Source organism: Pseudodesulfovibrio sp. S3, assembly GCF_004025585.1.
Taxonomy (GTDB): domain Bacteria; phylum Desulfobacterota; class Desulfovibrionia; order Desulfovibrionales; family Desulfovibrionaceae; genus Pseudodesulfovibrio.
Genome location: NZ_QTZO01000018.1, coordinates 1 through 51,179 on the forward strand (window position 1 = coordinate 1; position 51,179 = coordinate 51,179).

51 protein-coding genes are annotated in these 51,179 nt (G+C 57.3%); 17 read left to right on the forward strand and 34 right to left on the reverse strand.

Annotated features, from left to right (window positions below; genetic code table 11):
• Positions 1-215: 215 nt before the first annotated feature.
• Positions 216-920, reverse strand: a complete 705-nt coding sequence (gene purN, locus DWB63_RS14590; RefSeq protein ID WP_128329593.1) for a phosphoribosylglycinamide formyltransferase — start codon at positions 918-920, stop codon at positions 216-218.
• Positions 921-1,124: 204 nt separating this feature from the next.
• On the opposite strand from purN, the gene DWB63_RS14595 reads away from it, so the two are divergent.
• Positions 1,125-1,856 carry a transporter substrate-binding domain-containing protein gene (locus DWB63_RS14595; RefSeq protein WP_128329594.1) on the forward strand — a complete coding sequence of 244 codons (732 nt, stop codon included), beginning with the start codon at positions 1,125-1,127 and terminating at the stop codon, positions 1,854-1,856.
• Positions 1,857-1,924: 68 nt separating this feature from the next.
• On the opposite strand, the gene cobA is transcribed toward DWB63_RS14595, so the two are convergent.
• Positions 1,925-3,433 carry a uroporphyrinogen-III C-methyltransferase gene (gene cobA / locus DWB63_RS14600; protein WP_128329595.1) on the reverse strand — a complete coding sequence of 503 codons (1,509 nt, stop codon included), beginning with the start codon at positions 3,431-3,433 and terminating at the stop codon, positions 1,925-1,927.
• A 282-nt stretch (positions 3,434-3,715) separates the two neighbouring features.
• Positions 3,716-6,382 carry a valine--tRNA ligase gene (locus tag DWB63_RS14605; RefSeq protein ID WP_128329596.1) on the reverse strand — a complete coding sequence of 889 codons (2,667 nt, stop codon included), beginning with the start codon at positions 6,380-6,382 and terminating at the stop codon, positions 3,716-3,718.
• Positions 6,383-6,513: 131 nt separating this feature from the next.
• On the opposite strand from DWB63_RS14605, the gene DWB63_RS14610 reads away from it, so the two are divergent.
• Complete coding sequence (locus tag DWB63_RS14610; RefSeq protein WP_128329597.1) at positions 6,514-7,776, forward strand: BPL-N domain-containing protein; 1,263 nt, start codon at positions 6,514-6,516, stop codon at positions 7,774-7,776.
• Between the two features lie 127 nt (positions 7,777-7,903).
• Positions 7,904-9,805 carry a FapA family protein gene (locus tag DWB63_RS14615; RefSeq protein WP_128329598.1) on the forward strand — a complete coding sequence of 634 codons (1,902 nt, stop codon included), beginning with the start codon at positions 7,904-7,906 and terminating at the stop codon, positions 9,803-9,805.
• Between the two features lie 3 nt (positions 9,806-9,808).
• On the opposite strand, the gene truA is transcribed toward DWB63_RS14615, so the two are convergent.
• From truA to argJ, 18 genes are all read right to left on the reverse strand, one after another.
• Complete coding sequence (truA, locus tag DWB63_RS14620) at positions 9,809-10,555, reverse strand: tRNA pseudouridine(38-40) synthase TruA (RefSeq protein WP_128329599.1); 747 nt, start codon at positions 10,553-10,555, stop codon at positions 9,809-9,811.
• A gap of 106 nt (positions 10,556-10,661) precedes the next feature.
• Positions 10,662-11,336 carry a magnesium transporter MgtE gene (locus DWB63_RS14625; RefSeq protein ID WP_241648873.1) on the reverse strand — a complete coding sequence of 225 codons (675 nt, stop codon included), beginning with the start codon at positions 11,334-11,336 and terminating at the stop codon, positions 10,662-10,664.
• Positions 11,296-11,736, reverse strand: coding sequence for a flagellar export protein FliJ (gene fliJ, locus DWB63_RS14630; protein WP_128329601.1), 441 nt, complete (start codon positions 11,734-11,736; stop codon positions 11,296-11,298). Before fliJ ends, DWB63_RS14625 begins: the two co-directional genes overlap by 41 nt.
• Before the next feature lie 42 nt (positions 11,737-11,778).
• A complete protein-coding gene (locus DWB63_RS17360; RefSeq protein ID WP_164879905.1) occupies positions 11,779-11,952 on the reverse strand; it encodes a hypothetical protein in 174 nt (57 codons plus the stop codon).
• Between the two features lie 80 nt (positions 11,953-12,032).
• Positions 12,033-13,268 carry a hypothetical protein gene (locus DWB63_RS14635; protein ID WP_206613178.1) on the reverse strand — a complete coding sequence of 412 codons (1,236 nt, stop codon included), beginning with the start codon at positions 13,266-13,268 and terminating at the stop codon, positions 12,033-12,035.
• 174 nt (positions 13,269-13,442) lie between these two features.
• The gene (locus DWB63_RS14640) at positions 13,443-14,630 is read right to left on the reverse strand and encodes a DNA polymerase IV (RefSeq protein ID WP_128329602.1); all 1,188 of its coding nucleotides are present in this window, start codon (positions 14,628-14,630) and stop codon (positions 13,443-13,445) included.
• 81 nt (positions 14,631-14,711) lie between these two features.
• Positions 14,712-16,094, reverse strand: a complete 1,383-nt coding sequence (locus DWB63_RS14645) for a cobyrinate a,c-diamide synthase (RefSeq protein WP_128329603.1) — start codon at positions 16,092-16,094, stop codon at positions 14,712-14,714.
• A gap of 30 nt (positions 16,095-16,124) precedes the next feature.
• Positions 16,125-16,862, reverse strand: coding sequence for a tetratricopeptide repeat protein (locus DWB63_RS14650; protein ID WP_128329604.1), 738 nt, complete (start codon positions 16,860-16,862; stop codon positions 16,125-16,127).
• A 201-nt stretch (positions 16,863-17,063) separates the two neighbouring features.
• A complete protein-coding gene (locus DWB63_RS14655; protein WP_128329605.1) occupies positions 17,064-19,649 on the reverse strand; it encodes an EAL domain-containing protein in 2,586 nt (861 codons plus the stop codon).
• Positions 19,646-20,896, reverse strand: a complete 1,251-nt coding sequence (locus tag DWB63_RS14660; protein WP_241648874.1) for an ABC transporter substrate-binding protein — start codon at positions 20,894-20,896, stop codon at positions 19,646-19,648. Before DWB63_RS14660 ends, DWB63_RS14655 begins: the two co-directional genes overlap by 4 nt.
• Positions 20,897-21,231: 335 nt before the next feature.
• Positions 21,232-21,711, reverse strand: a complete 480-nt coding sequence (locus DWB63_RS14665; RefSeq protein ID WP_128329606.1) for a metallophosphoesterase family protein — start codon at positions 21,709-21,711, stop codon at positions 21,232-21,234.
• A gap of 20 nt (positions 21,712-21,731) precedes the next feature.
• Positions 21,732-22,550 (reverse strand): VacJ family lipoprotein, encoded by an 819-nt coding sequence (locus tag DWB63_RS14670; RefSeq protein ID WP_241648875.1) that lies wholly within the window; start codon positions 22,548-22,550, stop codon positions 21,732-21,734.
• The gene (locus DWB63_RS14675; RefSeq protein ID WP_241648876.1) at positions 22,547-23,140 is read right to left on the reverse strand and encodes an ABC transporter substrate-binding protein; all 594 of its coding nucleotides are present in this window, start codon (positions 23,138-23,140) and stop codon (positions 22,547-22,549) included. Before DWB63_RS14675 ends, DWB63_RS14670 begins: the two co-directional genes overlap by 4 nt.
• Positions 23,141-23,206: 66 nt before the next feature.
• Positions 23,207-23,653 (reverse strand): outer membrane lipid asymmetry maintenance protein MlaD, encoded by a 447-nt coding sequence (gene mlaD / locus DWB63_RS14680; RefSeq protein ID WP_128329608.1) that lies wholly within the window; start codon positions 23,651-23,653, stop codon positions 23,207-23,209.
• Positions 23,647-24,501, reverse strand: a complete 855-nt coding sequence (locus DWB63_RS14685; RefSeq protein WP_128329609.1) for an ATP-binding cassette domain-containing protein — start codon at positions 24,499-24,501, stop codon at positions 23,647-23,649. The genes mlaD and DWB63_RS14685 overlap by 7 nt, the downstream gene beginning before the upstream one ends.
• Before the next feature lie 9 nt (positions 24,502-24,510).
• Positions 24,511-25,296, reverse strand: coding sequence for an ABC transporter permease (locus DWB63_RS14690; protein ID WP_128329638.1), 786 nt, complete (start codon positions 25,294-25,296; stop codon positions 24,511-24,513).
• A 200-nt stretch (positions 25,297-25,496) separates the two neighbouring features.
• Positions 25,497-26,105, reverse strand: a complete 609-nt coding sequence (locus DWB63_RS14695; protein WP_128329610.1) for an HD domain-containing protein — start codon at positions 26,103-26,105, stop codon at positions 25,497-25,499.
• A gap of 97 nt (positions 26,106-26,202) precedes the next feature.
• Positions 26,203-27,384: a bifunctional glutamate N-acetyltransferase/amino-acid acetyltransferase ArgJ gene (gene argJ, locus DWB63_RS14700; protein ID WP_128329611.1), complete on the reverse strand. Its 1,182-nt coding sequence runs from the start codon at positions 27,382-27,384 to the stop codon at positions 26,203-26,205.
• A gap of 114 nt (positions 27,385-27,498) precedes the next feature.
• On the opposite strand from argJ, the gene DWB63_RS14705 reads away from it, so the two are divergent.
• Together DWB63_RS14705 and DWB63_RS14710 are read left to right on the forward strand one after the other, a co-directional pair.
• On the forward strand, positions 27,499-28,233 hold the full coding sequence (locus DWB63_RS14705) for a sulfite exporter TauE/SafE family protein (protein WP_128329612.1): 735 nt from the start codon (positions 27,499-27,501) through the stop codon (positions 28,231-28,233).
• 66 nt (positions 28,234-28,299) lie between these two features.
• Entirely contained in the window at positions 28,300-28,776 is a 477-nt protein-coding gene (locus tag DWB63_RS14710) for a DUF3124 domain-containing protein (protein WP_128329613.1), read from the forward strand.
• Between the two features lie 90 nt (positions 28,777-28,866).
• Here the strand turns inward: DWB63_RS14710 and DWB63_RS14715 are convergent, their stop codons facing one another.
• Together DWB63_RS14715 and DWB63_RS14720 are read right to left on the reverse strand one after the other, a co-directional pair.
• On the reverse strand, positions 28,867-29,220 hold the full coding sequence (locus tag DWB63_RS14715) for a DVU0772 family protein (RefSeq protein WP_128329614.1): 354 nt from the start codon (positions 29,218-29,220) through the stop codon (positions 28,867-28,869).
• Positions 29,221-29,296: 76 nt separating this feature from the next.
• Entirely contained in the window at positions 29,297-29,719 is a 423-nt protein-coding gene (locus DWB63_RS14720) for a hypothetical protein (RefSeq protein WP_128329615.1), read from the reverse strand.
• An 86-nt stretch (positions 29,720-29,805) separates the two neighbouring features.
• Here DWB63_RS14720 and DWB63_RS14725 point away from each other — a divergent pair, with 86 nt between their 5' ends.
• A complete protein-coding gene (locus DWB63_RS14725) occupies positions 29,806-30,291 on the forward strand; it encodes a CinA family protein (protein WP_128329616.1) in 486 nt (161 codons plus the stop codon).
• A 467-nt stretch (positions 30,292-30,758) separates the two neighbouring features.
• On the opposite strand, the gene rnhA is transcribed toward DWB63_RS14725, so the two are convergent.
• The 6 genes from rnhA to DWB63_RS14755 all read right to left on the reverse strand — a co-directional run bounded on the left by rnhA (position 30,759) and on the right by DWB63_RS14755 (position 35,602).
• A complete protein-coding gene (gene rnhA, locus DWB63_RS14730) occupies positions 30,759-31,244 on the reverse strand; it encodes a ribonuclease HI (RefSeq protein ID WP_241648877.1) in 486 nt (161 codons plus the stop codon).
• Positions 31,237-31,752, reverse strand: a complete 516-nt coding sequence (locus DWB63_RS14735; RefSeq protein WP_128329617.1) for a hypothetical protein — start codon at positions 31,750-31,752, stop codon at positions 31,237-31,239. The genes rnhA and DWB63_RS14735 overlap by 8 nt, the downstream gene beginning before the upstream one ends.
• A gap of 45 nt (positions 31,753-31,797) precedes the next feature.
• Positions 31,798-33,027: an ABC transporter permease gene (locus DWB63_RS14740; RefSeq protein ID WP_128329618.1), complete on the reverse strand. Its 1,230-nt coding sequence runs from the start codon at positions 33,025-33,027 to the stop codon at positions 31,798-31,800.
• Between the two features lie 294 nt (positions 33,028-33,321).
• Positions 33,322-34,029 (reverse strand): ABC transporter ATP-binding protein, encoded by a 708-nt coding sequence (locus DWB63_RS14745; protein ID WP_128329619.1) that lies wholly within the window; start codon positions 34,027-34,029, stop codon positions 33,322-33,324.
• Positions 34,029-35,117, reverse strand: coding sequence for an efflux RND transporter periplasmic adaptor subunit (locus DWB63_RS14750; protein ID WP_128329620.1), 1,089 nt, complete (start codon positions 35,115-35,117; stop codon positions 34,029-34,031). Before DWB63_RS14750 ends, DWB63_RS14745 begins: the two co-directional genes overlap by 1 nt.
• Positions 35,114-35,602, reverse strand: a complete 489-nt coding sequence (locus DWB63_RS14755; protein ID WP_128329621.1) for a YkgJ family cysteine cluster protein — start codon at positions 35,600-35,602, stop codon at positions 35,114-35,116. The genes DWB63_RS14750 and DWB63_RS14755 overlap by 4 nt, the downstream gene beginning before the upstream one ends.
• Positions 35,603-35,697: 95 nt before the next feature.
• Between DWB63_RS14755 and hflK the strand changes: the two genes are divergently transcribed.
• From hflK to DWB63_RS14790, 7 genes are all read left to right on the forward strand, one after another.
• Complete coding sequence (gene hflK, locus DWB63_RS14760; RefSeq protein WP_128329622.1) at positions 35,698-36,768, forward strand: FtsH protease activity modulator HflK; 1,071 nt, start codon at positions 35,698-35,700, stop codon at positions 36,766-36,768.
• Positions 36,769-36,782: 14 nt separating this feature from the next.
• Positions 36,783-37,634 carry a protease modulator HflC gene (gene hflC / locus DWB63_RS14765; protein WP_128329623.1) on the forward strand — a complete coding sequence of 284 codons (852 nt, stop codon included), beginning with the start codon at positions 36,783-36,785 and terminating at the stop codon, positions 37,632-37,634.
• A gap of 271 nt (positions 37,635-37,905) precedes the next feature.
• Positions 37,906-38,628: a S24 family peptidase gene (locus DWB63_RS14770; protein WP_128329624.1), complete on the forward strand. Its 723-nt coding sequence runs from the start codon at positions 37,906-37,908 to the stop codon at positions 38,626-38,628.
• Between the two features lie 215 nt (positions 38,629-38,843).
• Positions 38,844-39,731 (forward strand): 3-methyl-2-oxobutanoate hydroxymethyltransferase, encoded by an 888-nt coding sequence (gene panB / locus DWB63_RS14775; protein ID WP_128329625.1) that lies wholly within the window; start codon positions 38,844-38,846, stop codon positions 39,729-39,731.
• The gene (locus tag DWB63_RS14780; RefSeq protein ID WP_128329626.1) at positions 39,732-40,793 is read left to right on the forward strand and encodes a hypothetical protein; all 1,062 of its coding nucleotides are present in this window, start codon (positions 39,732-39,734) and stop codon (positions 40,791-40,793) included.
• Positions 40,794-40,983: 190 nt separating this feature from the next.
• Positions 40,984-41,175 carry a hypothetical protein gene (locus tag DWB63_RS14785; protein ID WP_128329627.1) on the forward strand — a complete coding sequence of 64 codons (192 nt, stop codon included), beginning with the start codon at positions 40,984-40,986 and terminating at the stop codon, positions 41,173-41,175.
• Positions 41,176-41,400: 225 nt separating this feature from the next.
• Positions 41,401-42,822, forward strand: coding sequence for a HAMP domain-containing sensor histidine kinase (locus tag DWB63_RS14790; protein ID WP_241648878.1), 1,422 nt, complete (start codon positions 41,401-41,403; stop codon positions 42,820-42,822).
• A 127-nt stretch (positions 42,823-42,949) separates the two neighbouring features.
• On the opposite strand, the gene DWB63_RS14795 is transcribed toward DWB63_RS14790, so the two are convergent.
• The 4 genes from DWB63_RS14795 to DWB63_RS14805 all read right to left on the reverse strand — a co-directional run bounded on the left by DWB63_RS14795 (position 42,950) and on the right by DWB63_RS14805 (position 46,362).
• Positions 42,950-44,056, reverse strand: a complete 1,107-nt coding sequence (locus DWB63_RS14795; protein ID WP_128329628.1) for an AI-2E family transporter — start codon at positions 44,054-44,056, stop codon at positions 42,950-42,952.
• A gap of 288 nt (positions 44,057-44,344) precedes the next feature.
• Entirely contained in the window at positions 44,345-45,553 is a 1,209-nt protein-coding gene (gene serB / locus DWB63_RS14800; protein ID WP_128329629.1) for a phosphoserine phosphatase SerB, read from the reverse strand.
• Between the two features lie 176 nt (positions 45,554-45,729).
• Entirely contained in the window at positions 45,730-45,879 is a 150-nt protein-coding gene (locus DWB63_RS17365) for a hypothetical protein (RefSeq protein ID WP_164879906.1), read from the reverse strand.
• Between the two features lie 12 nt (positions 45,880-45,891).
• Positions 45,892-46,362, reverse strand: coding sequence for a polymer-forming cytoskeletal protein (locus DWB63_RS14805; protein ID WP_128329630.1), 471 nt, complete (start codon positions 46,360-46,362; stop codon positions 45,892-45,894).
• 295 nt (positions 46,363-46,657) lie between these two features.
• On the opposite strand from DWB63_RS14805, the gene DWB63_RS14810 reads away from it, so the two are divergent.
• Genes DWB63_RS14810 through DWB63_RS14820 form a run of 3 tightly spaced genes read left to right on the forward strand, consistent with a single transcriptional unit; the run spans position 46,658 to position 49,317 of the window.
• Entirely contained in the window at positions 46,658-47,827 is a 1,170-nt protein-coding gene (locus DWB63_RS14810) for a cyclic nucleotide-binding domain-containing protein (protein ID WP_128329631.1), read from the forward strand.
• A complete protein-coding gene (locus tag DWB63_RS14815; RefSeq protein WP_128329632.1) occupies positions 47,827-48,603 on the forward strand; it encodes a MotA/TolQ/ExbB proton channel family protein in 777 nt (258 codons plus the stop codon). Before DWB63_RS14810 ends, DWB63_RS14815 begins: the two co-directional genes overlap by 1 nt.
• 6 nt (positions 48,604-48,609) lie before the next feature.
• On the forward strand, positions 48,610-49,317 hold the full coding sequence (locus tag DWB63_RS14820) for a flagellar motor protein MotB (RefSeq protein ID WP_128329633.1): 708 nt from the start codon (positions 48,610-48,612) through the stop codon (positions 49,315-49,317).
• Here the strand turns inward: DWB63_RS14820 and DWB63_RS14825 are convergent.
• Positions 49,314-49,742, reverse strand: a complete 429-nt coding sequence (locus DWB63_RS14825; protein ID WP_128329634.1) for a GNAT family acetyltransferase — start codon at positions 49,740-49,742, stop codon at positions 49,314-49,316. The two genes, DWB63_RS14820 and DWB63_RS14825, sit on opposite strands and share 4 nt — an antisense overlap.
• Positions 49,743-49,822: 80 nt before the next feature.
• Here DWB63_RS14825 and DWB63_RS14830 point away from each other — a divergent pair, with 80 nt between their 5' ends.
• Positions 49,823-50,494 carry a D-lyxose/D-mannose family sugar isomerase gene (locus DWB63_RS14830; protein ID WP_128329635.1) on the forward strand — a complete coding sequence of 224 codons (672 nt, stop codon included), beginning with the start codon at positions 49,823-49,825 and terminating at the stop codon, positions 50,492-50,494.
• The last annotated feature ends 685 nt before the right edge of the window (positions 50,495-51,179 follow it).

The following is a 51,179-nucleotide window of genomic DNA, read 5'->3' on the forward strand; positions in this document are numbered from 1 at the left end:
TTTTTTTGATGTGATCGGGCGCGCCCAGGAACATACACAGTGTATATCGTCGGCAGCGTCAGATGGGTATAAAAGAAAGATTCAGGTTCATTACTGCTTAATCCCAAAAAAAACACCAAAACCTCACCCCCGCCGTAGGCGCGACAAAAAGTTTTGAAGGGGAGTCCAGAGGGGAAACTTTTTCAAAAGTTTCCCCTCTGGCCGCCGGAGGCCTCTTAAAAGCCTTCTTCCAAGGGCGGCCAGACAAGGGCCTGGGTCTCGGGGTCAATGTCGGCCACGGGTTGCAGGGCCGATCTTCTGGCGGCGGGCTTGAGCCGCACGAACCGGCCGTCGACCTCCAGCCGTTCCTCGGCCAGCCATTGCAGGGCCTGAGGAAAAATGCGATGTTCCAGTTGCAGGATGCGCGCCCCGAGCTTGTCGCCTCCCTCGCCCGGTTCGCAGGGCACGGCGGCCTGGATGATGACCGGCCCGTTATCCATCTTTTCGTTCACGAAATGCACGGTGCAGCCGGAAATTTTCACGCCGTAGTCGGCGGCGTCGCCCTGGCCGTGCACACCGGGAAAACTGGGCAGCAGGGCCGGATGGACATTGATGACCCTGCCCTCGAAGGGTTTCAGGAACACCGGGGTGACGATGCGCATGAACCCGGCCATGACCACTGCGCCGCGTTCACCCACGCCGCTCGTGGTGATAGTCTGGACCAGGGCCTCGTCAAAGGCTTCGCGAGAATCGAATTCAGTATGCAGCAGCACCTGGGTCGGGATGTTGTGATTCCTGGCCCGGACCAGGCCATAGGCGTCTTCCCTGTTGGAAACGACGACCTTGATTTCGACATCAAGTACACCCGCTTCAATACGGTCGATGATGGATTGCAGATTGGACCCGCTCCCTGACACGAGAACGGCTATGGGCAATGGCATGGATGCTCCCTTTCGATGAATGAAAACTGCGGGGGACTGACCCCGCTTCCGAACTTGGCCCAATCCGCGTCCTTTTTCAAGAGCGGATTTCCCTGGGGCAGAATTGTCACCCTGAATCCATCCCGTCAATGGATTGCTTCTTTTGCGTGCATGGGTCATAGACGTGAATAGACAGGGCAAGGGACCAACAAGTAGTCATATGCTATGCGCATTTTATTAATCATATTCATGCTGCTGAGCCAGCTCCCGGCTTCGGCAGCCGGCCTTCGCGTGATCAGCGAATCCAATCCTCCCTTCAATTATGAAAACCTGGGGCAGCCCACAGGTATCTCCACCGACATATTTCTGCTCATGGCAGACCGGGCGGGATTGAACCTCTCCCGCCAGGACATCAGCATCTGGCCGTGGGCTCGTGGGTACCAGGAAATACAGAAAAAATCCGACGTCATCCTGTTTTCCATGGCCAAGACCGAAGCTCGAAAGGATCTGTTCCAATGGATCGGACCGATAATGCCCCTCTACGGAAGCCTGATCGCGCTCAAGAAAAGGAACATAAGAATCTCCGACCCCATCAAGGAGGCGAGCTTGTACCGGTTCGGAACCATCCGGGCCAGCGCTTCGGAACAGTATCTGATCAGAAACGGCATGGATATCAAATATATCTATCCCGTGCACGACCTGAAGCTGAACGCCAAGAAACTCCATGAAAACCGGATTGACGTCATGGTGGCAAACGAATCCGCCGCCTTTTTCACCATGAAGCAGATGGGCTATGACCCCGCCGACGTTGAGGTCGTACTCAGACTGTTTTCCTCGTTACTGTACTTCGCGGCCAGCCTGGACATGGACCCGGCCATCGTGCAACGGCTGCAGACAGCCCTGGACCAGCTCAAGGCAGACGGCACCGTGGATCGCATTATCAGCGATTACCGCTAGACACAAATTCGGCCACGGAAAAGGGCTTCACCAAATAGGTGAAGCCCTTTTCCGTCATATCGATCGATTTATTCGGCATCCTTGACCAGCGCGGCCACCAGTCCGGGGATGGTGTAGTCCTCCGGCTCGATATCCGGGGTGAAGCCGAACCGCTTCACGGTCTCGGTGGTCACCGGGCCGATGGAGGCTATCTTCATGTCCGGGTACTTCCTGAAGACCTCGGGGTCCACCAGCTCGAAAAAGTTCTCCACCGTGCTGGAGGAGGTGAAGGTCACGTACTGGATGTCGCCGTTGTCCAGGCCGGCCACGATCTCGTCGCCGCTTGCCTGGACCAGCTTGGTCTCGTAGACAGGCAGAACCGTGACGTTGCAGCCCGCTTCCTTGAGTTCCTTGGGCAGCACCTCGCGGGCTACCTTGGCGCGGGGGATGAGCACGTCCGAACCGGCAATGCCGAGCTTGAGCAATCCCTCGACCACGTGTTCGGCCACATATTTCTCGGGAATGAAGTCCGGCTCGATGCCGCGGGCGCGGAGTTCGTCCGCCGTGGCCGGGCCGATGGCCGCGATCTGCATGCCGCCGAAGATGCGCGCATCCAGCCCGATCAGCCGAAGCTGTTCCCAGAAGAATTTGACGCCGTTGACCGAGGTGAACACCACCCACTGATATCGGGCCAGTTGCAGGATGGCGGTCTCGACCTCGCTGTAATCGCTCAGAGGCTCCACGGCGATGGTCGGGAATTCGTGAATGCATGCACCATGGCCGCGCAGAATATCCACCAGCCCCGAAGCCTGTTCCCGAGCGCGGGTCACGACCACGCCCTGGCCGAGCATGGGCTTCTTTTCGAACCAGGCAAGCTTGTCGTGCAGAGAACAGACGCCGCCCACGATGATGATGGAAGGGGCCTTCCAATCACGCTGCTTTGCCTCTTCGGCTACCTTGTCGAGGGTGGAAACGAACGAGGTCTGGTTGCAGCGCGTACCCCAGCGAACCAATGCCACAGGGGTGTCGGCAGCCCGACCGTTGTCCATGAGATTCTTGGCTATCATGGGCAGGTTGCCCACGCCCATGTAAAAGACCAGGGTAGAGTTGGACTGGCCGTAGACCGCCCAATTATTCCCGGATTCGCCCTTGGTCGGATCTTCGTGGCCGGTGATGAAACAGACCGAAGTGGTGTGATCGCGATGCGTCACCGGGATGCCCGCATAGGCAGCCGCTGCCACGCCCGCCGTGATGCCCGGCACGACCTCGAATTCGATGCCCGCCTCGACCAGTTCTTCGCCCTCTTCGCCGCCGCGGCCGAAGACGTACGGGTCACCGCCCTTGAGACGGCAGACCATCAGGCCGGATCTGGCTTTCTCCACGATCAGGTCATTGATCTTGTCCTGGGGCAGGGTGTGGTCCCCGCCCTTCTTGCCCACGTACAGAATCTCGCATTCCGGCTTGCACCACTTCAGGAAGTCCGCATTGGCCAGATAGTCGTAGATCATGATGTCGCAGGTCTCGATGACCTCTTTCGCACGCAGGGTCAACATTCCCGGATCGCCCGGTCCAGCACCAACCAAAAATACATTTGCCATATCGTTTGCCTCCGGCGGCCAGGAAACCTTTTGAAAGAGGTTCCCTGGACCCTCCAAAACTTTGTATCACGGCGCTGGGAGACTGTACGAACTCGGACATTCCCGGATGCGCCATTTGGGGCCTTTCATCTGTGGCGCGCCCTTCGCGGACCACGTTTCTACGCCGCCGTCATCTACTTTTGCTTCCCTTTGCACTCCCTGACGGCGTAGCTCCAAAAAATTGCAAAAGGGGGTCCGGGGGAAAACCTTTGAAAAAAATTTCCTCCGGATTACTTACAAAACCTATCCCATGACCGACTCAAGGCGGGCCTTGAGCTGGGTCAGTTTGTTTTTTTCTTCTTCCATCTCGGCGAGTTTTTTCTTCTCGCCTTCAACCACCTCGGCGGGGGCGTTGCTCACAAAGCCGGGGTTCTTGAGCTTACCGGCCACGCCCTTCATGGTCTTGTCGAGCTTGACCATGTTCTTGTCCAGACGGACGAGTTCGGATTCAAAGTCCACCACGCCTTCGAGCGGCACGGACAATTCGTTGCCCTGGACCACGGCCACGCCGGAAGCCTTGGGCCCCTTCACGTCCGGGCCGATGGTCACGGTATGGATTCGGGCCAGGGACCGGATCAAACCGATGTTGCCTTCAAGGACTGCCTTGTCCTCGTCGCTGACGGTCTTGATGAGCAGGTCGAGCTTCTTGGCCGGTTCGATAAGCAGTTCGGTGCGGATGTTTCGGGTACCGGAGACCACGCCCATGAACAATTCCATCTCCTTGACCACGTTCGGATTCAGACAGTCCTTGCGCATGGCCGGAAACGGCAGGGTGGCGATATCCTCGGAACGGTCGTCGTTCGCAGGTCTGGGCAGTACGCTCCAGATTTCCTGGGTGATGAACGGGGTCACCGGATGAAGCAGAACCATGGTCTCGGACAGGACGGTCCAGAGAACCTTCTGGGTGGCTGCCTTGACGGTCTCGTCCTCGCCGTAGAGGGCGGGCTTGATCATCTCCAGGTACCAGTCGCAGAATTCCGACCATATGAACTTGTAGAGTATCTGGGCGATCTCGTTGAACCGATAGGTCCCGGTGGCCTCGACAATGGCCGCCTTTACCTCTTCAAGGCGATGCAGAATCCAGCGGTTGGCCAGGCCATCCGCCTGATCGAGTTCCACTGCCGGGATTTCATCCGGCAGGTTCATCATGGCGAACCGGGTGGCGTTCCATATCTTGTTCATGAAATGCTTGTAGCCCTCGATGCGCTGCTCCGAAAGCTTGATGTCACGACCCATGGCCGCAAAGCTGGTCAGGGTGAAACGCAGGGCATCGGCCCCGTATTTGCCGATCATGTCCAGCGGGTCAATGACGTTGCCCGTGGACTTGGACATCTTCTTGCCCATCTCGTCACGGACCAGGGCGTGGATGTAGACGTGCTTGAACGGCACTTCATTCTTGAACTGAAGACCCATCATCATCATACGGGCCACCCAGAAGAACAGGATGTCGAACCCGGTCACCAGACAGGATGTGGGGTAGTACCGGGCCAGCTCCTTGGTGTCGTCGGGCCAGCCGAGCGTGGAGAACGGCCACAGGGCGGAAGAAAACCAGGTGTCGAGCACGTCCTCGTCCTGGACCAGATTGCCGCTGCCGCATTTGGGACAGGCGGTCGGGTCTTCCATGGGCACGATCAGTTCGCCGCACTCCTCGCAGGTCCAAGCCGGGATGCGATGCCCCCACCAGATCTGCCGGGAGATGCACCAGTCGCGGATTTCGTCCAGCCAGGCGTAATAGGTCTTGGTCCAATGCTCCGGGAAAATCTGGGTCTCAGCGGGCACAGCGGCACGGGCCTTTTCAGCCAGCGGCTTCATGGACACGAACCACTGGGTGGAGACATGCGGCTCGATCACGGACTTGCAACGATAGCACACGCCCACGGAATGTTCATGGTCGGCGACTTCCACAACGCGGCCCTCGGCTTCGAGGTCGGTCATGACGGCCTTGCGCGCATCGGAAACGGACAGACCCTGATATTTCTCCGGGGCATTCTCGTTGACGAAGCCCTTCTCGTCGAGCACGGAGATGACTTCGAGATCGTGCTTGCGGCCCAACTCCCAGTCGTTCATGTCGTGAGCGGGAGTGACCTTGAGGCAGCCGGTGCCGAACTCGATGTCCACGTAGGTGTCGCCGATGATGGGCAGTTCCTTGCCGACCAGCGGCAGGATGGCTGTCTTGCCGATCAGGTGATTGAAACGGTCGTCGTCCGGGTTCACGGCAATGGCCGTATCGCCCAGCATGGTCTCGGGGCGGGTGGTGGCTATGATGAGATCACCGGAACCGTCGGTCAGGGAATACCTGATGTGATGCAGGTGGCCGGGCTTGTTCTCGTGTTCGACCTCGTCGTCGGCCAGGGCGGTATGGCAACGGTTGCACCAGTTGATGATGTAGTCGCCCTTGTAGATCAGCCCTTCCTCGAAAAGCTTGACAAAGACCTCGCGCACGGCCTTGGCGCGCTGCTCGTCAAAGGTGAAACACTCGCGGGTCCAGTCCACGGATGCGCCGATACGGCGGATCTGGCCCAGGATATGGTCGCCCTTCTCCTTTTTCCACTCCCAGACGCGTTCGATGAACTTGTCGCGGCCCAGATCGTCGCGGGTCAACCCCTCTTCCTTGAGCTGACGCTCCACCACGTTCTGGGTGGCGATGCCCGCATGGTCGGTGCCGGGCACCCACAGCACGTTCTTGCCCTGCTGACGATTGAAGCGGCACAGGATATCCTGAAGCGTCAGATTCAAGGCATGGCCCATATGCAGGACACCGGTGACGTTGGGCGGCGGGATGACGATGGAATAGGACTCACCCGGACCATCGGGGTCAGGGGTGAAAGTCTTGTCCGCTTCCCAACGGGTTTCCCATTTTTCTTCCACATCCCACGGTTCGTAGGCTTTGGCTAATTCTTTACGGGCCATTAAAATTCCTTCCTTTATACTGGCACACGCCGGGATATGTTCACCGACGGCCTGAAATATCGTATAGTTACGCTTGCGCAAGTGGTTGCGCCTTTGATAGCGTCGGGCTACCCTTGTCAAGAGAGCCGCATATGTCAAGCATACATATATACTGGGACGAATCGCATTTCTGGGGACTGCTGGTCACCCGCGCACTCACGGCGTGGGCCATTCCCCACCGTCTGGTGCGCGGATCAGAAATAGCCGATGGCGTGCTCGCTGGCAAGTTCGGCGAAGCACCCAGGATGCTCATCGTTCCGGGAGGCCGGGCCAAGGGCAAGGCCGACAGGCTGGGCGTGCGCGGCATGGACGCCATCTGTGAATTCGTGCATGGCGGCGGCACCTACCTCGGATTCTGCGGCGGCACCGGACTGGCCCTGTCCGGCCCTTACGGACTGGGGCTCTCCCCCTGGACCCGCAAAGGGTACAAAAACCGGCTGCACCACTTCCTGTCGGGACACGTGGAGACCCGATTGAATACCGACGACGAACTGGTTCCGAGCGACATGTCCGAGGCCCTGCTCCCGGTATGGTGGCCGGGCCGGTTCGACCCGGTGGACGAGTCTGTCACGGTGCTTGCCCGGTACGGCAAACCCGGCCCGGACTTCTGGGTGGCGGACCTGAACCTGTCCACCCTGCCCAAGGGTACCATGACCGACTGGGAAAATCTTTACGGCATCAACCTGAACCCAGATTTCATGGAAGGCTTGCCTGCGGTGACGGTCAATGATTTCGGCGCGGGCCAGGCCATATTGAGCTACGCCCACCTGGAGACGCCCGCATCCCCTCAGGCCAATCGCTGGCTGCTCCACCTCCTGGCCCGGAGCCTCGGAGACTCCGGGGAATCCATCAATGCCAAAGGACCGGTTCCGGCCTGGGACGTGGCCGCCCGCCCGACGATCTGGGAAGACCCCACGCTCATGCAGGCGCGTCAGGCCATGGAACAGATCATCATCACCGGCACCAACCACTTTCTCCTGTTCTGGCGCAATCCATGGCTGTTGGGCTGGCGGCGGGGCATTCCCGGCGCAGGCATCAACACCCTGTATTCACTCATCTGCGAGTCCCTGGCCTGCAAACCCGACAACGAAACCCTGGCTTTCTGGAACGACAAACGCGACCGTTTCAAGCTGCTCATGGACCTGCTGGTAAGCGGGCTGACCGGCTATCTGCTGGCCGAAAGACTGTCCATGACCGTGTTCCATTCCGATCCCGAAGCCGTGGCAGTAAAAGGCCTGCGCGAACAACGCCGCGCCCTGTTCGGATTGCCGCCCGAACCAGGCGGCATCTTTGTCGACCTCTCCAGTATGCTGGAAGAACTGTACTGGCGTCTTTCCTCAAGCACCACCACATAACCTTTGATGAAAATTGTCTTTTCCCAATCTCATTGCCATTTCGCAAAGTCCTGTGTTAATTTCAAGCAAGTGTTTTGCTGAGCACTCCGGGCCACGGCAAGTTTCTTTTTTTTTTGCACGGTGACCAATGGCAGACGAACAAGACCTCAATAACAGCGTTGACGCACAATTCCGCTTCGCCATGTCCGAAGACGGCATGAAGCTGGGCGTCAACCGTTATTTCCCTCCCAACGGAGGGAAGGGGCCGAGTGTGGAACTCCTCCGAAGCCAGGTGGCTGCTGCCGGGGTGCAACTCCCCATCGACGAAAACGCTGCCCAGCGCATTGTTGACGCCATTGGGCAGAATCAGGAATTCAGGGGCATAACCCTGGTCCGCGGCATTCCGGCCAAAGAGCCCAGGGACGCCACCCTTGTGGCCCTCGGGGATCTGAATTTCCCCGTCTTCCCCAACGACAGGTTCGTTCGATACCGTCCAGCCCAGGCAGCCGAAACCGGCGAAACCATCGATCGGCGCCCCCTCGCCCCGGTAGGCAACTTCACCCCGAAGGACATCACCGTGGAAGTCGGCGAAAACGTGGACTGGGACCCGGTCTCAGAAGCTTACATTTCCCGAATATGGGGCATGGCCCGGCTCAAGGACGGTGTCATCACAGTGGACCCCATTCCACATATTTCCGACGACGCGGTCCAGGTCACCGGGAGCATGCATCATCAGGATTTCAAGGGCAAACCCATCACTCCCGCCCGCATAGACAAGGAGTTGCGAGACCTGGGCGTCACCATCGACATTGACCTTGATCTTCTCGACGCCAAACTCAAACAGGCCGCCGCTCTCGGAGTCACACTCTTTGACCAGACCCTGGTCAAGGGCATTCATCCGGTCCCCGGACGCGACGGGTGGTTGGAATATCTGGTATCCACCCGCGAGGACGCCGGCATCGAAGACGCTGCCGGACGGCTGGATTTCCGAAACCGGGGAACCTTCCCCATGGCCAAACCGGGACAGGTCATCGGCCGATTGCACCATCCCACAGCGGGAGAGGGCGGTATCGACATCTACGGCAAAACCATTCCGGCCCATGCGGGCAACGTGCTGCATGTCCATGCGGGTGAAAACGTCGCTGTCCAGGAGGACGGCGTCACCTTCATGTCCAAGGCTCAAGGCGTGGTGGTCATGGAAAAAGGCACCCTTTCGGTAACGGAATGCCTTGTCATCCCCGGCAACGTGGATTTCACCTCAGGCAACGTGACGGTCGAGCACGGTTCCGTAAAAATCAAGGGGTCCATCCAGGCGGGGTTCTCGGTCTCCGCTCCCGAACATGTTATCGTGGAAGGTTCCATTGAAAGCGCCACAGTCTATGCGGGAGGGCTGTTGGAAGTATCAGGCGGCATCCTCATGCCCGACGGCGGCATGATCGTCTGTGACGGCCAGGTCGTTGCCAACTACGCAACCAATGCCAAGATCAGGGCTGGAGGCGACGTACATATCGCCAATGAGATCCAGAACTCGTCCATCCAGGCCGGGGGCAAGCTCTTTGCCACGTCAGGAAAAGGCATCATCCAGGGTGGCACGATCTGCACACGCAAGGGCATGGAAATCAACGAGATCGGCTCCGAGCTGGGCGTGAACACCACCGTATGCATCCATATCGAAAATGACGAAGACGAAGAGCTGCGCCAGGAACGGGCCAAGGTTTCCCAGGCCATCAAGAAGATCGACAGCGCCCTGGGCACCGAGCCGCCCGAGATCATCCTCTCCCGGGTACCTGCCGAAAAACGGCCTGCCGTGAAAGAAGTCCTCAAGCACCGAAGGACCCTGGTCAACCGGCGCAAGACCTTGAGCGAGGAAATCAACCAACTGATGCTGAAGCGTCAGGAAGAAATGAACAACGTGGATATCAAGATCCTGAAGCTCGTGCATCCCGGCACTGTCATCAAATTCGGAAACAAGGGGAAAGAGATCGGCAAACGGCTGGAAGCATCGACCTTTTACTGGGACGTACACCATCGTGACGTTGCAGTGAAATAGGCATCAGGCAGGATAGTCCACGCGAACCAGGGTCAGCCCCTGCGGCGGCACCGTGGCCGGTGCGCACGTCCGGTCGCCCGACACGAGAATGGCCCGGACCTCCTCCGTGGTGAGTTTGCCTCGGCCGCAGGCCACCATACACCCCATCAGATTGCGCACCATCTGTTTCAGGAAACCGGTTGCCGTGAACCGCCAGACCGACTCATGGCCGGTGACGCCTTCCTGCCGCGAGATGCCGGAGACGGTCCGGACAGTGGACCCGACGTCGGTGCCCACGTTCTGGAAGGCCGCGAAATCATGCTCGCCCGCAAGGATGCGGGCGGCCGCCTCCATGCGCTCGAAATCCACCGGCCCGCAATTCCAGACATAGCGGCTGCGCTGCGGCAGACAGAACATGCGCTCATGCCACAAAGCATATTCATAGGTCTTGGCCCTGGCCCAGTACCGGGCGTGAAAATCGTCAGGCACAGGCACGGCGTCCAGCACCCGCACATCCGGGGGAAGCAACCCGTTCAGACTTCGCTGCCACGTCAGGCCGCGCCGCTTTTCGGCGCAATCGAAATGGACAACCTGCCCCAGGGCGTGCACCCCGGAATCCGTGCGGCCCGAGCCGTGAACCCGCACCTTCGTTCCAAGAATGACTTCGAGGGCCTTCTCCAACTCACCCTGCACGGTCCGATCTCTAGGCTGCAACTGCCATCCGCAGAAATCCGTGCCGTCATAGGCCAATGTCAGTTTGATACGGGTCATGTGCAAGGTATACGCCAAGGCTTTACGCAGTTCAATAACGGACAAAACAACAAAAACGGGCAACCCGTAAGGGCTGCCCGCGCATCAGGTTCGTCTGCGCAAATCACTATTGACTTTCGAATGGGATTTGCAATTTGGTCAGTGCCTCCGACAACTTGGCGGCCTTCTTGGCCTCCACGAACGACAGGATTTCGCCTGCCTGTCTTCCGCGCATACCCGAGAGCACCTTCACGGCCAGGTCATCGTCCATGCTCTGCAAAATTTCCGCAGCCTTCTTGGCCTTGGTGTTGGAGATCATGTCCACAAGCTGCTTGACGCGCATGTCCTTGATTTCCTTGGCCTCGTCCAGCATGGACTTGATCTCGGAATGAAGTTTCCGGACCTTTTCGGCCTCAGCCTTGATGGACGCTTCCATCTCCTTGAGGGTGCGCTCCTTGATGGCCAATTCCTCTTCCTTGCGCTTGAGGGCCTTCCATTCCTGAGGCAGATCGTCCTCTGTACGAGGCTTGACGGCCGTATCCAACGCCTGCTCTTCCTTGGCCGCACGGTTGGCTTCGGAATCTGCCTTGTCGGCTATGGGGGTGGGGACGGCCTCGGCCTTGTCTTCAGCGGCCACGGCTACCCCCGGAATTCCGTCAGGAAGCGCGTTTTTCACCATTTTCAGCGTCATAGAATCGACACTAAGCATGCCGAACACGGCCAGTTTCAACAGGGCCAGAAAAACGAGACTGACAAGAACCTTAGATATCCTTAGGTTCGTACCGGAGCGTTGCCATTTCATCGTTTTCTTTCTCTTCTCGAGCGTTTTCTTCTTCATGATGCTTCTTGGATTGCGTTTCCTTGAGCTTCTCCAGGAGCTTCTTGTCCCTGGAGCGTTCCACGGCCTCCGTCAGACATCTTTGCAATTTGAGTTCCAAACTGTTCAGATCCACCCGCACAATGGAGATGTCCTGCTCCAGGGCCTGTTTGTACTGCCGCCACAACCACATGTCATTGGTGGACTTACGTGACTCGAGCTCTGCCTCCAGGTGGGCCTGCATCCGTGTTTCGAGGTCGGCCAAAACCTCGGCCTGAGCATCGCGGAGCGCCTTGGCCCGGCTCAGGGCCGCCTTGGCCTGCTCCTCCAACTGTTCCCGAAAATCAAGAACCTTGTCGAGCTTGAACTTAAACGGTTTGACCATGCCTGTTTCTTGCCATGAATCCCGGTTCAGGGGAAGGGTACTCTACTTCGACGGTGTGACCGGATTTCCGGCCAACCCGCAATAACCCTTTTCCCGGTCCTTATCCGCCCACCGCCACATCATGCACAGGGTCACCTGACACATCTTCATCTTGTCGTCGCTGGTCTTGAGCAGGGGACAGAACATGAATTTGGCATCATCTTCAGTGACAATCATCAGAACCTCCTTTGAAATGAGAAAACGGCGCGCCGTTTCTCACGACGCGCCGTCAATATACCGTGCATTGCCCAATTCGGCTAGCTTTCAGGCTGTATCCCGACCTTGGCCAGGTTCTCGTCGGTCACGACAGACTCCGCCACTGCAGGAGCAGGCTTGGTTCCCACGGTGACCAGGGTCTCCATGCCGAGCAGTGACTTGAGCGTTTCCAGGGCCAAAACGGAACGGCGCGCCTCGGCGTCCAGAACTTCTGCATATCCGCCGTTCTCGATGACGTCGGCATAATCCCCCTTCTTCAACTTGGGATCATCCTTGAACCGGGCCTCGAAATTGCGGGCATACTGCCGGATCATGACATCCATTTCAATGTCGGACATGGAAAGGACGTTCTGAAGACCTTCAACAAGATATTCCGGCGTCAAATCGGTGGACTCGACCACCTTGGAAAAACTGCGCACATAGCGAAGTGTTCCGTCATAGATATGGCTCCGCTTGACCACGTTCATGCCTGCCCACCCCGCCTGAAGCCACTTGAAAAGGAACACCGTACTTCTGGGGGCCTGGGGGTCCTGCTCGACGAACACCTGGACCGAGCCTGAGTCATAGGTGAAGGTGTCCATCCAGCCGATCATGCCGCGGTTCAATCCCTCGAGACCGGAGTAGAAATAGTCCCACTGCTTGTCGTCGAGGATGGCACCCTTGCGACCGACATCGGATTTGCCTTCCTGCTGGGAGACGGAAATGAGCACGTTCTTGCCGTTGTGCTTGAGCAGGATCATCAGCCTGTTCAGGTTGTACCCGTAATAGGCCTCTGCAAAGGAATCGGGCGTGGTCACCTCAAACTCGCGTCCACGCGTGATCACAGGTTCGCTCAAGGTGGGCAATTCTTCCCACAGCCCCCTGCTCCGGCTGAGAAAATCACTGCCCTCATGCCAGCCGGACATCCTCAGGACTGCGGGGCAGAGCAGATAGTTGGGGATGGCTGGATTATAGAAATACTTGAGGATACTGGTAAGATCAGTGGCCACATTCTGACGGAGACAAATGGCCCGGCCGCCAAAGCGTTTGGCCGGTTCGATATCCTTGGGATCGGCTTCAACATCGATGACGAAATCCAACATGGAGGAGATTTCCGCCACCGAAAGGGGAACAGAGGGGTCCTGAAGCACCGAGAACAGATGCCCCAGCCCCTTTTCGACGTCTGCCGCCAACGGGTCGGGCTTCACGGACAATTTCACATCCATGATACCCTCGGGATCTTCCGCCATGGCGGAAACGACAATGACGAAACACAGAACCAGGAGGCCTGTCATCATATAAAAAGAGCCTCTAAGCAGAGGCAACACATTGATTTTGTTTTTTTTCATGTAGTATACTTGGCTGAATTTCGGCCTGCACGCAGCAGACGCTGTTTCTCTGTCTTGATGCATTCTATGTAGTAATCTTCCTCGACTTTGGCAAGCCGGAAACAACCATTCTAATTCACCGGATCAATCTGCTGAATTCGTTGGTTTTTTATTGAACTCCAACAATTCTACCCTTGTGACGGCCTTGCCACCGAATTTTCGCCGCACCGCATCCACGGCCTTGTCCAACTCGCTGGTGGCCTCCACCTTGTGCGGCTCCTCTTCGAACAAATTCACCTGCCGGGTCCGTGTACCGAAGTTAGAGACCCCCACTCCGATCAGCCTGACAGCCCGGACCAGCTCAACCTGTTTCAGCAATGCGCAGGCGGTCTCGAAGATGACGGCGGTGTTGTCCGTACGTACTTCCAGGCTTTTGGAACGGGTAATCTGCTTGAAATCCGAAAATTTGATCTTCAGGGTCACGGTGCGCCCCCTGTAGCCATGGCGGCGCAGGTCTTCACCAACGCGCTCGGACTGGGCCAACAACCATTTTCTGAGCACCAGGCGGTCTGTGGTGTCTTGGTGAAAGGTATTCTCCGCGCTGCAACTCTTGGCGGCCTCGGTGACCCTCACGGGATTGGGGTCGATACCGCACGCCCGATCATGCAGGGCGCCGCCGTATTTGCCCAGCCGCTCCTCCCAATGCTCCCTCGGTTTGAGCAGGACATCCCCGCAGGTGTTCACCCCCAATCGTTTCAGGATTTCCACCAGCTTCGCGCCCACGCCCGGAATTTTCCGAACCGGCAGGGTGCGCAGAAAATCATGCATTTCTTCATGGCCAATGATGTACATGCCGTCCGGCTTGTCCATGTCCGAAGCGATCTTGGCCAGGAACCGGACAGGGGCCGCACCCACCGAACAGGTCAGTCCCGTGACCTCTCTCATCCGTGCCTTGATGCGCCGCCCCACCTCTTCAATGGGACCGAACAGCCGTTCCAAACCAGTGCCGTCCAGGTATGCCTCGTCCACACTGGCCTGCTCCACGGTGGGCGAGAACTCCTTCAGCACCCCCATCACCTGGCCGGATATTTCCTTGTAGCGCTTCATACGGCCGGGTACGAGAATGATCCCCGGGCAGAGCTGACGTGCCTTGACCACGCTCATGGCAGACCGCACACCGTATTGCCGTACCTCGTAACTGGCTGCCGACACCACGCTGCGATCCGAGGTGCCGCCCACGGCCACGGGCTTTCCACGCAATTCAGGGTTATCGAGCTGCTCAACAGACGCAAAAAAAGCGTCCATGTCTATGTGGAGTATCCATCTCAGCATATGCCCGATATCCTTCCTGTCCGAGACCCGGTTGTTAAGGATGGGGAAAGGCGTCACCGCGTAACGGCCACCGAAGGCACCCTAGGCGTCCATACCGGCCATGCAGGCCCGGACAAAGGATTGGGCCATCTCCGGACGGCTGCCGAAATGGAGATGAACATAGGAACCGAGGACATTGCCCATCTGGAACCCTTCCTGCGCGTCGATGCGCCCCTTGCGCCCGGTCATGGCATACACTGACTGAAGCCCTTCATTATCCTTGATGGACGAGTAGTGAAATTCGTGCCCACGCGCCATGATTCCGGCAGGACCGAGAACCGTGTCCGCCTGGGTGGTGATTTCACGGTACCCCAACGCTCTGAATTTATCGGACATCTCAGCCCGGATCGGAAAGGCCCCGGCCATGGCGTACCGACCGCGCCCGGTAATGATGTCGTTCATGAGAAACATGAACCCGCCGCATTCGGCATAAACAGGGCGGCCGGATTCGCAGAATTCCTTGATTTCCCGCCGCAAACGGGTGTTCTGCCCCAATTCGAAGGCATAGAGTTCCGGGTAGCCGCCTCCCAGGTACAGACCATCCAGATGCTCCGGCAGATGGGTGTCCGCGAGGGGCGAAAATTCAACCAATTTGGCCCCGGCCCCCCGAAGAAGACGGAGATTTTCCTCATAGTAAAAACAAAAGGCATTGTCCCTGGCCAGCCCGATGGTCACCCTGGACAGTTTCGGCACCGGTTCGAAAAGGGGTACCGCCTCGATCTCAGGCAGTGTTTCAAGCAAATGATCCGGGTCCAATCCGGTCTCCACCCAATCAGCCAGCCTTTGGTATCGAGCCATATCCGGTCCTTCCCGGTCGGGGGTGACCAGGCCGAGATGACGGGAAGGCGTGACTATTTCCTCATCGCGACCGAGGCAGCCGAGCACGGGAACATCCGGGACCAGGGTCATGGCCTCCCGGAGAAGCTCCGCATGAGACGGGCTGCCCACTCGATTGAATATGACCCCGGCGATGTTCACCTGGGGATCGAAATCAGCATATCCGGCCACCAATGCGGCTGCCGATCGGGCCATGGACCGTGCGTCCACCACAAGGATGACAGGCAATCCCAGGATCTTGGCCATCTGTCCCGTGGAACCGTGGTCCTCGGTACCGGAGATGCCGTCGAACAACCCCATGACCCCTTCGATCACGGCCACGTCGCACCCGGCGGCATACCGGTTGAAGATGTCCAGGTTGGTGACTTCGTCGAGCATCCAGCCGTCCAGATTGTGACTCGGCACAGGCTTGCCGTCTACGGCGCAGGCCAGGGAATGATGGCCGGGGTCGATGAAATCAGGACCGCACTTGAAGGGTTGCACCTTCATGCCCCTGCGTGCAAGGGAAGCCATCAATCCAAGAGAGATGGAGGTCTTGCCGCACCCACTGTGCGTTCCTGCCATGACGATAGCTTTGACCTTGCTCATGCGGATCTCCGTGATGCGATCCCGTTATTCCTATACCAGGCCCTTTTTCGTCAGATACTCCATCATCTTCTTGCCTTCGGGATGGGACGGAGCCAGTTGCAGGCATCGGGTCACCGCCTCGGCGCATTTGGCCCAATCCTGACGTTCATACTGGGCGCGGGCCAAGTTGTACCAGAGATTCTCGTCATTCGCGGACAACTCCAGAGCGCGTCGGTAGTAGTCCACGGCCTGACCGATCAGGTTGTTCTTGCGCAGGGCGATACCGTACTCGTTGAACAGGTGCTTGTGATCGTCCTCAAATACGGAATCTATCCTGATAATCCTGTCAAATACACTCTTGGCCTTTTCCTCTTCGCCCCGCGCAAGAAGGCACAGGCCAATGCCGAAGTTGGCCCGCACATTCTGCTCGTCGAGGTTCAGCGCATTGGCGTACTCATACTCGGCAGTAAAATTTTCACCCCGTTTGCGGAACTTGTCACCGCGAGCAACAGACTTCTGCACCTTGCGCAGGTTGCCTATCACTTCACTGTACAACTGCGGCATGGGCAAATAGTCCGACAGCAATTCGTCCTTGGTGATGGTTTCCACCGGGCCGAACGGAACATGCTTATTATTCAGCCCCTGGAGCTCGATCACCCCGTTCTCCACCTCCCTGACATAGTACAGGGCGGTTTGTTTGGCACGCCGCGCCGTGGTGCCGGTGCCGATCTTGGCCATGCGTTCGATGGAAAATACGCTTTCAATCAGTCCGTTCTCATTCGTCGTCATAGTGAATTCTCTTTCGTTGAAATGTCCGGCACCGCCATCAACGGCATCTCCTGTTCAATGATACACGGGATTGATCCGGATAGGAAGTCCGTTGAATATCTGACGATGCCGAATCCGGCGTCCGGCGCAGAACAAAATGTTCCCGAAGCATGTCGGTACCAGATAGCCGCAAAAAATTGAGACTGCCCCTTGAGAGCGCCCCTAATCCTCTGGGAAAAGCCTCCTTTGAGCCTTCAGGAGGTTGTCCACATCTTCAACGGACATAGGCTTGTAGAAGAAGTATCCCTGCACAAACAAACACCCTTCCCGCTCCAGGAAACCGAGTTGTCCGGCGGTCTCCACGCCCTCGGCAACAATCTTCAACCCCATGGATTCGCCCAGGGAAAAGACCGTGCGAACGATGGCCTGACTGTCCTTGTTCTCTTCCACGTCTATGATAAAGCTTCGGTCCACCTTGACCACGTCGATGGGGAACCTTTGCAGGTAGGACAGGGAGGAATACCCCGTACCGAAATCGTCGATGCAGATATGCACACCAATATCCTTAAGCTGCTGCAAGACTTCTTCGGCCAGGGCCGGATTGTTCATGAGAGCGGATTCAGTGATTTCGATATTGAGGGATTCTGACCCCAAACCGGAATCTTCAAGGGCGCGCTTTACCTGACCGGCCAGCATGGACTGCCCGAAATGCTTGCCGGAAATATTGACGTTGATGGTCAACTCGCTGCCGCACTTGACCCCGGCCAAGGCTTGCCAGCGTTTGACCTGAGCGCACGCCTCCTCCAGCACCATGTTGTCGATGGCGTAGACCAGGCCCGTGTCTTCGGCCAGGGGGATGAAATCCCCGGGACCGATGATGCCGTGCTCAGGATGCCGCCAACGGACCAGGGCCTCAAATCCGCAGACCTGCCGGGTGTCCAGAGCGACAATGGGCTGATAAATCACCTCGAACTCACGCAGATCCACGGCCCGACGCAGGTCGGTCTCCAGTTCCATCAACTGGAGTGCCTGGTCGTGCATCTTGCGGTTGAACACCTTGAAACGGGACTTGCCCAATTCCTTGGCCCGGTACATGGCCGTATCAGCATCCCGCAGCAGGGCCTCGGGCCGATCGTAGCCGTCGGTCTTGAGTACGATACCCAGGCTTGCGGAGGTAAAGACCTCGTTACCGCCGATGGAAAAAGGCTGCCGAACGCCCTCCAGGATACGCCGGGCAATGGCAATTGCGTCCTTGGGCGCGGATATCTCTTCCTGCAAGATGGCGAATTCGTCGCCGCCGAACCGGGCAATGGTGTCAACGGAGCGGCCGCACTTCTCAAGCACGCGGGCCACGCCCCGAAGCAGTTCATCGCCAGCGTCATGCCCTAATGAATCATTGACCACCTTGAAACGATCCAAATCCATATAGAGAACCGCAAACATGTGCTTGCGACGCCGGGAACGCTCCATGGCCATGCGCAGATGGTCCAGAAACAGGGCACGGTTCGGCAGGCCGGTGAGCGGATCATGAAAGGCCTGTCTCTTCAGCTGATCTTCGGCCTTTTTGCGCATGGTGATGTCTTCAATGGACCCCTCGAAACAAACCAGGTTGCCATTCTTGTCAAGAATCTTGCGGGCGTTTTCGGAAATCCAGATAATTCGACCGTCGCGCTTGCGCACCTTGGACACGAAATTCTTTATCTCGCTACGGTTCTCGATAAGCTCAAGAAACTCTCTGCGGCGATCGGGGTCCACGTACATCTGCGTGCCTATATCGTAGATGGAACTCATCAGGTCTTCAGGCGACTTGTATCCGAGAATACGGGCCAGGGCCGGATTGGTATCCTGAAAACGACCGCTTGGGGAAGACTGATAGATGCCTTCCACGGCGTTCTCGAAGATAGTCCGATATTTGTTCTCCGCCTTGCGCAGGGCGTCACCAATGACCTTTCTCTCGGCAATCTCTATCTTGAGCTGGGTGTTGGTCCGCATCAGCTCGCTGGTCCGTTCCTCCACCTTCTGCTTGAGGGCGTCACGTGCCTCCTTGAGTTCATGGGTCTTCTTGCGGACCCGATCCTCAAGGTTGCTCACCAACTCGGATATCTGGCCGGTCATCGCCTCCATGGCCTTGGCCAACTGCCCCACTTCGTCGTTGGAGTCGATCTCCGGCACCTTGCCGAAATCCTTGACTGCCACACGACCGGCATACTCCGTCAACTGCCTGAGCGGTTTCGAAATATTCACTATGAACAGAAACGTGAGCAGCAGGCAGACACCGAACAAAATCAGCATGACCAATTGCTGCTCGACCATGGCCTCCCTGATATTGTGATCTATTACTGCGGAATCCATGCCGATGTGGACATCCCCGGCCAGCCCGGACAGGATGGGGCTGGTCACGTGCAGAAATCGTTGCCCGTCCAGATGCAGGTCCCGCATGAGGTGCTCAGTCCGGGTTTTGTTCCGGGACATCTCGCCGACCATGTCCAATATTTCCTGGGGCACGACCGGGACAAAGGTGTGGGCCAGAAGCTTGCCGTTTTCATCGGCCACCAACACATAGGAAACCGCCGCAATGCCCAGGTACTGATCGATACGCGCCTGCAACGCCCCAGTATCCTGGCTGAGGATGGTGGAAATGTCCGACTCGGCAACGCTACGGGCCAAAGCCAGGGCCTTGGATTCATACTCGCGGGTCATCTCCCGGCGCAGCCGGTTGCCAAAGGTCAGGGATGTGACCACGGCGATCAGACCAAACACGACAATCATGAAAAGCATCGGTTTGAGGAAAAGCTTGGGGGCTTTCATTTCCTCCACCTCTCCCAGTTGGGGATGGACCGGAAACTGCCATCCCTGACAGTGGTCAGGTACACACTGTCAAGCCCCTGGTGCCGTTCGGGACTGAAATGGACTTTGACCCCGATGCCCAGATCCAGATCCCGAAGGGATTCCAGGACAATCGGAATACGCTCACGGGTCGGATTATCGGACATGCGCTTGACCATCTCACCCAGCAGGATGCCGTTGAGAAACCCTTCAAAGCTGACAAAACTGAACCGGCGTGGAGCACGGCCTTCGATAGAAGGTACGGCTTCCCCCTCATACGCATCCATGACTTTCCGGTAGAGGCGCACCCCGGGGAGACTGGTATCCTCATAACTCGGAACCACTTGGGAATGAATCAGGTCTTTGGTATAATCCTTCCCGACCCGTTTGCTTTCAATTTTGAGCAGTTCCAACATCTTGTCACTGTCCGAAAAGGACAACCCGGCTATGGGCACATCGCAGCCCGCGTTGCGGGCATCCCGTATGAAGGCGGCCTGGGAGGCATAGGTTCCGACCACGACAATAGCGTCGGGATCGGTTTCTTTCAGACATGCGACCTCGACGCTGAGATCCTGTTCGAATTTCATGCCCCGGTGATAGGCGGCCTCACCAGTAAAACTCAGACCGTGACTGCTCAGCGCCCTGCGGACTCCGTCCCAACCGGTCCGGCCATAGGCATCGGACTGATAAAAGATCGCAATCCGGCTGCGTCCGATGGACACCAGATAATCCACCAACTCTTTGGTCTCGTCAAAGTAGGACGCTCGCAAGTTGAACACGTATCGACCGAACGGTTCCGTTCGCAAGGGCTGCGCCCCGGTGAAAGGGAAGAGCATGTATACGTGCTGGTCTTCAAATTTCTGGAGCAGGGGAAGCACGCTCGTGGTCGTCGGAGTTCCCACATAGGAAGCCAGAGCAAACACCTTGTCTTTTATGATAAAATTAACGGTATTCTGAAAACAGGGAGCCGGATTATACCCGTCATTGGCCGGTTTCACGTTGATGGTCCACCCGTCCGCCCCTCCGGCTGCATTGAAATGATCGATGTAGGCCATGAGGCCTCGATAGAACTCGATGCCCAACTCACTGTTGGCCCCGGTAAAGGCTGCCGACATGCCGAAAACAAGCACACGCTCGCTCTCGGCCCGCGCCGGGCCGCTCTCGAAAACCAAGACGGCGGACAACACGAGGAAGGCCGCAGTTCGCACTATTGTTCTGAGTATTCCCACGGCTGATTCATGACATTCCTGAACAAAAAGTGCAACTGCCTCAACGAATACCACAGGAGGAAAACCCTAAGAAAAAAAAGGGGGACCGGTCCGAAAAACAGCCTGCACCTGACGCGCTTCCTGCCCTTTTCAACGGCACGAGATGCCCCCCTCGCATGGGACGAAGCCGCACTGACTTTTCACCACGCCCCGAACATATCGAATCCGGGGAGGAATGCGAGATATCCACGGCACACGCCGACGAGGAACCTCGTCATGATGGGAGGAGGGAAGGGACAGCGACCGGATAGGGTGCCGCAGGAGAATTAACACAACAGAAAATACGGGACGGATGCCTAGACCGCGTCTACGAACTCGCAACGAAGGGAACCGTCGCCGTCCACCTGGACCAAGGCCAGCGAACCGGATTCACCCAAGGAGCCGGGGTTCAGAAGCTGCACGCCTTCGACCATCGACCAGTCCCTTGCATGAGTATGGCCGTAGCAGACCAAATCGTAATCCGGGCCAAATGCCTGGGCGACCTTGACCGCCACTTGGGAGCGCGGCCCCCAGCCATGGGCAACCCCGAGACGCACGGGGCCGAGCTGAACTGAAATCATGGGGTCGAGCTGGTCCGCTAGATTCGGATCCCAATCGCAATTGCCGCGCACGCAAAGGAAGTTGTCGTGCTGCATGAAATAGGACCAGGTTGCAAAAGAGGTGATATCGCCACAATGAACAAGGACATCGGCCGGACCGAGCCACTGACCATAGACCGTTTCAAGCCATGAGGACGGCGTCCCCATATGCGTATCCGATATGACGGCAATCTGCATCGAAAGGAAGAATGAAGACGCTACTCTGCGACTTTCTTTGCTCTGAAACGGATATAGGCGTCGCGGACTGCGGCGTACTTGTCCACGGCCCCATCGGTCAACGCTTCGTATTCGTTGGTCTGAAGTTGGAGGGAAAGATTGTTCAGATTGTCGTAAGTTCTGATGGCTGCAAATTCCAGGAAGGTAAAACGCCCGTAGGTAAGCGGGTCACAATACATGTCCGCCACCCAGCCCACGGATTCACGGATGGAACTGGGACCTATGATCGGCCAGACCAGATAGACACCATGTCCGAAGCCCGCCTTGCCCAGCGTCTGCCCAAAACCGTCCGCAGTGGGTCTTTCCGGCTCCCAGTTGCGGGGCATGCCGCCGGTCACGTCACCCAAGCCGAGCACGCCGAATGAAGTGTTGGCGATGAACTTGGAGGTCTCCATGTAGGCCGCATCGAACTTGCCGGTCAGCACATTATTGATGAAACGGACCGGGAACAGCATGTTGGTGAAAAAGTTGCTCACCCAGGTACGCGGCTTGGGCGGGACCACCCAAGCGTATCCCGTAGCCACGGGCTTGAACAAATTGAAATAAAGCGCATCGTTGATCTCGAACCAGAATTCGTTCCAGTAATAGAGAGGATCGGACACAAGTTCCTGATCCTTGTAACCTGAATCGAACTCGGCAAAATCATCCTCATCGTTGATGTCACCAGGAGAGAACTGGGCAACCATGACTGGTTCGTCTGCCCCTTCAGCCGCAAAAGAAAGCTCCGCGACTCCCAACAGGAGCGCGATAGTCAACAGAATTGCCATCAAGCGACAGTCGATCATTTTACCTTGTTTCACGATTCAGACTCATCCTCTTTCTGCTGGGCCTGGTCGATCTGTTCGATCCTATCCTGGATCACTTTCAGCAGATCTTCACCGGTTCCCTGGTTCAACACCTCGGAAAACTGACTCCGATAATTCATCACCAGGCTCACGCCTTCGGCAACTATATCGTATATCATCCATTTTCCCTGAACGATTTTCAAACGAAACTCAACAATTATTTTTTTATCCTTGTCGATGATCTCCGTCTGAACCTTGGCCTTGTCTCCGGAAACTATCTCGTTCGTGTATTCCACATTCTGACCGCCATAGGCGGGAATGCGCTTGAGATACGACTTTTCCAGCAATTTCATAAAAGCTTCCTGCACCTGTAAGCGCAGGGCGTCCGACATGTCGAGCCACGGCTTGCCGACCGCATACTTTGTCACCAGTCCGAAATCGATATATTGCTCAGCGATGCCCCGCAGCCGGGTAATGGCCGCATCGTGCTGCTCCTGATCCTGCATGATGGGGTCGGACAGCATGTCTATGAGTTGGCTCACGCCTTCCTTGACCCGCTCCGAGGGCGTCTGCCCCGCCTGAGCCGCAAAACAGCATGTTGCCATCAGACAGATGGAAAACAATGACAACAACAACTTCTTGTAAAGAAACATATTCCCTCTACCCTTTACCTAAACTGCGCCAAAGGCGAACTTGCTGATCATGTCTTCCAAATCAATGGCCGGCTGGGTATCGAACAGGGTGTCGCCCGGCTTGACAGGGTCGCCGACTCCTCCGGGAGCAATCTTCACATACTTGTCGCCGATCAGGCCGTTGGTCTTAATGGCTGCAATTGCGTCGTCCGTCAACTCCACTTCTTTGGCAATCATCAAGCTGACCGAAGCCACGCTCTTTTTCTGATCAAGTGCAATCTCGCCGACAAAGCCTATTTCCACCCCGTACATCTGCACCGGAGCATTGACCTTGAGGCCGGAAATATCCGTAAAATCTGCCTTGATCATGTAATATTTATCCGAAAAAAGCTGTACGTTGCCCAGCTTGACACTCATGTAAACCACGGCCAACAAGCCCATGATCACAAATATTCCTACAGCCGTTTCTTTTTTCATTTTCAACATCGGTCGTCCTTTCGGATCGTTGTTTTTTCACCAAGTGCGCTGGTGCAGTCGATCTTCATCATACCCGGGTCAAGCGGCGGCATGGTCAACCTCGGGGCGTTCCGCTCCTCGGCAACCCGGTCCAGGAACCTGCGCAGGTACGGGTCCTGCGTTGTCTCCAGTTCCTCGATACTCCCCTGATACAGGCATTTCCGTTCGCCAAGGATGACGACATGGTCAGCAAGGGCGCGCATACTGGCCAGATCATGGGTGACCACCACCATGGTCATATCGAAATGGCACATCATTTCCAACAGAAGTTGATCCAACTCGGCAGACAGAACCGGGTCGAGACCGGAGGTGGGTTCATCGCAAAACAGGACCTGCGGGTCCATGACCAGGGCACGGGCCAATCCGGCCCGCTTGCGCATCCCCCCGGACAGCTCGTTGGGGTAGAGTTCCAGGGCATGACCAAGACCGACCATGTCCAACCGATCCTGCACGATTTTCAGAATCTGCCCTTCCCCGAGCCGGGTATGTTCACGCAAGGGCAGGGCGATATTGTCCTTGAGCCGAAGCGATCCGAGCAGGGCTCCGTCCTGGAAGAGCACACCTGTGCGCTGCCTGACGCAGCGGGTCTTCCTGGTCGAAAGGTTGCACAGGTCGTGCTCACCCAGAAAAATTCTGCCGCTCATGGGAGCGTGCAGCCCGAGGATGTGCTTGAGCACAGTTGACTTGCCGCAGCCAGAGCCGCCCACGATCATGGACAGCTTCCCGCCAGGAAATTCGATATTCAGATCACTAACCACAGGTGTAGTGCCGTACCCCACGGTCAACTTTTCCAATCGTATGCCAGGTGCCCTGCTCACATGCTCTCCCTACCACAAAAGCGACGTCAGGATATAGTCCGCCGCCAGGATGATCACGCAGGATTTGACCACCGCATTGGTGGTGGACTGACTGACCCCTTCCGGGCCGGCATGACCGGACCTGGTGTGGGTGTAGTACCCCTCGTAACAACAGATGACGCAGACCAGCAACCCGAAGACGATGGATTTGATGAAACCGCCCTCGATATCGTCCCAATCCAGCGACCCCTGTACGCGGGACCAGTACACACCCGCGTTGGCCCCCAACAGCTTCACGCCGGTCAACCAGCCTCCCCACAGGGCGATCAGATCGAAAAAGGCGGTGAGCAGGGGAAAACTGATCAGGCTGGCCGCCACCTTCGGAGCCACCAGATAACGCATGGGATTGATATCCATGATGGTCAAGGCGTCGATCTGCTCGGAAATGCGCATGACGCCGATCTCTGCGGTCATGGCCGAACCGGCCCGCCCGGTAAGCATGATGGCGGTCAGCACAGGCCCCAACTCGCGGACCATGGACAGGGCCACGCCGGTACCCAGAAAGCCGTCGGCCCCGAACACGGACAAGGCGAAATAAAGCTGCATACCCATGACCATGCCGGTGAACAGGCCTATCAGGGCTATGACGGACACAGACTGGACGCCGATAAAATATATCTGGCGGACAATGCGGGGGAACTGTCCCAAACCGGCAAAAATCAGGCGCAGGGAATCCATCAGGAAGAGAGAAAGACTCCCGACTTCGTCAACTATTTCCCGGCAGATCCTGCATGGAAAAAAAACGGGTAAAACCATCCCGTGCGTTTTTTCTGTCATATGAAACTCCACACTGTCTTGCCCAACAAGTGTTGCCTGATCGCCACAGTTTACTGTCTGTGCCTCTCGCCACACTGTATCCCAATTCTGACTCTTTACATAATAAACAATTAAACGGCAAGACTGTGAAAATAATTGTCATTAAATCGGGAAATACTCCTGATCACAAAATAAAAACGCTACTTGCTCTTGCCGTTCTTGCGTATCCACCAATCACGATCGGCTCCGAGGAACCACCAATCCTTGTGGTCAGTTTTCGCTATGGTTTCAGCCAATTGCCGTCCCCATTCCGTGCGCACCCGCTGGAGGGCGATCTCCAGCCACTCCCCGGCATACTTGTTCCCCAGGTCGAACTCCTCCTTCAAATTGAGAATGAAGTCCAACTGGTCCGCGTCCTGGGCCAACCTGGCCTCCAGGGTCGCGGTCACCTCCAGCTCCTCCCAGTACCCGAGTATCTCCTCCCCGAGCCCGGTCCCCTCGCAAGCGTGCTCAAGGGCCCTGGTCCGCTCGGATTTGTTGTAGATCCGGTTCACATAATTGAAATCCGAGGTCCGCGATTCGTGCAGATCGTGGAACAGGCACATATAGGTGGTTCTGGCCACGTCCGCATCGGCCATGAGCGCCAGGACATGCCCGATCACTGCCGTACGAAAGGAGTGTTCGGCCACGTTCTCGGATCCGCTGCCAAGAAACTGATACCCCGTTCTCGGAGTTTTGCGCAACATGCCACATTCATTGAAAAAATCCACCAACCTGGTGAGTCTGTCGCGCCCTTCCGTATCTGCCATCAAACCGCCTCCGATATGCCGGGGCCCACACACAGCACATTTATGTATACACTGCCGTGGGTTAACAAATAGTTATTGGATTGCACCGTGGACTCCGCTAGGAGCGGTAGTCCGCATTAATGGCCACGTACTCCTTGGTCAGGTCGGAGGCCAGGAGCATGGAACTGCCCGGACCGTCGCCGATGTCGATGTGAATGACGATGTCCCGTTCGCTCATGATGGGCTTCAGCAGGCTGTCCATGTTGCCCGACTCGGGGGTGCCGTTGCGAAAGACCAGCACGCCGCCGATCTTGAGGACCAGATCCTCGGCCTTGAAATCCGCGCCCGAATAGCCTGCCGCACAGATGATCCGCCCCCAGTTGGGGTCCGAACCGAAAAGCGCGGTCTTGACCAGGGGCGAATTGCCCACAGCACGGGCCACCTTTTCCGCGTCCGCATCGGTCTTCGCGCCCGACACCTCTATGAAAGCCACCTTGGTGCCGCCCTCGGCATCCATGACGATCTTGTAGGCCAGTTCCTCGAGCACGACGAGCAGATGCTTGCGCAAGAGGATGTAATCATCCTCGCTTTCAACGGCCACGCCGGACATGCCGTTGGCCAGGGCCAGCACACAGTCGTTGGTGGACATGTCACCGTCCACGGTGACCCTGTTGATGGTCAGATTGACGCAATCCGCCAGCATGACCTGCCACGCCTCTGCCGATATATCCGCGTCGCAGACGATGAAGGAGAGCATGGTGGCCATTTTCGGGGAGATCATGCCCGCCCCCTTGCACATGCCGAGCAGACGGATCTCTCCGCCTTTGAGTTCGAAAGAGGCTTCGGCCATCTTGTTCACGGAGTCCGTGGTCATTATGGCCCTTGACGTGTCTTCAGGGGTGGCCTTGCCCAGGCTTTCACCCAGAGCAGGCATGACCGCCGCCCACTTGGTCATGTCGAACTGCGCGCCGATGACCCCGGTCGAAGCGGGCAGCAGCTCGTCAGCGGGTACGCCCAGTACCTTGGCGGCCAGATTCAGGGTCTCGCGACAATTGGCGCGCCCCGCATCGCCGGTACAGGCGTTGGCCTGACCGGAGTTGGCCAGGAAGCCGGACATCTTCCGTCCGTCGGCCAGCATTTCCTTGCACTGAAGGATCGGTGCAGCCTGAAACTTGTTGGTGGTAAACACGCCTGCGGCCACGGCCGGGGTCGCGCTGACAATGGCACCCAGGTCGAGCTTGCCGGGCTTCTTGAACGAAGCCGAGGCAGCGGCGAATGCGTATCCTTTGGGTATATTCATGACGTTCTCCAAACGGTCTTTTTGACAAATCGTTCACAGCCATACCTCAGAGTCGGGTCGCTGAAAAGCAGGAATTAATTGCGATCGAGGCACGCCGGGTGTAGGACCGGATCAATGGAACCGCTCACCCTCGCGCTCATTTTCGGCACCTTCTTTTTCGCGGCATTCCTCAAGGGAACCGCCGGACTCGGATTCGCCACCACCTGTCTCGGCATCATGGCCGCCTATCTGGACATGCGCCTGGCCATCCCCCTGGTCGTGGTTCCCTCGCTCCTGTCCAACGGACTGGTCATGTTCGAAGCGGGCGGTTTCATCCGCATCTTCCGCCGGTTCTGGGTGATGTACGCAGCCGCCATACCCGGCCTGATCCTCGGCCTGTGGATTCTCGGGGACGGGGCCACCACCCTGCCCAGAATGGTCCTCGGCGCAAGCATGTTCCTCTACGGCGGATGGGGACTTTGGGGCGGCTCCCTCCGGCTGACACAAAGTCCGGCGCTCGACACGGCCATGGGCCTGCTGACCGGCACGGTCAACGGACTGACCGGGTCGCAGATCATGCCTATCATGCCCTATCTCATGTCCCTCGACATCACCAAGGACGAACTGGTTCAGGCCATCAACACCTCCTTCACCCTGGCCTCTCTGGTCATGCTGGCCGGCCTTGGCAGGCTGGGTCTGCTCTCCACCGAAATCCTGATCGTCTCCGCCGTGGGCATCGTGCCCGTGGGCCTGGGCATCTTCATCGGCAGCCGGGTACGCAAGAAGCTGCCCGAAGCCGTTTTCCGCAAAATAGTGCTCGGCATGATCAGCCTGCTCGGACTGGTTCTGCTCCTCAAATCCTGCCTGTAAGCGCTTGCCATCTCCCACCGGAAAAGGCATATCGTGGGGACAAACCTGAAGTTCAAGGAGTCTTTCATGCGCATAAAAAGCCTTTGCCCGATCGTGGCCATCCTGGCTGTCCTCGTCCTTTCCATGCCCGCCCTTGCAGGCCGCAAACTCACTGTCTCCAAGGGACAGACAGTCTACGTGCCGGTATACTCGCACATCTACCAAGGCAAGAAGGGCAAACCCTACAATCTGTCGACCCTGCTCTCCCTCCGCAACGTGGACTACACCCATTCCATTGTTGTCACTTCAGTCAGATACTACGGCAGCGATGGCCAATTCATCAAAGAGCATTTCCCGAAACCGGTGACCATCCCGCCCATGGGGACCAAGGAAGTTCACATCAGGGAACAGGACACCGAAGGCGGTTCCGGGGCAAACTTCACGGTAAAATGGGAGGGCGGCACCGAAGTTTCCGTGCCCGTCATCCAGGCCGTCATGATAGGTACGGCCTCGACCCAGGGCATCTCCTTCGTCTGCGACGGCGTGGTCATCGAAGAGAGATAGCGCACCGTACGCACCGCGTATGCCTGACCATGACGCAAAAAAAGGGACCACCCGAGCGGGTGGTCCCTTTTTACTGTCTGATCCGAAGGCTCAGGCCCCCAGCTCCTTCTCAAGCCATTCCCGGATTGACGGCGTCAGCTCGAGAATGCCCTTGATACCCTTGATCTCGTCCAGAAGCTCCTTGGACAGATCGTCAGGCAACTTCTTGGAACACAAGATGGTGGACCCGTAATTGTCCATCTTCATCAGCACCACCTTGGGGGTGTCCCAGGTGTCAATGGCGAAATAAATGGAGTACTCGCCGCTGGTGGTCACAGGCGAGCGCATGGCGTCACGGTAATTGTTGTTTCCCCACTCCAGATACAGGGTGACTGCATCTTCATGGATCATGTCCCAGTTGACTTCGTTCAACCACTGCTTACAGCTATTGCTATCGTCACTCATATGCTTCCCTCCGAGGCTTTTCGTTGTTTCATTTATTTGATAATAACTCTCACATGCAACCCTGTCCATCATTGATTCACAGGTCCACACCGTTGTCCTTGTTTTCCTTCACCACCCGGACCAAGGCGGCAAACCCCACCAGCAGGCCAATGCCCGCCAGTTCACGAGTCCACAGCACCCAGGCGATCGCTCCGGCCAGGCAGACAACAAACAGCAATCGCGACCACTTGACCCAATTCCAGGGGGCGGCCACCCAGTTTTTCTCCCATTCCACGCACGCGGCCACAAAGCCGAACCACCGGTTTTGCGGAGGATCGCCGAGGTTCAAAGAGAAAAAACCTGTACCGAAAAGGATCATGGACGAGGCCAGGAGCAGGTAACTGTGCGCCAGCAACGTCAGGCAGAACAGCACCATTGAGGCACAGTGCAGACTCCAGTTCCAGGGCTGGCGGTGGCGGACAAGCGCAAGATCAAACAACTCCGACGGGGTGACGGCCATAGATCCTCCTCCGTGCACAATACAAATGACTGCACTGTCATTGCAACATTTTAGATTTTTGTACACACTGGGACCGGAGGATACACATGGACAACTTTCTGCTTTCACGAGCCGTGGCCGAACTCGGAGCATGTCTGCGCGTGGAGAACAATTTCCTGGCCACCGCCGAATCCTGTACCGGCGGCCTGCTTGCCAGCACCCTGACCGACACCCCCGGCAGCTCCGAATGGTTCGCCGGTTCCGTGATCGCCTATTCCAACACGGTGAAGACCGGCCTGCTCAATGTGCCGGCCGATGTCCTCGAAAAACACGGCGCGGTCTCCGAGCCTGTGGTCCGGGCCATGGCACAAGGAGTGCTCAAGGCCATCGGTGCGAACGTCTCCGTGGCCATCTCCGGCGTGGCCGGTCCCGGCGGAGGCACCCCCGAAAAACCGGTCGGCACCGTCTGGATGGCCTGGGCCTGGCCCGGCGGCACCCGCGCGAAATGCTACAATTTCAACGGCGAGCGCGAACAGATCAAACAACAATCCGTCATGGCTGCCCTTAACGGCCTGCTCGCCGTGGCACGGTAGGCGGCTTTCGATAGCGGCGCATCTGCACATTTTCCCGGACTTGTCCAATCCTCACCGTAGCCAGGCTACGCCTCCGGTTGGCCTGCGCCCGAAAAAATGCACATCTGCCCCCCTCTCGAAAGCCTTATGACATCCTCGGGCGGAAGAGCCGCTGTCCGGGGCTTGCAGCCCCGAATTCGCTCCAACGGCATGGGATGAGTTGGAAACAAAAATGGAATTGCCTGTTCGAAAGGATCGAACAGGCCTTTTTTTCAGCATCGGGTATTTCCCAAAAAATGGAGCGTTTTCGGGTGCGCAGCACCCGAACAGCGGCTCTTGCTCCCGAAGCGACCCTATGGCGAGATGAGGCTTTCGAGAGTGGGGTGGCTGTGCATTTTTCCCGACCGGGACAACCGCAGCGTAGGCTGGCTACGTGAGGATTGGACCGGACGGGAAAAATGTGCAGACGCCCCGCTATCGAAAGCCGTCTACTCCATGCCTTCGTCGACGAGGAGACCGCTGCCTGAAGCGGCGTTTCTGGCAAGGTCGTCCACGCGTTCGTTGAGCAGGTGGCCGGAATGACCCTTGACCCAATGAAAGTCGACCTCGTGCTTTTCTATCAGCGGCATGAGTCTGCGCCAGAGGTCCTGATTCTTGACCGGCTTCTTGGCAGCGGTCTTCCAACCGTTTTTCTGCCAGTTCTTGAGCCAGCCCTGGGTGATGGCCTGCTGCACATATTTGGAATCGGTCCACAGGTCCACCGAGCAAGTCCGCTTCAGGGCGCCAAGACCGACGATGACGGCCAGCAATTCCATGCGATTGTTGGTGGTTCGCTTGTAGCCTTGGGAGAGTTCTCCGTAATTCTTGGCGTTCTCGCCTTTATACTCGCCATAGATCAGGACCGCGCCGTATCCGCCGGGGCCGGGATTGCCGAGGCAGGAACCATCCGTATACATGGTCACGCGCTCACTCACTATTACTCTCCTGTTTGTTCAATGCTTCAAGTTTGTTGAATATTTCAGCCAGCACTTCCTGTATGGCCATGGGCCAATCGCCCTCTTCGAATGAGGGCAGCAGGAAAGTGGTCTTCAACGATTCGATGAATTCCGGCCCCAGGGCCGTGTTCATCATGGGCGGAAAGCGAAGTTCCGCCACCTTGATGGACGGAGCCAGGCCTATGAACATGGTCTTGCCGTCCAGCTCCGGGATCACGAAATCCCCGGCAAAAATCTGGATCTTGCAGCTCATGCCCCACTCGTCCTTCAGGGTCCTGGTAAAGGCAACAATGAACTTCTTCTGGTCCTTGTCCAGGGTCTTGGTCTCGTCATAGACCGCACCTTCCATGTTGAGGACTTCGACCACATGTTCGTTGTTCTTCATGAACGCCCAGATCACGGCCGCAAAGACCAGCACCAGGGCTAGGGACCGGATGGCCTTCTCTTTGGGCGTATCGCCGTGCACTCTGGGAATCTTGATTTTCATTTGTACTTCCTACCGCGTGGGAAGAATTGGTGCAAGCCCGGAGGCTTACCCTTCGCCTCGAAGGGCCTGGATGGGATCGAGACTGGCGGCCTGCCTGGCGGGCTTGAGGCCAAAGACCAGCCCAACGGCCTGGGACCCGGCCAGGGCCATGAAAAACGCCTTCCAGGAAAACTGGATGGTCAGGATATCGAGCCGTGACAGGAACTGTCCCAACCCCAGACCAAGGAACAATCCCAGCACGCCGCCGAGCAGGGTCAGGGCGCAGGCCTCCACCAGGAATTGCAGCATGATGGCCGAATTGCGCGCGCCCATGGCTTTTTTCAGCCCGATCTCCTCGGCCCGTTCCGAAACAGATATGGAAAAGAGATTGGCCAGTACAAACCCGCCCACCAGCATGGCGATGCCCGCGGTCACGCCCAGAAAGATGGTCAGCCCACCCTTGAACATGGCCAGGAACTTGAGGACTTCATCGGCGGTCAGGATGGTGAAGTCGTCGTCCTCTTCCGGCTGAAGGTGGTGCAAATGTCTGAGCAGACTGCGCAGATTCTCGGTGTGCGCCGCCATGTAGTCCGGCTCGTGAAATTTCACCCTGAGGGCCCGAAAATACTTGCGGTCCAGATTGTAGCGCTGCACCAGCGTGGACAGCGGAACAATGATCCGGTTGTCGATGTCACCGCCGCCGCCCGAAGTAAAACCCCGGTAGGAGAGTCTGCCCACCACCTGGAACGGGATGCCCGAAATATAAATAACCTTGCCCACCGGGGAATCCTCGCCGAACAGATCCCGTGAAGGCGTGTTGCCCAGGAGTGCAACCTTGGCCCCGGTCCTCTCATCCTCGGCCGTGATGTCCCGCCCTTCCGCCAAGGGCCAATTCCAGGCCCGGGCATACCCCTCGGTGGCCCCGATAATGGCACCGTCCTGAGAATTCCTGTTCCCCGACTTGACCGTCTGGCCGGACTTGGCCCGCATGGGGATGACCTGGTACGCGCCCGGCAACGAATCCCTGATACGCTGGGCATCCTCCCGGCTCAGGGTCATGCTGCGCCCGCCCACGGCCCGCTTCGTGAAATTGCCGCCGAACACCAGAGCCGCGTCCGGCCCGAACATGTCCACGATCTCCACGGCCTTCCTGTTGGCACCGTCCACGGCGGTCACGATCAGGGTCAGGCTGGCAATGCCGAAGGCCACGCCCAATATCACGAAGACAGACCTGAGCTTGAAGGCCCAGACAGCCTCCAGCCCCATGCTGATTATGCGCGATATGAGTCGTATCATTTTGCCGATGCCTCCGGCGGCCGGGGGAAGGGGAAACCTTTCGAGAGAGGTTCTCCCCTTCCCTTCCCCCGGACCCCCATCCCATCCCTTTCCAAAGCGTTTTATTGCCGCTTTGCGGGGAGGGGTAAGTAAATTTCAGTCCTGGCCATCACTGCGTATCAAATCAATGCCTAATATACTCCGAATCCAGCCAACCCCGACACCCCGCCGAAGGCACGCCAAACAATTTTGAAGGGGAGTCCAGAGGGGATACTTTTTCAAAAGTGTCCCCTCTGGCCGCCGGAGGCATTCTCCTCAAAGCTTGATGTCCTCTGTAATCCTGCCGTCGCTCAGTTTGATGATACGGCCCGCTTCCTTGGCCACGTCTTCGTCGTGGGTGACCAGGACCATGGTTTGTCCGGCCTCGTGCACGGCGTGGAAGAGTTTGATGATCTCGTCCGAGGTGGCGGTGTCGAGCTGCCCGGTGGGCTCGTCGGCCAGGATGATCTTGGGTTCGTTGAGCAGGGCGCGGGCCATGGCAACGCGCTGCTGTTGTCCGCCGGATAACCGGGAGGGCTTGAAGTTCATGCGGTCGGCCAGCCCAACCTGTTCCAGAAGGGTTTCGGCACGGGCGACAAGCTCGCCTCTGGGCCTGCCGGAGTAAAGCCCGGGCAGGATGACGTTTTCCAGAGCCGTGGCATAGGGAATGAGATAAAAGGACTGGAACACAAAGCCAAGGGCCTGGTTGCGCATGTCTGACTGCTGGTCGTCGTCAAGGCCGGCGGCGTCCTGGCCGAGGAGCCGATACGTTCCGGCCGTGGGCCGGTCGAGCAGCCCTATTATATGCAACAGGGTGGACTTGCCGGACCCGGAAGTGCCTTGCAGGGCGATGAATTCCCCCTGATCCACGTCCAGGGTGATCCCCTTGAGCACCTTGATGCCGGAATCGGCGTCGCCGTTGCGTTCCTCTTGCTGCAAAAAGGTCTTGGTGATCCCGGACAGGGAAATGGCCGTTGCGCTCATCACATGCCCTTTTTGCCGACCTTGGCGCCGGGCAGGACAAGCTGGGTGGCCACGGTGTCGCCTTCGGACAACCCGCCGAGCACCTCGGAAGTTTCCAGGCCGACCAGGCCGAGTTCCGGGGAAACTTCCTCCGGCTCCAGCTTGGGGTCGGTCACGCGAAAACAGACCTGGCGGTCCTTGACCCACTTGAGGGCGTTGTTGGGCACGGTGAGCACGTCATTCCGGGTTTCCACGACCACCTTGCACTGCGTGGTCATCTCGGGCCGAAGGGATTCGGCCTGCTCACCGGAAACCGTCACCAGGGTGCGGTAGTAGACGATGTTATCGCGGATTTCCGGCTCCGGATAAATGCGGTCCACAGTGCCTTCAAAGACCTTGTCGCGAAATGAGTCTACCGTGTATTTGACCGGCAACCCCTTGTCCACGCGGCCCACGTCGGTTTCGTCGATGTATATCCACATTTCGAGCTTGCCCGGGTCAAGCACCGTGATCAGGTTGGACACGGACAGTCCCGAGACGATGGTCTCGCCTTCCTGGGCCGCCACCTGACTGACCACCCCGTCGATGGGAGAATAAATCCGGGTGTAGGAGAGCTGGATTTGCAGGGTCTTGAGCTTGGCCAGGGAGGAGGACACGGTATGCCGGGCGATCTCCGCGTCCTGAAAGGCCACGTCCAGGGAATCCTGAGCCTCGAGTTTCTGCTGCACCAGGGATCGCTTCCTGGGCAGATTTTTTTCCATGTACTGGAGCTTGGCACGGGCCAATTCGAGATTGGCCTGGGCCTCGGCTATGCGAGCGCGGAGTTCCCGGGCGTCGATCTGGGCGATGAGGTCGCCCTTCCTGACACGGTCCCCCACCTTGACGGGCACGGATTCGAGCACACCGGTGGCCTGTGCCCCGACCTTGACCTGGGCGCCCACCTGGGCCTTGACGATGCCGGTGGCCTCCAACACGCGAGAAACATTGCCGCGCTTGACGGTATCGGTCTTGAGCACCTTGATTTTGTCGGTGGACTGTCCCCCGGTAAAATACCAGACGCCACCGCCGGTCAACAGGACGGCTATGAGGATGAATATGAATTTTTTCATGTCAGTTTGTTTTTTTCCTGTTCGATTTCCTGTTGCAGCACTTTGGAGAAAACACAAGGCCGAAACCGTTTGCGCCCGGCGAGTACATCGCTGAAAGTCACAGCCTTGAATGAGTAGCTGCAGTCGGCCGGAAGCTGTCGCCCTTGGTAATATAGCGACTTGGTCGGATAATTTCTACATAAAGCGGGACGCGATTCATGGCAGGAGCAGCAATTGTCGGTCCCGAGCATGGAGCACGAGAAGATCAGGAACCCCGACATATCCCGGCCGACAAGACGGAACCGGGCATGTTCCGGGGCTGACGCCACCAGTTTTTCGTACTGGGATTTCCTGCGCAGCCACCGCCCCTCATCCTTGAGCAGGATGTCTTTGCAGCACTGGCCGCAAAGGGTGCACTGCCCCACCACCTCCACCTCGCGACCAAGGACCCAGGCCCGAAAGCGGCGGAACAATCCGATGAATATATGGAATCGGGCCTCGATCACCGTCCTTCCTTCATGCTGCCCTGCAATAGAATACAATGCTTTTTATTGATCTCAGCCTTGACCTGTCCCTGCATTGTGCCTACTTGTGACTCATTATGAATTGGGATTGGGAAAAACTACAAAAACAACAACAGGGGCGCCCCGGCGGCAAGCCGCCGAGCTTTGACGACTTCCAAGATCAGTTTGACAAACTCAAAAAGTTCAAACTGCCCGGCTGGAAGCTCATCATTCCGATTTTCATCGTCCTCTGGATCGCCAGCGGATTCTACATCGTGGAACCCGACGAAGTCGGTGTGGTAAAACAGTTCGGACAATTTAACCGCATCACCACTGCGGGTCCGAATTACCACATTCCGTTCCCGGTGGAAAGCGCGCTCACCCCGAAGGTGACACAAATTCGGCGCGTTGAATTCGGTTTCCGATCCACGGGCAGGGCCAAGACCCAAACCTTCCAACAGGGTGTCAGCCACGAAGTCAAGGAAGAATCCCTGATGCTGACCGGCGACGAAAACATCGTTTCAGTCCAGTTCATCGTCCAGTACATGATCAAGGACGCCAAGAACTACCTGTTCAACGTCAATGACCCCGAGCAGACCCTGGCCCATGCGGGCGAAGCAGCCATGCGCGAAATCATCGGCAAGGGCAAGATTGACGACGCACTGACCACCGGCAAGCAGGAAATCCAGGCCCAGACCCGGGAGCTGATGCAGCATATCCTGAACCTCTACGACACGGGTCTGTCCGTTGTGGCTGTTCAGATGCAGAACGTGCATCCGCCGGACGAAGTCATCGACGCGTTCAAGGATGTCGCCTCCGCACGCGAGGACAAGAGCCGCTTCATCAACGAAGCTGAAGCGTACCAACGGGATATCCTGCCCAAATCGCGCGGTGAGGCCGCACGCATCACCAACGAGGCCCACGCCTACAAGGAAGCCAATATCCGCCGCGCCGAAGGTGATGCAGCCCGTTTTCTGTCCGTCCTTTCCGAATACAACAAGGCAAAGGATATCACCCGTCAGCGCATGTACCTGGAGACCATGGAAACGATCCTCTCGAATCCGGAAACGGAAAAGCTGATCATGTCCGACGACGCACTCCAGAAATCCGTACCCTACCTGCCCTTGGAGAAGCTGCCCAAGCAGCCCGCTCCCAAGGAAGCGCAATAAGGCAGGTAAATATTATGAATAAAACAACGATACTTCTCAGCATAGCGATCATAGTCGGCGCGTTCATCCTGACCTCTGCGGCCTTCACCGTGGACCAGACCCAAACGGCCATCGTCATCCAGCTCGGTCGCCCGGTGGGCGATGAGGCGCTCGGCCCCGGCCTGCACTTCAAACTGCCCATGGTCCAGAACGTGGTCTTCTTTGACGCACGCATTCTGGACTTCGACGCCAAGCCCGAAGAAATCACCACCACGGACAAGAAATACATGAACGTGGACTCCTACACCAAGTGGCGCATTGTCGACCCGCTGACCTTCTATACCAAGGTCCGCACCATTCAGGGGGCGCGGGCCCGTCTGGACGACATTGTCCGCTCCCAGTTGCGCGTGGCCCTGGGCCGGTACACCCTGATCGAGGTCGTGTCCCATAAACGCCAGGAAATCATGGATGCAGTCACCGCCCGGTCCAAGGAACTGCTCACGCCCTACGGCATAGAGGTGTTGGACGTCCGCATCAAACGCACTGACCTGCCCGCTGAAAACGCCCGCTCCATCTACGGCCGCATGAAGGCCGAACGGGAACGCCAGGCCAAGCAGTACCGCTCCGAGGGCCTTGAGGCTTCGGCCAAGATCAAGGCCACTGCGGACCGGGAAAGGACTGTTCTGCTGGCAGATGCGAACATGCAGGCTGAGATCATCCGAGGCGAGGGCGAAGCCCTGGCCGTCAAGATCTATGCCGACGCCCTGAGCCAATCGCCGGAATTCTACACGTTCACCCGAAGCCTTGATGCCTACCGGCGCGGCTTCGGGCAAAACACCCGCTTCATCATGACACCCAAAAGCCCTTTCATGAAATACTTGCAATAGCTATTCCTGATACATGTGAGGATGTGGTCACCTGTTGCCCACATCCTTTTCTTTTGCAAAAAAAACTTTGGCAGGCTAATATTGACATTCGTGGGAATAACTCCCAAGGTCTCCGGGAGTTTTTCCCGATTAAGGAAAAATCCAGACAAGACCTGTTTGATACACTGGGGAGTATCCCCCCTCACGGAAACTAATTGGCCGACTGCAGTGAGAGTTGCACAGCATCTACCACGCAAACCGGCCAGGATGTCATTGTTTACAAGGAGTCGATATGCCCAAGAAAAAAAGAAGATGCGACGACGCACAACTCAAGTGGTTCGAAGAAGCGCTTGAACGGATCAAGAAGGCCACCGGAGCGCGTACGCAGGTACAGCTCGCGGAAGTCCTTGATGTCCGTCAGTCCAGCATCTCCGACGCCAAACGCCGCTGTTCCATTCCTGCCGATTGGTTCCTCAAATTGTACCGCAGCCACGGGTTGGACCCGGATTGGCTGTCCGAAGGTGTCGAACCCGTATACATCAACGCCGACAAGGCCAAGGTTCCGGCAGACACCCTGTTGCGCGAGGCGCCCACCCCCTATGGCAGAATGAACTCCCGCAGCCGCGTGGTTCCCGTTTCCACCATGGCCGGTGCAAACAAGGAAGCCAATGCATGGGAGGCCAAGCCCATTGAAGAGCTCTCGGTCCCGGAATCCTTCTGTCGCCCCAAACTCCTGGTGGTCAAAGTGGACTCCGCAAGCATGGATCCCGTCATTGCACGCGGCGCCTTTGTCGGCATTGACCGCGACCAGAGCGAGCATCCCGACGGCGACCTCTGTGCGGTATACTTCCCTCATCAGGGACTGACCATCCGCAGAGTCTTTCATCAGGGAGACACCTTCCTGCTCAAGGCGGACAACGACAGCTACTCCGACCTGACCATTCCGGCCAAGGAGATGGACGCCCGCACCGTGGGCCGCGTCATCTGGGTTCTTCAGAACCTCGCCTCATTGTAACCGGAACAGAGAAACGCACGTATCCAACGGGCCGTCCGATCCATCGGGCGGCCCGTTTGCCGTCCATGCGCACTTGGCCGGGGTCCGACCTGCGGACCTTTAAAGACCGTCAAGGATGGCCAATCCGTCAGGAAGGACCCCCTTTCCCCGGCAGCCCTTCCCGTTTTACGTGACACCCCTTGACTCGAAGGCCCGGCGGCCATACTCTTTCGGCCATGAGTACCACCAATCCCACCCCCTCTCCGGCCAAGGCCAAACCCATCTCCGCGCCTGATATCCAGGCCATGAAGGGTGCTGAAAAGATCTGCTGCATGACCGCCTACGACTATTCCTCGGGACTCCTCGTAGACCAGGCAGGCGTTGATCTCGTGCTGGTAGGAGATTCCCTGGCCATGGTTGTGCTCGGCCATGAAGACACCCTTTCCGTGACCGTGGACGAAATGATCCACCACACCCGGGCCACCAGCCGGGGTGTCAAACACGCCCTGCTCGTGGCGGATATGCCTTTCATGTCCTTTGCCACGGTGGACAAGGCCCTGGAAAACGGCGGCCGAATCATCTCCGAAGGCCGCGCCAAGGCCGTCAAACTCGAAGGCGGTATCCCCGTGGTCCCGCAGATCACGGCCCTGGTTGCCGCAGGCATCCCGGTCATGGCCCATGTGGGCCTGACCCCACAGCACGTGGCCAAATTCGGCGGGTTCAAGGCTCAGGGCAAATCTGCCGACGCCACCCGCGCACTGATCGAAGACGCCAAAGCCGTAGAAGAGGCCGGGGCGTTCTGCGTGGTGTTGGAAGCCATTCCGGTGGAGGCCGCCGAGTTGATCACCGACTCCCTGACCATCCCGACCATCGGCATCGGCGCAGGCAACATCACCGACGGCCAGATTCTCGTCTATCACGACACCCTCGGCCTTTTCGACCGGTTCACCCCCAAATTCGTGCGCCGCTTCGCCGAACTGGGCGACGAGTCCCGCAAGGCTCTGGAACGCTACTGCGCCGAGGTCAGGCGCGGAACATTCCCGGGCGACAAGAACACCTTCTACATGCCTGAAGACGAAATGGCCCAGGTCCGCAAGATCAAGGTCAAACCCAAGAAAAAATAGATGGAACTCGACCTTTCCTGGCCGACACTCTGGAACGGCCTATTCTGGCCCCTGATCCGGCTGACCTTCTTTATTTCCGTGGGCCTGCTGGTCGGCATCCTCATCGAGTCCCTGCAGTGGACCCAGTATGCCGCCAAGCTGGCAGACCCGCTGGCCCGCCGCGCCCGGCTCAAAGACGTATCCGCCGCCAGCTTCACCATGGCTTTCTTCTCCGGCATCACGGCCAACACCATGCTTTCCGAGGCCCACGAAAAAGGCACCATCTCAGACCGCGAACTGATCCTGTCCAACCTGTTCAACTCTTTGCCCACCTACTTCCTGCACCTGCCGACCATTTTTTTCATCGCCGCACCTTTCATCGGTCCGGCAGCATTCATCTATGTTGGGCTGACCGCCTTTGCCGCCGTCCTCCGTACCACGGCTATCGTCTTTGCCGGAAAGTTCCTGCTGCCGCCCATTCCGGAGGGGTGCCTTCCCTGCAGACTGGAGGAGATAAGGGGCAAAAACGATTCCAAGGCCTTCGTGAAAATCACTTGGCCGAGGCTGAAAAGGCGCCCCATGGCAATGGCCCGCCTCATTTGGAAACACTTCCGGATCAAGCTGGACAAGGCGCTGCAACAGGCCTGGAAGCGTTTCAGGAAGCGACTTCCCAAGGTGCTTTACATCACCTGCCCCGTATACACCCTCTTCTTTGTGTTCAAGCAACTCGGCATGTTTTCCTGGTTGGAAGGCATCATGGCCAGCGGCATTCCATTGTTCACCTTTTTGCCGCCCGAGGCACTGTCCATCGTGGCCTTTCACACGGCCGCCGAGTTCACCGCCGGTCTGGCCGTGGCCAGCGCACTCATTGCGGACACCAGCTTGACCCAGACCCAGGTCATCCTGGCCTTGATGCTCGGCAACGTGCTCTCCTCCCCGGTGCGCGCCTTCAGACACCAGTTTCCCTACTATGCCGGCATCTTCCGCCCGCGCATGGCCTTCAATCTCATCATGGCCAATCAGCTCTTTCGTTGCGCGAGCATAGCCCTGGTAGGGCTTGCCTACGCCCTCCTGGCATACTGATTCGAAGCGCACACACATCCGTCCCCGATTGCACGCCGGAAAACGCCGCGCCCTACACTTTTGTGCAAGAGTGCACACGTCAATGTGCAACATCACGCACACTGCACAATTTGCAAGCAGTCTGTGATTTTATAACCTGCTGCAATAACACGGTTATCACGGTTGGCACGACCTATGCTTTAAAGAGTGCATGATCGACGCAGTCACTTTCACTCTCAGCATCCTGGTCGCCGTAGTATTACGGCGGCCCCTCCTCACCAACCCGGACGCCGATCAGGGCGTCCGGGAAGTGGGAGAAAAATTCGGCATAACGGCCTTGGTTCCCGTGCCCGTCCGGGTGAATACCCCCCATCCCACCAGGATGGCACGAACCAGAAAATAGGCCTTTACGCATATACCATACCTCCCTTGAAAGCAGTACCAACCTCAAACCCCTCCTCAAAAGCAGACCTCTAACCCAGAAAGGGCCGCAACAGCGGCCCTTTCGCCTTTTATACCCCTCCCTGAGCTGAGATAATAATATTTCTCACCTTTTCTTGTCATGAGGCCTCCCTACAGGTATGGTTGCTCTAATCATAACTTCAGGCTTGGACGACAGGGTATAAAAATGGACGACTCCGGCATGGGCAACAAGGTGCCCGAAAGACCCGATGCAGACCTGCTCAGTCTCTCGGACCAAGAACGTTTGGAGCTTATGGTCACCCGCATAGAGGAAAAACTGGTCGATTACGAAGGCTACGATTTTTCCATGCGCCAGATACGCGCCCTGAACATTTTCTTCGAACTGGCCCAGGAACTGCGTGGACGCGAAATGTTCTATGCAATCTGCATGGCCATTCCCCGCGCCCTGTTCAACATGGAAGCCTGCATGTACATCCTGGAGGACGAAGAGACCTTTTCCCTGGCTGCCTGTTCCACGAACAAAGCCAACATGGAGTCGACCCGGACCTGGGACCACGAATTCAACGAACGTCTGACCGTATCAAACGATCATATGTTCATCCCCATCCAGGGCAACCCGGAATACAACGACATGCTCACCTTCGTGCCGCCCAACAACATCATCGGCTGCTTTGTCATGCACCCCTGCTCAACGCTGCCGGGACACGCCCGGCTCTTCCTGGAAAAATTCGTCAACCGCGTCGGATTTCAACTCCATCACCGCATCATCCGCGCCCGCAACCGCGAACACATCCGCTTCATCAAATCCATGGTCCAGGACATCGGGCATAATGTCATTGTGCCCAACATGTATTTCAAACTCTATTTCAACCGGTTGAAACGGAAAATCGAGGAACTGCACCTGGTCACCTCCGAAACCTTGGTCATGATGACACAATGCGACAATCCGGACATGATCCGGGAGGGCAATCGACTGGCCGAAATCGCCAGCGGCATTGAGGCGCAGTATCAGGAGATTTACAGTCACTATGAATCCACGTCCATGTTCCTTGAGGCACTGCTCCGCAGACGTCATTTCGAGGAAGGGCGTTATGTCCTGGATAAGCGGGAAGTCAACCTGCATACAACAATCATAAATCCGCTCGTCGAACGCTTCCGGCACAGGTTCGAGGAACGGGGCATTCAGATCAATCTCGGTATGGGTGGCGCTCACGATCAGATTATCCGACTGATACTTGACCGGGGCCTCATGTCACAGGTGCTCGACAACCTCTTGTCCAATGCCCTCAAATACACGGAAAACGTCGTTCTGGCCGATGGGCGTGATGGAAAATTCGTGTCCTACGGATGGCGGATCATCAAGGATTTTTTTGCGCCGGGCCACCCTGGCATCCGCATATGGGTCACCTCCACCGGGCACCCGCTCAACCTGGAAGACCCCATGGAAGTGTTCAAGCCGGGCTTCCGCGCCGGGAATGTGGCCCATGAATCCGGCACGGGCCGCGGCCTGTACTTTGTCCGACAGGTGGTCGAGCTTCACGGTGGCAAGGTCGGCTATTCCCACACGGAAAAAGGCAATGAATTCTATATGATCCTTCCTTTTGAACAGGATCACCCCCAACGTTGATCCGCCCCGTAGCGCAAGAAGACCATTCCGCCGGCTTCAGCTTCCCACACCGCTCCCGCGACAATGAGTGCCGCGCAGATGCCCATGCCCATCACCAAAGACCAAACACTCTAGAGACAGAAGTGCATTACGAAGCGATCTCTTTTTTGGCCAACATCCTGCGGTAGTACGACAGGCACAGGCAGGACATGGGCAGGGCGATGAGCAGGCCCAAAAAGCCGAGAAGCTTGCCCCAGACAGACAGGGACAGGAGAATGAGCCAGGGAGACAGCCCCAGGCTTTCGCCCTGGATTTTCGGCACCAGGACAACGTCCTGGATGACCTGGACCACGGACATGACGGCCACGACAAGGCCGATGCCTACCCAAACGGATTCGCCCGCTTCCAGTGAGTTCAACGCCGCCAGGAGCACGGCCGGGACCGCACCGGCAACCCCCAGATACGGAGCGATATTCAAAAGCCCGATGAGCATACCGAGCACAAGGCCCAACGGCAGGCCGATGAGCACGAATCCCGTGGACATGAACACGCCCACCAGAAGACAGACGATGATCTGACCGCGGAAATACAGCCCCATGGTCTTCTCGAACTCACCGAGAAATCCGGTAATACCATCCCGGTAACTCTGGGGAAGGTATTCCTGCCAATTGGCCTTGATCCTGCCGAAGTCGGCCAGCAGAAAGATCACGTACAGCAGGATGACGAACAATCCGATCAGTCCGGCCACCACATTCAGTGCCCCCTGGGCCATGCCCCTGATTCCCGGAACCACGGTCGTCAGAAGCGACCGGGCCGCCTTCATCACCCCTTCGGAGGAGAACATCTCCTGGACCTCGGGCTTCTGCACGGTCTCCCGCAGCCAATTCCAGATATCCGGCGGAAGGCTGCTCGCCACCTTGTCGGCGAATTCCGTATTGGACATCAGTTGCGACAGGACCTGGCCCATGTGCACGAATTCCGACACCATCATGGGCACAACCAGAAGGACTATCGCGGCAATGACGCCGAACAGCACAAGGATGGTCAACAGGACCGCCAAACTCCGGTTCCTGACATATTTTTCAAAGAAACAGGCCAAAGGATTGAGCAGGTAGGCCATGAGCAACGCGGCCACGAACGGGACAAGCGCACTGGACAGATAACCCAGCAGCCAGACCAGGCCGATGAGGAACCCTGCCCCCAGGGCCATGCGGACCACGGAATCCAGAGTATAGGGTCGGTCGGAATCGAACATGATGGTCCTCCAACGGGAAATGAATGGTGTCAATCCATTACCAGCCCTGTTTCATTTGTACAATCTTCGATTGAGGGCGGCTTGGGAGAGCCCGAGCGCATCGGGAAAGAGCCGCTGTCGGACGCCTTTGGCATCCGAATCGCTCCGAACCGGGACAAACCTGTGGGGAGCCTCGCGCAGCGATACAAACAGTTTTGGGAAAGGAGGCGATGGGGGGTTCGGGGGAAGGGGAGGAAAGGCCTTTCTCAAAAGGTTGTCCTCCCCTTCCCCCGACCGCTGGAGGCCACCCTACAGGGCTTCGTGATCGCGGACGCCGATGAGATAAAGGATAGCGTCCAGGCCCAGTGTGGAGATGGCCTGCCGTGCCCCCTCCTTGACCTTGGGCTTGGCATGGAACGCGATGCCCAGCCCCGCGAGATTGAGCATGGGCAGATCGTTGGCTCCGTCGCCCACGGCAATGACCTGTTGCAGGGAAATTCCCTCCAAGTCGGCAATGGACTGAAGCAGCTCGGCCTTTTTCTCGGCGTCCACTATATCGCCCAAAGCCCTGCCCGTAAGCTTGCCGTCCTTGATTTCCAATTCGTTGGCGTAGACGTAATCAATGCCGAACCGTTTTTTCAGGATGTCGCCAAAATAGGTAAATCCGCCGGACAGGATGGCGATCTTGTAGCCCACGTTCTTGAGATTGGAGATAAGCTTTTCCGCGCCCTCGGACATGGGCAGCCGGTCAGCCACCCGCTGGAGCACGGACTCGTCCAGTCCTTCGAGCAATGAGAGCCTCTTCCTCAGGGACTGCTTGAAATCCAATTCGCCGCGCATGGCGGCTTCGGTGATGGCAGCCACCTGTTCACCCACGCCCGCCTCTTTGGCCAGTTCGTCGATGACCTCGGCCTGGATCAGGGTGGAATCCATGTCAAAGGCGACAAGCCGACGGTTGCGACGGAAAATGTTGTCTTCCTGAAAGGCGATATCCACCATCAATTCAGAAGAAATTCGCAGGAATTTCAAACGAATATCACCAACATCGCCGGGCGTGCCGCGCACGGTGAACTCCACGCAGCCGCGCGAACACTCGTAGTCGTTGCAATCAAGCGGCACCCGGCCGGACAGCCTATGGATGGTGTCGATATTCAATCCCGAATCCGCAACCACACGGGTGATGGCCGCCACCTGCTCTGCCGTGACAGAGCGGGACAACAAGGTGATTATGTAGCGGGGCTTGTTTGCGTCACCGACCCAAGAGGAGTATTTGTCCTCAGCCAGCGGATGCAGCCTCATGGTCACGCCCAGTTCATGCGCCTTGAAGAGCAGATCTTTCAGCACCGGCTGGGAATTGGCAGGCAGCCGAATGAGGATGCCGAGGGTGAGAAAATTGTGAATGACCACCTGACCGATGTCGAGCACGTCCACGTCGTATCCTGCCAACACGTCGGACAGCTCTGCCGTCAAACCTGGCCGGTCACTGCCGGTCACATGCACCAAAATAATTTTTTCCATAAATAACTCCCGTAAAAGTCACGCGGACTTTCTCATATATCGTGACGACAGTAAACCGATGCCGACACCCATAGAGTCATGACAAGGGGCAGAAAAGAACACCCCCGGCGCAGATATCCTGCACGGGGGGTGTTCCATTCTTACTACGGGAAAAACCGGACCGTAATCACGATCGATTATTTCTTGGCCTTGGCCTCACGAATGTAAGCCGTGCCGTCGGTCAGGGAACGAGTATGACGCTGCAGAACCAGCTCCACCTCACGCTTCTTCTCGGCAGAAAAAGCGATGTATTCAACTCCGTTATTTTCAATAACCAGTTCGAACATCATAAACCTCCGTTACGCTCCGGTAGCATCGGAGCCGGTCTTGGCTACAGGGGGCTCCTTTGTGGAGGACACACTTGTCGGGCCACCAAAATTCGCAGATACAACTTTGGGCTTGATGGCGGGCGCCTCGTCCCTTGGCATGGTAATGGAACCTTCGACCACGGCCCCCTTTTCCACCACCAGCACCGGGGCGTTCAAACTGCCCTTGAGCACGCTCGTCTTCTCGAACACGGCACTTTCCTTGACGAACACGTCGCCACGGATTTCACCACAGGAGGACAGCTGCCCCACTCGCACAGTGCCTTCTATGAAGGCCTTGCGACCCAATATCAAAACACCGTCAGTGGAAATTTCGCCTTCAAAATGACCGTCGATACGAACCGTGCCGACGAAATCAAGCTTTCCTCTGTATTCGGTGCCCACGCCAAGAAAGGCGTTAAGTTCTGAGCTTTCTTTAGACTTCTTATTTGAAAATAAACCCATTATTTGCTCCTTTCTCATTGAGAAGACAGGGCATACCGTCTTCATATTCCGGCCATAACAGCAGAGCAGGATTTCCCTATACCCTCAGCGGACAGCAAAGGCCACTTTTTTTTCCATGGTGTCCTCCTGCCGCCTCGAACGGATTACACCAGCCTTATCCTCGTTTTTACTGAACTTCTAATTGTCCCCGCCCTCACAAGATTGTACATTAACAAAAAAGAAGATACGATACACAAGCCTTAATCCAGACATCAAAGGGATGCACAGTGTTCATACACCGGGAAAAGGGAAGACCATGACCACCAAAAGCGACCAGAATATCAAGTCCTACTTCAAGGGCCAATCCATATACAAAGAAGGCCAGAAGGGCACCGTTGCCTACATGATTCGCAAGGGGTCCGTGACCTTGTATCGATCCGCCAACGGCAAGCGAATAGTGCTCGACAAACTGGAACGCGGCGAGATCTTCGGCGAAATGAGCGTGTTGAGCAAAGTCGACCGCACCGAAAGCGCCGAAGCCGCGGAATTCTGCGACCTGATGCTCCTGACCGAGCAGGTCATCCAGGCCATGATCGAGCGCTGCCCGAAAACCATCCAACACCTGACCAAACTCCTTATAAAACGGGTACGCAAGGCAGGCGACATCAACCCCAACAAAACGCACAAGAATTCCTTCCTGAGCATCTGCCGCATCCTTGAAATGGCCCACCGCTGCCATATCTCCATGCAGACAGCCGAGGCCAAACGCATACCCAACCACAAAATGGGCATCGCCATTCCCGACTTGTCCAAACAGATAAAGAATATCCTGCTCGTGACCCAACTCGAGATCGACAGCGCTCTGGATCAACTGGCGGCCCTCAAGCTGGTCACCCTGACATCCCATGGACCGGGCAAGGCCTTTGCCGAGCGCTACGTCAAGGTGAACGACCTGGAGACCTTTTTCCAAGTGGCTTCCAACCTGCACAAGGAGCTGTCCAAGTCCAACGCCCTGGAACCGGAATTGGAATACATCGACATCCATGACCTGGCCGCGGAAGTGGAAGCCCAGACCGATGTCTTGTACAAGAAAATGGCCAACATGGAGATCCCGGAGACCCTCTTCTTCTTCCACAAGGGGGCCGCCCTGACCTGGGCCAAAGACCAGGAAGAGGACTTTTTCAAGCGGGTCAAACGCAAGAAAAAGAAAATCTCCGACCTTGAAGACGTCAACGACATCGTGTTCGTCGACAACGCCACGTGCAAGGAAGCCTTTGCCAAACTCGGGTATTACAAACTCGGCGTGCTGCTCTCGGTTGCGGACGGCGAATCCCGCGAAAAGATCCTCGGCAACCTGTCCAAGAAGATCGCCCAGATCGTCCAGGACGAGGCCAAGGAGCGCGGCCCGGCCAATCCGGCTGAAGCCGAGGACGTATCCGACGAACTCATTGAACTGATCAAAATTTCGAAAGGGGTGGCCGTCTAGTGAATATCGCAACCATTTTCGGCATCATCGCGGGCATCTTCGTTCTTTGTGCCGCCACCATCTCCGCCACGGATTCGGTCCAGGTCTTCCTGAACGGACCGGGCCTGGCCATCGTGCTGGGCGGCACCATCGCAGCCACCTTCATCTGCTACCCCCTGCGGGAGGTCATGCGCGTCATGGGGCTGTTCATGTCCGCCTTCAAGGCCGAAGAACTGCCCATCGGCGACTACATCAAGGATATCGTGGAGCTGTCCAGGACCGCTTCCTCCAAGGGCGAAGAGCACCTGGAAAAATCCCTCAAGAAAATGGAAAACGAATTCCTGCGCGACGGGTTGCAGATGCTGGTGGACGGCTACTCGAAAAAGGAACTCGGAGAGATTCTCAACAACCGCATCCAGCAATACCACGAGCAGGAGTTCAACGCCGCAGGCATATACCGGACCATGGCCTCCCTGTCCCCGGCCTTTGGCATCATCGGCACGCTCATCGGACTGATCGCCATGATGCAGACCATGGGCGACGACGTGACCCGCATCGGTCCGGCCATGGCCACGGCCCTGACCACCACCCTGTACGGAGCCCTGTTCGCCAACATGATCTATACCCCCATCGCCACCAAGGTGGAACGGCGCATCGAGGAACGCACCATCCTCATGTGCGTCATCCGCGACGGCATCCTGTTCATCAAGGACAAGACACCCGCGCCCATCATCATGGACAAGCTCAAGGGGTATCTGCCGCCGAGCAAATGGTCCTCCATCACCACCGGAAAGTAGACAGTCATGCAGATTCCCGGCAACTTCATACCCAAGCGGAAACGGCCTGTCCCGGACGGCGGCTGGCGCCTGACCCTGGCCGACATGATGACGCTGATCCTCTGCTTTTTCGTGGTCATGCTCTCCGTGTCCAAGGTCGATCCCAACCGCTATGAAGCCATGTCCGGCGTCCTGGCCGAGGCCATGAAAGGCAAGGCTGCGCCGAGCAACCGCCCGGACCAGCAGCCCATGAGCCAGGAAGAAAAAAAATCAAAGAACCTGTTCGAACTGGAACTGGAGCTGGCCAAACTCATCGGCCGCGAATCCAGGGCAGTCAATCTCAAGCTGCGCCCTGACGCGGTGGCCATCAACCTCAAGGGCGGAGTGTTCTTCCCCCTGGGCAGTGCGGACCTGACCCCGGAGGCGGTCGACATCCTGAACAAACTGGCCCGCCCCCTGACCGACGCCCACTATAAACTGACCGTCGAAGGGCATTCCGACAATCTGCCCATCAAGTCGTCCCAGTTCCCGTCCAATTGGGAACTGTCCAGCGCCCGCGCCTCCTCAGTGGCCCGCTTTTTCATCGCCCAGGGCTTCCCCAAGAACGACATCCAGGTCATGGGGCTGGCCGACACCCGCCCCCTTGCCCCGAACACGGACAAGGCGGGCAACAGCATCCCTGACAACCAGTCCATGAATCGCCGGGTCGTCATCCTGGTCCGCCCGGCAAGCTAATCCAGCCGTTTGCCCATGCTGAGGCGATCTTCAACGGCGAACCCGTTGGCTTCATAGAATTTTCGCACTGCCTCGTTGGTCTTCAGGATCTGGAGGTTGACCTTGAAGCAGCCGAGCTTTGCCAACGCCCGCTGCGCATGATCGAGCAGCATGGAACCTATGCCCTGTTTGCGCTGGTCCGGGTGAACGGCCAAAGAATATATCCATCCCCGATGGCCGTCGTACCCGGCCATGACCGTGCCGACCACCGCATCTCCATCCAAAGCCACGAAAAAGAGGTCGTCATGGTCTGTTTTCCTGTCGATGACGAATTCCGGGGCATTGTAGGAGGCTGAATATCCGAAAACCGTCTGCCACAGTTCGACGACCTGCTGCCGATGGGTGGCGTTTCCAAAGGTACGTATGGTAATTTCGTGAAGCGGCATGGATGCAGTATGCCCTACCCCACGGCGTCATGTCCAACCGGCCCCTTGACGGAGCACACCGCCTCACCTAGAAGGATTTCATGAAACGAAGCCAAATCAATGCCCTCATCAGTGATGCCAAGGAATTCTATGCCTCCTTCAAGTTCGCACTGCCGCCCTGGGCCTTCTGGGGGCCTGACGACTGGAAGGGAAAGGGCGACTCCGAGGTCGTGAAGAATCAGCTCGGATGGGACCTGACCGACTACGGCGCAGGCGATTTCGAACAGCGCGGCCTGATCCTGTTCACCATCCGCAACGGCAACCTGGCCGCCGGACACCCGAAGAAATACGCGGAAAAGATCATGATCATCCGAGAGAACCAGATCTGCCCCATGCACTTCCACTGGGCCAAGACCGAGGACATCATCAACCGGGGCGGCGGCAATCTGGTCATCGAACTGTACGGCTCCACCCCAGCAGAGGAACTCGGCACCGAGCCCATCACCGTCTCGGTGGACGGCTTTGCGCGCACCGTAAAACCCGGCGGCAAGGTCATCCTGACGCCCGGCGAATCCATCTTCCTGGAACAGGGCATGTACCACCGCTTCTACGGAGAACCGGGCAAGGGAAAGGTCCTGGTCGGCGAGGTGTCGTCGGTCAACGACGACAACACCGACAACAGGTTTCACCAGCCCCAGGCCAGGTTCCCCGAGATCGAGGAGGATGAAGCGCCGCTTCACCTTTTGTGCACGGATTATCCGAACTATATTTAGCTGAAAACACAGGCCGCTTGATGATTCAAGCGGCCTTTTTGTTATTCATAGCGCATTCGCGGTGATCATGTATTCGTCATGCCTATACGAGGTGTCGTTGCTTCTTTGATACGTAGCGCATTCGCGGTGGAGATGAACGCGTTCTCCATATGAAGAGTTGGAATTTATTTGAAACGTAGCGCATTCGCGGTGGAAGTTAGGCTCTATATCCTTTTGAAGTGTTGCGCTCTTACAGCGCCCTACTTTTGTCCGAGGCGACAAAAGTAGGCAAAAACGCCTTTTTCGCGCTGTGAGCCTGGCCCCGAAGCCAAGAGCCTGTAGGCGGCTTTCGCTGCCCGAAACGACTGTCCACCCTGTGGACTCAATCGGGCTGCGCTTCGCCGCCTGAGACAGGCTCTAGGCTTCGGGACCAATTGTTCGGCGTTGTAAGGGGTTGTGGGGGTGGTGTGATTTTCTTGTTGGATTAGGCTCTTCGGTTTTTCGGGGCGGCAGATTTCATCATAGGTTTTGGGGGATTGTTTGATACGGAGCGCATTCGCGGTGAGGGTTAGGCTCTATATCCTTTTGAAGTGTTGCGCTCTTACAGCGCCCTACTTTTGTTCAAGGCGACAAAAGTAGGCAAAAACGCCTTTTTTGGGCTGTGATCCTGGAATCGGGACCAAGAGCCTGTAGCGCGGCTCCACTG

Bases quoted from the DNA above. Each gene is read 5' to 3' on its own strand.
- purN (WP_128329593.1), bottom strand. From the start codon at position 920: ATGCCATTGCCCATAGCCGTTCTCGTGTCAGGGAGCGGGTCCAATCTG.
- DWB63_RS14595 (WP_128329594.1), top strand. From the start codon at position 1,125: ATGCGCATTTTATTAATCATATTCATGCTGCTGAGCCAGCTCCCGGCT.
- cobA (WP_128329595.1), bottom strand. From the start codon at position 3,433: ATGGCAAATGTATTTTTGGTTGGTGCTGGACCGGGCGATCCGGGAATG.
- DWB63_RS14605 (WP_128329596.1), bottom strand. From the start codon at position 6,382: ATGGCCCGTAAAGAATTAGCCAAAGCCTACGAACCGTGGGATGTGGAA.
- DWB63_RS14610 (WP_128329597.1), top strand. From the start codon at position 6,514: ATGTCAAGCATACATATATACTGGGACGAATCGCATTTCTGGGGACTG.
- DWB63_RS14615 (WP_128329598.1), top strand. From the start codon at position 7,904: ATGGCAGACGAACAAGACCTCAATAACAGCGTTGACGCACAATTCCGC.
- truA (WP_128329599.1), bottom strand. From the start codon at position 10,555: ATGACCCGTATCAAACTGACATTGGCCTATGACGGCACGGATTTCTGC.
- DWB63_RS14625 (WP_241648873.1), bottom strand. From the start codon at position 11,336: ATGAAATGGCAACGCTCCGGTACGAACCTAAGGATATCTAAGGTTCTT.
- fliJ (WP_128329601.1), bottom strand. From the start codon at position 11,736: ATGGTCAAACCGTTTAAGTTCAAGCTCGACAAGGTTCTTGATTTTCGG.
- DWB63_RS17360 (WP_164879905.1), bottom strand. From the start codon at position 11,952: ATGATTGTCACTGAAGATGATGCCAAATTCATGTTCTGTCCCCTGCTC.
- DWB63_RS14635 (WP_206613178.1), bottom strand. From the start codon at position 13,268: ATGATGACAGGCCTCCTGGTTCTGTGTTTCGTCATTGTCGTTTCCGCC.
- DWB63_RS14640 (WP_128329602.1), bottom strand. From the start codon at position 14,630: ATGCTGAGATGGATACTCCACATAGACATGGACGCTTTTTTTGCGTCT.
- DWB63_RS14645 (WP_128329603.1), bottom strand. From the start codon at position 16,094: ATGAGCAAGGTCAAAGCTATCGTCATGGCAGGAACGCACAGTGGGTGC.
- DWB63_RS14650 (WP_128329604.1), bottom strand. From the start codon at position 16,862: ATGACGACGAATGAGAACGGACTGATTGAAAGCGTATTTTCCATCGAA.
- DWB63_RS14655 (WP_128329605.1), bottom strand. From the start codon at position 19,649: ATGAAAGCCCCCAAGCTTTTCCTCAAACCGATGCTTTTCATGATTGTC.
- DWB63_RS14665 (WP_128329606.1), bottom strand. From the start codon at position 21,711: ATGCAGATTGCCGTCATATCGGATACGCATATGGGGACGCCGTCCTCA.
- DWB63_RS14675 (WP_241648876.1), bottom strand. From the start codon at position 23,140: ATGGCAACATGCTGTTTTGCGGCTCAGGCGGGGCAGACGCCCTCGGAG.
- mlaD (WP_128329608.1), bottom strand. From the start codon at position 23,653: ATGTTGAAAATGAAAAAAGAAACGGCTGTAGGAATATTTGTGATCATG.
- DWB63_RS14690 (WP_128329638.1), bottom strand. From the start codon at position 25,296: ATGGTTTTACCCGTTTTTTTTCCATGCAGGATCTGCCGGGAAATAGTT.
- DWB63_RS14695 (WP_128329610.1), bottom strand. From the start codon at position 26,105: ATGGCAGATACGGAAGGGCGCGACAGACTCACCAGGTTGGTGGATTTT.
- argJ (WP_128329611.1), bottom strand. From the start codon at position 27,384: ATGAATATACCCAAAGGATACGCATTCGCCGCTGCCTCGGCTTCGTTC.
- DWB63_RS14705 (WP_128329612.1), top strand. From the start codon at position 27,499: ATGGAACCGCTCACCCTCGCGCTCATTTTCGGCACCTTCTTTTTCGCG.
- DWB63_RS14710 (WP_128329613.1), top strand. From the start codon at position 28,300: ATGCGCATAAAAAGCCTTTGCCCGATCGTGGCCATCCTGGCTGTCCTC.
- DWB63_RS14715 (WP_128329614.1), bottom strand. From the start codon at position 29,220: ATGAGTGACGATAGCAATAGCTGTAAGCAGTGGTTGAACGAAGTCAAC.
- DWB63_RS14720 (WP_128329615.1), bottom strand. From the start codon at position 29,719: ATGGCCGTCACCCCGTCGGAGTTGTTTGATCTTGCGCTTGTCCGCCAC.
- DWB63_RS14725 (WP_128329616.1), top strand. From the start codon at position 29,806: ATGGACAACTTTCTGCTTTCACGAGCCGTGGCCGAACTCGGAGCATGT.
- DWB63_RS14735 (WP_128329617.1), bottom strand. From the start codon at position 31,752: ATGAAAATCAAGATTCCCAGAGTGCACGGCGATACGCCCAAAGAGAAG.
- DWB63_RS14740 (WP_128329618.1), bottom strand. From the start codon at position 33,027: ATGATACGACTCATATCGCGCATAATCAGCATGGGGCTGGAGGCTGTC.
- DWB63_RS14745 (WP_128329619.1), bottom strand. From the start codon at position 34,029: ATGAGCGCAACGGCCATTTCCCTGTCCGGGATCACCAAGACCTTTTTG.
- DWB63_RS14750 (WP_128329620.1), bottom strand. From the start codon at position 35,117: ATGAAAAAATTCATATTCATCCTCATAGCCGTCCTGTTGACCGGCGGT.
- hflK (WP_128329622.1), top strand. From the start codon at position 35,698: ATGAATTGGGATTGGGAAAAACTACAAAAACAACAACAGGGGCGCCCC.
- hflC (WP_128329623.1), top strand. From the start codon at position 36,783: ATGAATAAAACAACGATACTTCTCAGCATAGCGATCATAGTCGGCGCG.
- DWB63_RS14770 (WP_128329624.1), top strand. From the start codon at position 37,906: ATGCCCAAGAAAAAAAGAAGATGCGACGACGCACAACTCAAGTGGTTC.
- panB (WP_128329625.1), top strand. From the start codon at position 38,844: ATGAGTACCACCAATCCCACCCCCTCTCCGGCCAAGGCCAAACCCATC.
- DWB63_RS14780 (WP_128329626.1), top strand. From the start codon at position 39,732: ATGGAACTCGACCTTTCCTGGCCGACACTCTGGAACGGCCTATTCTGG.
- DWB63_RS14785 (WP_128329627.1), top strand. From the start codon at position 40,984: ATGATCGACGCAGTCACTTTCACTCTCAGCATCCTGGTCGCCGTAGTA.
- DWB63_RS14790 (WP_241648878.1), top strand. From the start codon at position 41,401: ATGGACGACTCCGGCATGGGCAACAAGGTGCCCGAAAGACCCGATGCA.
- DWB63_RS14795 (WP_128329628.1), bottom strand. From the start codon at position 44,056: ATGTTCGATTCCGACCGACCCTATACTCTGGATTCCGTGGTCCGCATG.
- serB (WP_128329629.1), bottom strand. From the start codon at position 45,553: ATGGAAAAAATTATTTTGGTGCATGTGACCGGCAGTGACCGGCCAGGT.
- DWB63_RS17365 (WP_164879906.1), bottom strand. From the start codon at position 45,879: ATGTTCGAACTGGTTATTGAAAATAACGGAGTTGAATACATCGCTTTT.
- DWB63_RS14805 (WP_128329630.1), bottom strand. From the start codon at position 46,362: ATGGGTTTATTTTCAAATAAGAAGTCTAAAGAAAGCTCAGAACTTAAC.
- DWB63_RS14810 (WP_128329631.1), top strand. From the start codon at position 46,658: ATGACCACCAAAAGCGACCAGAATATCAAGTCCTACTTCAAGGGCCAA.
- DWB63_RS14820 (WP_128329633.1), top strand. From the start codon at position 48,610: ATGCAGATTCCCGGCAACTTCATACCCAAGCGGAAACGGCCTGTCCCG.
- DWB63_RS14825 (WP_128329634.1), bottom strand. From the start codon at position 49,742: ATGCCGCTTCACGAAATTACCATACGTACCTTTGGAAACGCCACCCAT.
- DWB63_RS14830 (WP_128329635.1), top strand. From the start codon at position 49,823: ATGAAACGAAGCCAAATCAATGCCCTCATCAGTGATGCCAAGGAATTC.